Genomic DNA, 49,191 nt, shown 5'->3' with positions numbered 1-49,191 from the left:
CGTCCCGGTGCTGCCGGGTCGCACCGTCACCACGGCCGAGGATGCGGCGGCTGCCGCGTCCGAGATTGGTACGGCTGTGGTGGTGAAGGCCCAGGTGAAGACTGGTGGGCGGGGTAAGGCCGGTGGTGTGAAGCTGGCGAAGGATGCGGGTGAGGCCCAGGAGAAGGCTGGGGCGATCCTGGGTATGGATATCAAGGGTCACACGGTGCATCAGGTGTTGGTGACCGAGGCTTCGGATATCGCTGAGGAGTATTACTTCTCGTTCTTGTTGGATCGGTCGAACCGTACTTTCCTGGCGATGGCCAGTGCTGAGGGTGGTATGGAGATCGAGCAGCTGGCGGTGGAGCGGCCGGAGGCGTTGGCTCGGGTTCCGATCGATGCGATCGCCGGGGTGGACAAGGCCAAGGCTGATGAGATCGTGGCGGCGGCGAAGTATCCGGCCGAGGTGGCGGACAAGGCCGCGTCGGTGATCGTGAAGTTGTGGGAGACCTTCGTCGGTGAGGACGCCACGCTGGTCGAGGTCAACCCGCTGGTCCGCGATCCCGCGGATAATGTGATCGCGTTGGACGGCAAGGTCACCCTGGACGAGAACGCCGATTTCCGTCACCCCGATCATGCCGCGTTGGTCGATGAGCGCACCGAGAACCCCTTGGAGGCGAAGGCCAAGGCCAAGGGTTTGAACTATGTGAAGCTCGATGATGGTCAGGTCGGGATCATCGGTAACGGTGCCGGTCTGGTCATGTCCACCCTGGATGTGGTGGCCTACGCCGGGGAGAAGCACGGGAATGTGAAGCCGGCGAACTTCCTGGACATCGGTGGTGGCGCGTCGGCGCAGGTGATGGCCGACGGGCTGGATGTGATCCTGGGGGATCCGGACGTCAAGTCGGTGTTCGTGAACGTGTTCGGTGGGATCACCGCGTGTGACGCGGTCGCGACCGGCATCGTGGAGGCGCTCAAGATTTTGGGTGACAGTGCGACGAAGCCGTTGGTGGTGCGTCTGGATGGCAACAACGTGCTCGAGGGCCGGCGGATTCTGGACGAGGCGAACCACCCGCTGGTGACCCAGGTGGACACAATGGACAACGCGGCCGACAAGGCCGCCGAGCTCGCGGCAGCGGGGGCCTGAACCATGTCGATTTTTTTGAACAGCAGCAGCAAGGTCATCGTGCAGGGCATCACCGGTGGTGAGGGCACCAAACACACCACCAAGATGCTCGCCGCGGGCACCAACATCGTCGGCGGGGTCAACGCCCGCAAGGCCGGGCAGAGCGTCACGATCGGCGGTAAGGACCTGACGGTGTTCGGTACCGTCGAAGAGGCCATGAAGGAAACCGGAGCCGACGTCAGCGTCGTGTTCGTGCCGCCGAAGTTCGCCAAGGACGCGGTCATCGAGGCCATCGACGCCCAGATCCCCCTGGCCGTGGTGATCACCGAGGGCATTCCGGTGCACGACAGCGCCTATTTCTGGGCGCATGCGTGCGCGAAGGGCAACCAGACCCGGATCATCGGCCCGAACTGTCCAGGCATCATCTCCCCCGGTGAGTCCAACGCCGGGATCATCCCGGCCGACATCGCCGGAGCGGGCAAGATCGGGTTGGTGTCGAAGTCCGGGACGTTGACCTACCAGATGATGTACGAGCTGCGGGACTTCGGTTTCTCCACCGCGATCGGCATCGGCGGGGACCCGGTCATCGGGACCACCCACATCGACGCCCTGCAGGCGTTCGAGGCCGACCCCGACACCGAGGCCATCGTGATGATCGGTGAGATCGGCGGCGACGCCGAAGAACGCGCCGCGGACTTCATCAAGGCCAACGTCACCAAACCCGTCGTCGGCTACGTCGCCGGGTTCACCGCCCCCGAAGGCAAGACCATGGGCCACGCCGGCGCCATCGTCTCCGGCTCAGCGGGCACCGCACAAGCCAAGAAAGAAGCACTCGAAGCAGCAGGAGTCAAGGTCGGCAAAACACCCAGCGAAACCGCCGACCTCATGCGCGAGATCATGAAGGCGCGCGCCTGACCGGCGTCGCCGCATCGCTAGGAGGGCGCTGAACAACTCGGGCCTACCGCGTGACGCCCAGGCGGCGCCCTCGCCGCGTTGGGCGGCAGGGCCGGTACAACAGCGGTATCGACCCTGCCGCCCGCCTTGCGATGACGTCACCTGGCCGCCACACGCCACGGCCGGAGTTATTCAGCACCCTCCTAGGAGCCAGTAGATGACCAACCCGACAGATCAGTCCACGCACGACGGCCCGCTCGTCGGCCCCGCAAAGGGGTTGACCTTGGCGGCGCTGGCCCTGGCGGTGGTCGCCTATCTGCTCGGGTTCATCGCCGGCCCGATAGCCCAGACCGGCGGGGTGACCGGGGCGCTCACTCTCGGCGGTGGCCTGCTCGCCGGGGCGGCATTGCTGCCCCGGCTCGGCCGCCTGCTCGCGCCCGCCGCGGTGATCGCCGCAGTGGGCGCGCTCCAGGCACTGCTCTGGCTCGTCGCCGGGCCACAGTCGGCCACCGTGGTGACGATCCTCGCGCTGCTCCTCGTCGTCATCGAAGCGGGCGTGGCGATCGGCGCACTGCTCATCCGCCACGGTGTCGTCAAGAGCGGGGCCGGCGCCCCGGCCGCGCAGCAGTCCGGCGCCTGGCCCGGCGCCGCGTACGGCCAGCCCGCCCAGCAGTTCCAGCAGCAGAGCCAGTTCGCACCCGGCCCGTACCCCACGCCAGGCGCTACCCCGTACCCGGCGAACCCCTACCCGCAGACGCCGTACGCGGGGCCCGCGTACCCGGCTCAGCAAACCCAGCAGCAGGGCTACCAGAACCAGCCCGCCCAGTACCCTGCTCCCGGCCAGTACCCACCGCCCGGCCAGTACCCGGCACCGGGACAGCCGCAGGCCCAGTACGGCGCGCCGCAGTACGGGCAGCAGCAGAGTGCACCGGCCGGCTGGCAGGGCCAGGGCTACGCCCAGTCGCCCGGCGGCTACGGCGGATACCCGCAGCAGACCGGCGCCCCGCAGCAGGCAGGGACCCAGCCCGCCGCCGCCCAGCCGGAGCCACAGCACACCCAGGCGATCGAGCGGCCGCAGACCGAGACGCCACACTCCCCATCGACACAGCCCGCTCACCAGCCTGAGGCGTCCGACACGGACTCGGCGACCCCGACGCGACAGCTGGAGTCACCGTCGGACGCCGACGGCCGGCCCGGCCGCTCCGACTGATCCCACCTCACGTGTCAGGAAACCTGCCCCCAGAAGGCCCCCAGGAGCCCGGATCACGCGGCGACGCCGACCCGGCGCCCGCCGGCAACTACGACCACCGGTACCGGGGAGGCGGAGCACCGCCGAAAGAGGACTGGGCATGGTCGAACTCGGCGACGACCCACTCCGAGTCGAGCACCTCACCCGACGCGGAGTCCGAATGGGCCTGGTCGCACTCCGGGGCGCCTCCCGAACTCGGCTCCAACCCACCCCGGTCGTCCGACGGCAAGTCCGAATGGGGCTGGGCGCACCCCGGCGACCCGTTGGACCTCGGGCGTAGCTCCGTCGGCGAACCGCAGGGCTGGTCGTGGTCGGACACCACCGAACCGCCGGAGCCCGAGCCGGAGCCGGAGCCGGAGCCGGACCGCCCGGAGGTTCCGGCGGACGCCGGCACCAGCGCCGAACAGGAACCGGCGGCACCACGTGAGCCCGAGGAGACCGTCGACCCCGAGCCGGACACCGCGGGCCCGGAAGCGGTCCCGGCGGGCGCGGCGCCACGGCGGTCGCCGACGCGCCCCGAGCGGGAGCCGGAACGGCCGTCCGCCCGTCCCTGCGGCGGCGAACCGCCGATGGAGAAACTCGGCGACCGGTTCCGGGTACTGCTCGTCGCCGCATCGACGAGCGTCGCGCTCAGCTACCTGGCGATGGTGCTGGTCGCCGCCGTCGCCGGGCTCACCGCGAGCGCCGGACCGGCCCCCGGCCGCCTGCTCGGCACCGCGGTGCCACTGTGGCTGGCGGCGCACCAGGTGCCATTGGTCCTCGCCGACGCCCCACTCGGAGCCCTCCCGCTGCTGCCGACGATCGGGGTGATCGCCCTGGTGGCCCGCGCGGCGGCGACCGCGACGACCCGGCTCGGGGGACGGCTGCGCGAGGACGCCTCGGTGGTCGTCGCCACGCTCGCCGGAACCCACGCCTCGGTCGCCGTGCTGGCCACCTCACTGCCCAGCGCCGACGTCCGTGCCGCGCCGTGGGCCGCACTGCTCGGCGGAGGTCTCGTGGCCGCGGCCGGCGCGGGTCCGAGCGCACTGCGGGTGACCGGGCCGCCCCGATACTGGTCGAAGACACCGGACTGGCTGCGGGTCGGACTGGCCGGCGCCCGGATCGGCGGCAGCGCGCTGGCCGTCGCCGGTGCGCTCATGCTGTTGTCCGGGCTGCTCGTGGCGAGCCGGGAACTGTACTGGTCGCTCGAGTCCTCCGGCGGCTTCGGCGCGGCACTCGGACTGACCCTGCTGTCGCTGTGCTACCTGCCGAACGCGCTGGTGGCGTCGGTCAGCTGGGTCGCCGGGCCGGGCGTCACGATCGGGGCGGCCGCCGCGTCGCCACTGTTCACCTCACCGGGGCCGTTGCCGCAGCTGCCGCTGATGGCGGTCATGCCCTCCATCCAGCCGCCCGGCTGGACCGTCGTGGTGTTCATCCTCCCGGTGCTGGCCGGGGCACTGGTCGGTCGGCGCTGCCGCCAGGCCGGTGACGACCCGGTGACCAGGCTCAGCGCGGTCGCGGTCGCCGCGATCACGGTCGCGGTCGGTGCCGGTCTGCTGGCGGCGGTGGTCGGCGGCCGACTCGCGGGCGGGCCGTTCGATCCGGTCGACGTACCGGCGTTTGCACTCGCCTCCGCCGTGCTCGCCTGGCTCGGAGTGCCCGCCGTGGCGGTGGCATTGCTGCCGTCCAGACCCGGCCGGTTACGCTAAAGCCGTCCCCCAACAGGGGAAACAACTTCCACGGAAGCCGAGGAATCCGAACTGAGCACGTCGAGCAACCCCTACCGGTTGGAGTTGCCGGTACCCGCCAGGATCGTGGTTCTGGTGTCCGGATCGGGCACCCTGCTGCAGGCTCTGCTGGACGCCAGTGCCCCCTCGGACTTTCCCGCCGAGGTCGTCGCGGTCGGCGCCGACCGCGCGGGCATCGAGGGCCTCGACCGAGCCGCGCGCGCCGGGCTGCCCTCGTTCACCGCCGTCCTGCGGGACCACCCCGACCGCGACTCGTGGAACGACGCGCTCACCAAGGCCGTCGCCGCCCACCAGCCGGACCTGGTGGTCAGCGCGGGATTCATGAAGGTACTGTCGCCGTCGTTCCTGAGCGGCGTCGGCTGCCCGGTACTGAACACCCACCCGGCGATGCTGCCGGCATTCCCCGGAGTCCACGCGGTGCGTGACGCACTCGACTACGGCGTGACGGTCACCGGGTGCACGGTGCACCTCGTCGACGCCGGAGTGGACACCGGCCCGGTGCTCGCCCAGTGCGCCGTCGAGATACGCGCCGACGACACCGAAGAGACCCTGCACGAGCGGATCAAGATCGAGGAACGGCGGTTGCTGGTGGAGACCGTGGCCGAGCTGGCCACCCGCGGGGCCACCGTGACCGGACGAAAGGTGAGATTCCTGTGAGTCCCCAGACCGAACGCCGCGCGATTCGGCGTGCGCTGATCAGCGTCTACGACAAGGCAGGCCTGCTGGACCTGGCGACCGGCCTGCACGCGGCGGGGGTGGAGATCGTGTCCACCGGCTCGACCGCGCAGCGCATCGCCGACGCGGGTGTGCCGGTCACCAAGGTGGAGGAGGTCACCTCGTTCCCCGAATGCCTGGACGGACGGGTCAAGACGCTCCACCCGCGCATCCACGCCGGGCTGCTCGCCGACACCCGCAAACCGGAGCACCTGCAGCAGCTCGAACAGCTGGAGGTCGCGCCGTTCGACCTGCTGGTCAGCAACCTGTACCCGTTCACCCAGACCGTCGCCTCGGGTGCCGGCCCGGAGGACTGCGTCGAGCAGATCGACATCGGCGGCCCCGCCATGGTGCGCGCCGCCGCGAAGAACCACGCCAGCGTCGCCGTCCTGGTCGACCCGTCCCGCTACGACTGGGCGCTCGAACAGATCACCTCCGGCGGCTTCAGCCTCCCCGACCGCCGGCGCCTGGCCGCCGACGCCTACCGGCACACCGCCTCGTACGACGTGGCCGTCGCATCCTGGATGGGCAGCGTCCTCGCGCCGGAGACGGACGAGGCAGAGGTCCCCGCTGAGTTCCCGGTCTGGATGGGTGCGACCTGGCAGCGTCGCGCCGGCCTGCGTTACGGCGAGAACCCGCACCAGGCGGCCGCGCTGTACGTGACCGGAGACGGCGCTTCCGGTCTCGCGGGTGCCGAGCAGCTGCACGGCAAGGACATGTCGTACAACAACTACGTCGACGCGGACGCCGCCTGGCGTGCCGCACACGACCACGACGTGCCGTGTGTCGCGATCATCAAACACGCCAACCCGTGCGGCATCGCCGTCGGTGACCCCGATGCGGACCCGGCGCGGGCGATCGCCGACGCGCACCGCAAAGCGAACGCGTGCGACCCGGTGAGCGCCTACGGCGGCGTCATCGCGTCGAACCGCGAGGTCAGCGTCGCGATGGCCGAGCAGGTCTCCGAAGTGTTCACCGAGGTCATCGCCGCACCGTCGTTCGCCGACGGTGCGCTGGAAGTCCTGACCCGCAAGCGCAACATCCGCGTGCTGAAGGTCGCGGGCGAGGCCCGCGCCGGGTTCGAGATGCGCGCGGTCAGCGGCGGCCTGCTGGTCCAGAGCAAGGACCTCGTCGACGCCCCCGGCGACGACGTGTCGAAGTGGTCACTCGCGACCGGCGAGCCGGTCGACGACGCCACCCTCGCCGACCTGCTGTTCGCCTGGCGCGCCTGCCGGGCGGTGAAATCGAACGCCATCCTGCTCGCCCACGACGGCGCCACCGTCGGTGTGGGCATGGGCCAGGTCAACCGGGTCGACGCGGCAGGACTGGCGGTCCAGCGAGCAGGCGACAGGGCAGCGGGCTCCGTGGGCGCCTCCGACGCCTTCTTCCCGTTCCCCGACGGCCTCGAGGTCCTGATCCGGGCAGGTGTACGAGCGGTGGTCCAACCAGGAGGCTCGGTCAGGGACGCCGAGGTGACAGCGGCAGCCGCAGAAGCAGGCTTGACCCTCTACCTGACCGGTACACGGCACTTCGCGCACTAGCTTTTCGGCTGGCCTTCGCGCGTCTGAAGTTTCCGGTCGGGACCCCTCATCGGCTTCGCCTCGAGGGGCCCGCGACCGGAAACTTGGGCGGCTACGCCGTTCGCTTCGCTCCGGCTTCGCTGCCCTCGCTTGACGCGCGCTTGTCTGGTCGCGTTCTGCTTCGCCCGTTGCGTTCTTTGCAGTGCTGCGCACTGAACCCCCTGCGGGGAGACTCGCGGAGCCGAGTGTGAACTGTGCGTCACTCATGCTCGGTGCGGGGTGAAGTGGCTGGTTTTGGTGGGTGGGTGAACCGGATGTACAGCCGCTCCCGAGGAGACTCCCGCAGCCCCTGCAGCTGTTCGTCGTGGGAGGCGCATCGCAGCAGGGCCACCTCACCTTGCGCCGCGCAGGTGGCGACACACGTTTCACAGGTGGCCCCGCAAGGCGCCCGAAGGGGTTCCGCCGCAGGCGGGTAGTGCATAAGGGGCGGCTCTCAGGCCGCGGCAGCAAGCGCGCGTCAAGCGACGGCAGCGAAGCCCGAAGCGTCAGCGAGGGCGCAGCCGCCGAAATTTCCGGTTGCGGGCCTCCCGAGCCCGAAGGGTTTGGGAGGTCCCTGCCGGAAATTTTCGACGCGCGGGACAGGCCAGATCTACACACCCAGCCACAACACCCCCTGCGAGCAGTAAACCCAGCCCCTGCGAGCAGTAAAAGCTAGAACCCTCCGAACGGGCTCCCGCCGCCGGAGTCGCCGCTGTCGTCCCCACCGGACGATCCACCGGAATCGCCGCCGCTGTCATCGCCCCCGGACGAACCGCCGGAGTCCCCACTGTCGTCGCCGGAGCCGGAGGAGCCGCGCCCGTCGGAACCGGAGTCGTCGTCGCTGTCCCCGGGCCTGGTGGTGGGGTCCGGCTTGTTCTGCGAGCTCTGCGGAGCCTGCGACGGCACCGGCTTGGGTTTCGGCGCGGGACGTACCGCGCAGTCTGCGTGCGAGATGACCTGCGCCGGGCTGGTCACGGTGTTGTTCCGCGCGTCCGTCGCGACGATCCGCCAGATGATGTTGGTGCCGGAACCGGAGCCGAGCCGCCCGGTGAAGGTGTCGCCGTTCGCCTTCATGACCTGGGACTGCCTGCCCGGCCCGACCAGCGTGACGTGCACCGGCTTGGACTCGTCCTGCACGGTGGCGCTGATGGTGGAGGTGGTCGGGCAGCCGTAACCACCGATCTTGGTGTTGCTCGCTCTCGCGTTCATGATCGCCGGCGGGCGTTCCTCGCGGAGCGCGACCCCGACCATGCCCTGGCCCTGGTCGCCCGCGGAGCCGACCTTCAGCTGGGTGCGGCCGTCGCCCTCGGGCAGCGCGTTCCGGTCGACGGTGACGGTCAGCTGCTGCACCGCGCCACCGGCCAGCGACCCGTTCGCCGGGCTGACCTTGAGCCACGGGTCGGTCGGGGTGGCGTTCCAGGAGAGCTGGCTCTGGCCCGTGTTGGACAGCGTGACGGTGGCGGTGGAGTTGACCGCGCCGAGGTCGATGACCGTGGTGGACAGCGCGAGCTCGGAGGACGGCCCGAACTTGACCGCGATCACCGGCCGCCGCTCCATGTTCCGGTTGACGAACAGCACCGTGCCCACCACCAGCACGATGACCGTGACCACGGTGGTGATCCAGGCCGCCCTGGTACGTGGGCGGGGTAGCCCCTCGTGTGCCGTGATCAGCGGGGTGTGGCGGAGGATCTCGTCACGCAGCTGGGGCGGCGGCGGGACGAACGGCACCGCGAGACGCAGCGGCGGCGGGTTGTCGTCGTTGGTGATGTTGCTGGCCGCGCCACCGGCACCGGACCGGTCCGCGCGTCCCGTCGGCATGCCCTCGACGGAGTCGATCAGCCCGAAGCCGGAGCCGTCGCGGTTCGAGTACGCCGGACCGAGACGGGCCTGCAGCAGCGGGCGCAGCGCGGGCTCCAGCGCCGGGCGCAGCCGGTCGAGCCGGGCCTTCGCCTTGCCCGCCGAGATTCCGACGATGGACGCGATCTCCGTGGCGTCCAGCCCGTGCCGCAGGTGCAGGGTGAGCAGCGCGCGGTCGCGTTCGGTCAGGTCGGAGGGCAGCGCGCGCCACATGTCGGCCTGGCCGTCGATGCTGGGCCGCGCCCCGCCCGCCCAGTTGTACGCGCCGTCCGAACGGGACTTCTTGTTCGGGTTGCGATGCTGCTTGGCCTGGCGGTGGGCGAGCGCGTACAGCCACGGCCGCAGCTGGGCGGGCTCGCCTAGGTGGTTGAGTCCGGCGACGGCCTTCCGGATGGTCTGGTAGGTCGCCTCAACGGCCTGGTAGGGATCGCGGAGTAAGGCCAGGTGGAAGTCGTGGATCCGACCGGCGAAACGGTCGTAGAGCGACGCGAATGCCGTCTGGTCACCCGCGAGCGTGGCGAGTACGAGTCCGCCGTCGCTGCCGACCTCGACCAACGTGCTACTGCCCGTGGCCACCGCGTCCACCTTCCGAGGGCCTTGACTGCGTGTGTCGTCATAGGATTATTCTTTTCGAACAAGTGTTCGATGTCAATGGTCGTGCTTTCGGAGGTGCATGTGGGTGCCGTGGCGCCGGCGGACGCGCAAGCCGCGCGGTTGAGCGAGGCCAGGAGCCTGCTCAGCAGGGCGACTCGTTCCTGGTCAGGACGATCGGCGGGGCAGGCGTGGGCGGGGGAGCCGAAGGTCGCGTCGGTTCCGGGTGAGCAGGTGCTGCCGGTGGCGCCCGCGCTGCGCCCGCTGTTGCCCGATGGGGGGCTCCGGAGGGGTGGCATCGTCGCGGTCCGCTCGCGGGCCTCGGTCTCACTGTTGCTCGCGTTGCTCGCCGAGGCGTCCGCGACGGGCTCGTGGTGTGCGCTGGTGGGCATGCCGGAGCTCGGGCTGGTGGCGGCCGAGGAGGCGGGGCTGGTGCTGTCCAGGGTCGCGCTGGTGCCTCGGCCGGGCACCGATCTGGTGGCGGTCACCGCCGCGCTGCTGGACGGGGTGGAGCTGGTCGCGGTGGCGGGCGCCGGCCGGCTGGGCGCCGGCGATCGGCAGCGGCTGGCGGCCAGGGCGCGGCAGCGCGGCGCGGTGCTGCTCTCGCTCGGCCGGTGGCCCGGCGCCGATCTGGAGGTCGGGGGTGACGCCGGGCGCTGGCGGGGGCTCGGTGAAGGCGGCGCGGGCCGGTTGCGGTGCAGGCAGGTCCGGGTGCGGGTCGGCGGGTGTGGCGCGGCGCACCGGGGACGGAACGCCTCGGTGCTGCTGCCGGGGCCGACGGGTGCGTTGTCCGGGGTCCGGTGGCCCGCCGAGGTCCCGGACGAGAGCAGGAAAGCGGGGTGATCCCCCGGATCGTGGCGCTGTGGTGCCCGGACTGGCCGGTGGTGGCCGCGACGGAGGCGGAGGGGATCGCGGCGCACCGCCCCGCGGCGGTCGTGTCGGCCAACCGGGTGCTCGCCTGCTCGGCGAGGGCACGGGCCGAGGGCGTCCGGAGGGGCCTGCGCAGGAGGGAGGCGCAGGCCCGCTGCCCGGAGCTGGTCGTGCTGGCTGTCGACCAGGAGCGGGACGCCCGCATGTTCGAGCGGGTGGCGCTCGCCGTCGAGGAGGTGGCCCCGGGCCTGGAGGTGGTCCGCCCCGGGCTGCTGGCGCTGCTCGCGCGCGGGCCCGTGACGTACTTCGGCGGTGTGGGCGAGGTCGCGGAGCGGCTGATCGACCAGGTCGCGACCAGGGTCGGGGTGGAATGCCAGGTCGGGGTCGCGGACGGGCTGTTCGCGGCGACGCTGGCGGCTCACCGGGGTGTGGTGGTGGAGGAGGGACGCAGCGCCGAGTTCCTCGCTCCGCTGGAGGTCGGTGAGCTGGACCGGGAACCCGGCACGGACCGGGGTGAGCTGATCGACCTGCTGCGCAGGCTGGGGTTGCGCAGCCTGGGGGCCTTCGCGGCGTTGCCCTCTGCCGACGTCGCCTCCCGGTTCGGCTCCGACGCGGTGCTGGCCCACCGGCTGGCGCGCGGGTTGGAACCGCGCCCACCCGCGCGCCGGCGTCCCCCCGAGGAGCTGGCCGTGTCGATCGAGCTGGACCCGCCGGTGACCAGGGTCGACGCGGCGGCGTTCGCGTCGAGGGCGCTGGCGGACCGGTTGCACGCACTGCTGGCCGGGCACGGGCTCGCCTGCACCCGGCTGGGTGTCGAGGCGGGCACCACCGAGGGCGACGACCTGGCCAGGGTCTGGCGGTGCGCCGAGCCGCTGACCCCGGCGGGGACGGTCGACCGGGTGCGGTGGCAGCTGGACGCCTGGCTCACCAGGACGCTGCTGCGAGGGGGCGGACCCTCGGAGGGCGAATCGGATCCGACCGGCGGGATCCGGTCGTTGCGGCTGGTCGGTGAGGAGGTGGTCGCCGCGGGCGCGCTGCAGCTGGGGCTGTGGGGCGATGTCGGCGCGGCACAGGAACGGGTCGGCAGAGCGCTGGTGCGGGTACAGGCGCTGCTCGGACCGGAAGGGGTCTACACCGCAGTGCTCGAAGGCGGCCGCGACCCCGCCGAACGGGTCCGCCTGGTGCCGTGGGGCGACGAGGTGGCCGCGTCGCCGCTGCGGGTCGGCCACGGCGGCCGGGGCGCCGCCGAGGGGATCGTCGACCGAACGGAACCGCCCTGGCCAGGGCGGTTGCCGGCACCGTCGCCGACGACGGTGCCCGCCGAGCCGGTGTACGCCGAGGTGTCCGACGCAGCGGGCCGGCCGGTCGTCGTCACCGATCGCTACGTGCTCAGCGCCGCCCCGGCGAGCGTCGCGCGCGGAGGCGGCGGACCGCTGCCGGTGCGGGGCTGGGCAGGCCCGTGGCCGGTGGACCAGCGCTGGTGGGACGCGGTGCTCGGCTGGCGGGGCAGCCGGCTGCAGGTCGTGGTGGGTGGGGAAGAGGAAGAGACGGCCCTGCTGCTGCTCCACAGCAACGACCGCTGGTCGGTCATCGGCAGCTACGACTGAGGAACGACGGTGGTTCCTTGCGCGGTGCCCTCCACGAGCGCGCGGTAGGCGTCTGCGACGACGCTGACCGGCGTGCCCGAAGCGGGGTCCTCGCCCATCGCGGTGAGCGTCTCGCTGATCCAACCCGGGCTGACCAGGTTGAGCCGCAGCCCCCGGGGAAGCTCGGCCGCCGCCGACCGGACGAAGCCGCTCAACCCGGTGTTGACCAGCGCACCGATGCTGCTGCCCCGGATCGGGGTGACGAACGTCCCGCCGGTGAGCACGATCGAACCCCCGCTGTTCAGCCGCGCGGCGGCGCTGAGCGTGAGCGAGACCTGGCCGAACATCTTGGCCTGTACATCGGCGGCGACCCCGGCGTCGGTCAGCTCCGGCAACGGGGTCAACGGCACGTTCGCGGCGCAGCAGACCACCGAGTCGACATCGGCCACCTCGGTGAACAGCCGCCCGACGGAGGAGACGTCGGCGAGATCGACACTGACAGCCGACCGCCGGGACACCGGAATGACGTCGTGCGCGTCCCGAAGGGCGGCGACAACGGCTCTCCCGAGCATGCCGGACGCCCCGACAACGATGATTCGCATGCTGGCTCTCCTGGCTGGCTTTTCGCGCGTCCAAGTTTCCGGTCGGGACCCCTCGTCGGCTTCGCCTCGAGGGGTCCGCGACCGGAAACTTACGGCGGCTTCGCCGGTCGCTTCGCTCCGGCTTCGCTGCCGTCGCTGACGCGCGCTTGTCTGGTTGCGTTCTGCTTCGCCTGGTGCGTTCTTTGCAGTGCTGCGCACTGAACCCCCTGCGGGGAGACTCGCGGAGCGGACCTCGCGCACTCGCAGACCTTCTGGCCCACCTCGCAGACCCACGTGTTGTGTCGCAGATGCTGCAGTGTCTGCGACGCGACATGACGCTCTGCGAGGTGTTGCGAAAGTGGTCAGTGGGGCCAGGGGTGCGGCCTGCAGGCGCGAGGGCGCAGCCCGATGCGCAACAAACAGCGCCATCGGCTCGCCGCCACCTGCGACGGACACGCACACTGCCCCTTTCCCCGCGATCCTGGCCCGCACTTGGCGTGGTCGGGCGGTGTCAACCCGGAACCCTCGCCCCCGAACCCGCGCAACCAGGAACGCGTGCGAGGCCGGCGCCAGCCGGGGGTTGATACCGCCCGACCACGCCAAGACACTGGATGGCCAGCGGGGACGAGCGCTGCGTTGCTACGGGATGGGCCACTCGTGATGCGGCAGCAGCTCCCGCAGCGGCAGAACCACATCCGCCCCGAGGACCACCTGGGTGTCGAGATTTCGCTCGTCGATCTGGCGCAGGAACTCGCGGCACCGGCCGCAGGGAGGCAGGACGTACAGCGTGCCGGTGTCGTCCCGACACACCGCGACGATCAGCGCGATCCGGTACTCGCGGGCGGTGACCATCGCGGCGACGGCGCTGTGCTCGGCGCAGAACCCGGTCCCCGAGCCGGTGTCGATGCAGACGCCGGAGTACCGGTTGCCGTCGACGGTGACCAGGGTGGCGGCGACGTCACCGAACACCCGGTCATCGCTGCGATGTGGGTGCAGGTGCGCGCCGGCGGTGGCGATGAGGTCGTCGACGAGTGTGCTCACCAGGGAAATCTAGTGGCCGGACCCGGCGGTCGCGTCCCATTTACGAAGTACTGGACGGGGGCCCCGTTCGAACGTATAGTCGAACATATGTTCGACACAGAGTCGGTGGACTCCTGCCAGGTGCACTCGCTGGATCGGCCTCGTCCGGGGTGGACGGAGTCCGAGCATCCCAGCGGGATGCGAATCCTGCGCAGCCCGACCGGTCGGTGCTACCTGCGGCATCCCGCCAGGACGCTGAGGGCGGGTCATGGGCTTCAACAACCCTGAGGTCAGCTGGTCGCGGCTGGAGCGGACGCTGTCCGGTCGGGCTCCGGCCGCTCCGGTGGGCGACGGCGGCGACAGCCCCGCGTGGTCGCGGGTCCGTGAGCCGTACGAGCCGCCGGAGCCGGTCGCCTTTCCCCGGGGCGAGGTCCCCTACGCCGAGCTGCACTGTCACTCCAACTTCAGCTTCCTGGACGGCGCCAGCCATCCGGAGGAGCTGGTCGAACAGGCGGCGCGGCTGGGGCTGGAGGCGGTCGCCCTCACCGATCACGACGGCATGTACGGGGTGGTCCGGTTCGCCGAGGCGGCGAAGAGGCTCAAGATGCGCACGGTGTTCGGTGCCGAGCTGAGCCTCGGTCTGCCCGGCGCGCAGAACGGCGTCGCCGACCCGGTGGGCAGTCACCTGCTGGTGCTGGCCAGAGGCACGGAGGGGTACCGGGCGCTGTGCGGGACGATCAGCACCGCGCAGCTGCGGGGGAAGGAGAAAGGGCGCCCGGTCTACGACCTGGAGGAGATCGCGCGCGACGTCGCGGGGCAGGTCCTGGTGCTCACCGGCTGCCGCAAGGGCACGGTCCGGCAGGCGCTGCGTCAGCACGGCGTGGCCGCCGCGACGGCCGAGCTGACCCGGCTGGTCGAGCTGTTCGGCGTGGAGAACGTGGCCGTCGAGCTCACCGACCACGGTACGCCGACCGACACCGAGCGCAACGACGCGCTCGCCGGGATGGCCGAGCGCCTCGGTCTTCCCACGGTGGCGACCAACGCGGTGCACTACGCCACCCCGGAGCGCTATCCGCTGGCCACCGCGATGGCGGCGGTCCGTGCCCGGCGCGGGCTGGACGACGCGGACGGCTGGCTGCCCGCCGCACCGGTCGCGCATCTGCGCAGTGGTGTCGAGATGGCGGCCCGGTTCGAGGCGCGGTACCCGGGCGCGGTGGCAAGAGCGGCGGAGCTGGGCCGTGAGCTGTCCTTCGAGCTGCGGCTCGTCGCGCCCGACCTACCGCCCTTCGACGTGCCGGACGGCAGGAGCGAGGCGGACTGGCTGCACAAGCTGACCTACCAGGGGGTGGCGACCAGGTACGGAAGCCAGGCGGAGGATCCGGAGGCGCACGAGATCATCGCCAAGGAGCTGGCGATCATCGAGGAGAAGAACTTCCCCGGCTACTTCCTGATCGTGCACGACATCGTGAAGTTCTGTAAGGAGAACAACATCCTCTGCCAGGGGCGGGGCTCGGCCGCGAACTCGGCGGTCTGCTACGCGCTCGGCATCACGGCGGTCGACGCGGTCCAGCACGGTCTGCTCTTCGAACGGTTCCTCTCCCCGGCGCGGGACGGCTACCCGGACATCGACCTGGACATCGAGTCCGGTCGCCGTGAGGAGGTGATCCAGTACGTCTACCGCAGGTACCAGCGCACGCACACGGCCCAGGTGGCGAACGTGATCTCCTACCGGCCCCGATCCGCGGTGCGCGACATGGCGAAGGCGCTCGGGTTCTCGACCGGTCAGCAGGACGCCTGGAGCAAACGGATCGAGCGGTGGGGCTCGACGGTCGGCGACAGCACCGACCACTCCGATCCGGACGGCATCCCGGGGAACGTCCAGGCGCTCGCCGACCAGCTGCTGGGCTTCCCCCGGCATCTCGGCATCCACTCCGGCGGCATGGTGATCTGCGACCGTCCGGTGTCCGAGGTGGTGCCGGTGGAGTGGGCACGCATGGCGGACCGCACCGTCGTGCAGTGGGACAAGGACGACTGCGCGGCAGCGGGGCTGGTCAAGTTCGACCTGCTCGGCCTCGGCATGCTCACCGCACTGCACAAGATGATCGACCTGGTGGCGGAGCACCACGGGAAGAAGATCGAGCTGCACGAGCTGCAGCCCGTCGACCCGAAGGTCTACGACATGCTCTGCAAAGCCGACTCGGTCGGGGTGTTCCAGGTGGAGTCCCGTGCGCAGATCGCCACGCTTCCCCGGTTGAAGCCGCGCACGTTCTACGACCTGGTGATCGAGGTCGCGCTGATCCGGCCGGGCCCGATCCAGGGCGGCTCCGTGCACCCGTACATCCGCAGGCGCAGTGGTCAGGAGGACGCGCACTACGACCATCCGATGTTGGAGAACGCGCTGCGCAAGACGCTGGGGGTGCCGCTGTTCCAGGAGCAGCTGATGCAGATCGCGGTGGACGTTGCCGGTTTCTCCGCCGCCGATGCCGACGAGCTGCGCAGGGCGATGGGCTCCAAGCGGTCCACCGAGAAGATGGAGCGGCTGCGCGAGCGGTTCTACGCGGGGATGGCGAGCAACGGGATCACCGGTGAGGTGGCGGTCGGCATCTTCGAGAAGATGCTGGCGTTCGCCAACTTCGGCTTCCCGGAGAGCCATTCGATCAGCTTCGCCTCGCTGGTCTACTACAGCTCCTGGTTCAAGCTGTACCACCCGGCGGCGTTCTGCGCGGCGTTGCTGAACTCCCAGCCTATGGGGTTCTACTCGCCGCAGTCGTTGATCGCCGACGCGCGGCGGCACGGGGTGCTGGCGCTCGGGCCGGACGTCAACCGGTCCGGTGCGGACGCCACCCTGGAGCCGGTCGAGGACGGTGCCACGAGCACCGGCGGGGTGGCCGTGCGGCTCGGGTTGAGCAGTGTGCGGGTGGTCGGCGAGGACCTGGCGACCCGGATCGAGGAGGAGCGCCGCGCGCACGGCCCCTACAAGGATCTGTCCGAGTTCGCCCGCCGGGTGCGGCTGACCGTGCCGAAGGCTGAGGCACTGGCCACCGCGGGAGCCTTCAGCTGCTTCGGGGTCGACCGGCGCGGTGCGCTGTGGGCGGCCGGTGCGCTGGCCACTCAGCGACCGACCCAGCTGCCCGGGACCACGGTCGGGGTCGAGGCGCCGCCGCTACCCGGGATGACCGACGCCGAGCTGACCGTCGCGGACGTGTGGGCGACGGGGGTCAGCCCGGACAGCCACCCCATCGCGCACCTGCGGGAGCGGCTGGCCGGCGAGGGCGCGGTCACCATCGCCGCGCTGCGCGAGGTAGCGGAGGGCACCCGGATCAAGGTCGGTGGCCTGGTGACCCACCGCCAGCGGCCGGCGACGGCGGGTGGTGTCACCTTCATCAACCTGGAGGACGAGACCGGCATGCTCAACGTGGTCTGCTCGCCAGGGCTGTGGTCCCGGTACCGGTCGGTGGCGATGGGCGGCTCCGGTCTGCTGGTCCGGGGCCGGCTGGAGCACGCGGAGAACACCCCGGCGGTGCTGAACCTGCTGGCCGACCGCCTGGACCGGTTGACGCTGAAGGTGGCGATCCGTTCGAGGGACTTCCAGTGACCGGGTTGTCGGGGGAGTGTGGTCCGATGGCGACGTGAGTGAACCGGGCCACGACGGCAGTGATGACGGCAAGGACGACTGGGACAGCAACGAGCGTCTTGTCGGGCTGATGGACGAAGACCGCCAGGTCGTCGGTGAGGATTTCGCCGATCTGGTGTTCGCCGGGCAGCTGTGGCGGGATCGTCGGTTCGTGTCCTGCCGGTTCACCGAGGCGGACCTGCGGGGGCTGCGGACCGAGCGGTGCGAGTTCACCGAGTGCGACTTCACCGGAGCCGACCTCGGTGAGTCCGAGCATCGGGCGACGGCGATGCGGGCCTGCGTCCTCACCAGGGCGACGCTCACCCGGGCGCATTTCCGGGGGTGCTCCCTGCTGGGTTCGCAGTTCACCGACTGCCGGCTGCGGCCGCTGACCATCACCGACAGCGACCTCAGCCTGGTGTCTCTCGGCGGGGCCGACCTGCGCAAGACCGATCTGAGCGGGTTGCGGATGCGCGAGGCGAACCTGGTCGCGACCGATCTGCGCGGCGCGGTGCTGCGTGGCACCGACCTGTCCGGCGTACGGTTGTCCGGTACCCGGCTGGAGAACGCGGACCTGCGCGAGGCGACGGTGGAGCCCGGCTCGCTGCGCCAGGCCCGCGTCGAGGGAGCCCGGGTGGACCTGATCACCGCGGTGGGCTTCGCCACGGCCCACGGCCTGAACGTGGACCTGACCGGCACCGACCTCTGACTCCAGTCCCTCACGACGCACTTCGCACACCTTCGTGTCACGTCGCACATGTCCGGACGTGTGCGACGTGACATGACGGTGTGCGAAGTCGCCCGAGAAGCTGTCGTGCCGGGCACAACCGGGGTGGCGGAGGCAGGATGGTGTCCTGTGGTCACCGACTCGAGTTCAGTAGCACCGTCCCGGCAAGCGGCGGGGCTGCTGGCCGCGGGGCTCGCCGGCGCCGGGATCGCCGTACAGACCAGGGTGAACGGCGGGCTCGCGGTGGGGCTGCACAGCGCGCCCGGCGCCGCGTTCTTCTCCTTCGGCAGCGGCTCGGTCCTGATGCTCGTCCTGGTGCTGGCAGTGCCCTCGGCCAGGGCCGGCATGCGGCGGGTGTGGCGCGCGATCGTCGGTGGTGAGGTGCCGTGGTGGCAGCTCTGCGGTGGGTTCTGCGGCGCGCTGCTGGTGGTGTCCCAGGGAGTCGCCTCCGGGTTGCTCGGGATCGCGGTGTTCAGCGTGGCGATGGTCGCCGGTCAGGTCGGCAGTGCGCTGCTGATGGACCGGCTGGGGATCGGGCCGACGGGTCGGCGGCCGGTCAGCGGGCGGCGGCTCCTCGGTGCACTGCTGGCGATCCTCGCGGTCGTGTTGTCCGTCGCCGACCGGTTCAGCCACCCGGCGAACATCCTGCTGACCGGGTTGCCGCTGCTCGCGGGTGCCGCGGTGGCGTGGCAGCAGGCGGTCAACGGCCGGGTCGGCGTCGCGGCGCGCGGCCCTGACCCGGGCACACCGAACGCGGCCGGCGTACTACCCGCCACCATGATCAATTTTGCGGTCGGGACCGTGGCGTTGCTGGTGCTCCTCGTGGCCGACGTGCTGCGGCACGGTGCACCGCAGTCCGCGCCGTCGCAGTGGTGGCTCTACCTCGGTGGCGTGATCGGCGCGCTGTTCCTCGGCGCGGGTGTCGTGGTGGTGCGGATCGTCGGGGTGCTGCTGCTGGGCCTCGGCATGGTCGCGGGTCAGCTGATCTGTTCCCTGCTGCTCGACCTGCTCGCCCCGGCCGCGATGCATCCGCTGACCGTCGTCACGGTGCTCGGCACCCTGCTCACCCTCGCCGCCGCGGGCATCGCGGCGTGGCCGGCACGCGCCGCGCGCGGCTCTGCGAGGATGGCCGGGTGATGATGGACCTGCGGCGCAAGCTGGCCGACCGGCTGCCGCTGCACTTCGCGGTCAGCGTCGTGCTGGTCATCGCGGCGGCCGGGCTCGTCAGGGTGCTGCAGGAACACTGGCGTCAGGGCGCCGGCCTGGTGGGTGGCGCGCTGCTGGTGGCCGCCGTGGCCCGGATCATCCTGCCCGAGGACCGGGCCGGGCTGCTGGGCGTACGCAGCCAGGCGATCGACGTGCTCTGGTACGCGGTCCTCGGTGCGTTGATGGTGATTCTGGCCGCGACCATCCCACCCACCCCGCTCGTCGCGGGAATCAGCTAGCCGACCGCCGGAACGGCTCGGCCAGCTGCGCGAAGTAGCGCGTCGGATAGTTCGGCTCGGCCGCCATACCGAGATCGGCACTGACGAACCGGCGCTCGGGGTCGAACGAGTACGTGCCGAGCAGGTGATCCCAGATCAGGGTGAACAGCCCGAAGTTGACGTCGCCGACGCCGGCCCATTTCAGGTGGTGGAACCGGTGGCCCCGGTTGAGGGCCAGCACCCGGCCGAGAACGCCGACCGAGTAGTCCACATTGGAGTGCTGCAGCAGTAGCTGCACCGCGACGCAGGTGGCCAGCACCGACGCGACCGGGACCGGGATACCGAGCAGGATCAGCGGCAGCACACCGCCCGCCATCTCCAAGGACTGGTGCACCGGGTGTTTCATCAGCCCGTTCAACCCGTAGAACCGCGTGACGCTGTGGTGCACCGAGTGGAACCGCCACATCCATCCGACCTTGTGGCTGGCCAGGTGAACGAGGGTGATCCCGAGGTCGGCGACCAGGATGGACATCAGGACCTGCGCGACGAACGGCAGCGCGGACGGCCAGTGCCCATCGAGCGGATTCACTGCCGCGAGCGCGGGGAGCACCGCGACGCTGAGCAGGATCAGCGACTCGTTGACGAACGAGTGGGCGGTGTCCCTACCGGCATCGGACTGTGCGACGTTCCAGTCCGGCGCGTAGGGCAGCAGCCGCTCGGCGCCGAACGAACAGAGCACCGCCACCACGATGACCGCGACCATGCACAGCTCGCCGAACCCGAGCGAGGCGAGTGCTATGGCCGAGCCGTTGACACCGAGAAGCATGAACGGCACATAGCCGTAGCGAACAACAGAACGAATCATGATCACGAGCGTCGTCGACGACCGGCATCTCAGGCTTGTACGGATCCGTCGACCCGCGTCTACGACCACCGCATGTTCGCCGACAACGCGGCGGGTGCAAGGCCGAACATCTCGTGGCACACCCGGTTGAGGTGGGCGCTGTCGGTGAAGCCGGCGGCGTGCGCGGCCTCGGTGAGGGTGCCGCCACGGCGCAGCTGTTCACCGGCTCGACGCAACCGGACCCACCTCAGGTAGGTGGGGAAGGTCAGCCCCAGCTGCTCGCCGAAGAGGCGCCCGAGCCTGCTCGGCGACAGGGACACCGCCGAGGCGACGTCGGCCAGCCGCACCGGTCGGTCCAGCAGGTCGGGGAGCAACCGGACCGCGTCACGCAGGCACGGATGGCACGCCGACAGCGGTCTCGACGTGGTGTCGGTGCCGGTCAGCGTGGTGAGAACCCGGTGGACCGCCGTGGCGACGTCGAGCTCGAGCAACCGTTCGTCGACACCCTCGACGCCGCGATGCATCCATAGCGACGGCCCGGAACCGAGTGCTGACGCGGCGGCGTCGAGTGGATCCAGATAGATCAGCAGACCGACGCCGGCAGCCTCGTCCACACTGTGCGGTGACCCTGTGGGGATCACCGCCACATCACCGCCGCCGAGTGCGACACCACCCAGCCGAACAGCCCCGGACAGCACCACGACGACCTGCAGCGCGGCGTGCGAGTGGCGGTGCGCGGGCCCGAGGTCACCTCGGAACGCGAGCCGACCGGGCTCCATCCACACGAGACCGGACCAGCTCACCGCCTAATGGTGCGCCCGGTGATGCGCGGCCAGTACGTCCGCCCCGAAGTCACCCTCGGGATCGCGCCACACCGAGTGCGCGTGGTTCGCGTGACGCTGCGCGTTGTCGTACTCGACGAGCAGCCGAGGCCCTTGCAGCCGGTAATAGCAGGCGGCGCCCGGCTCGTCGCTACCCGCCCAGGCGAAGTGCACCTCGTCCAGCAGCGAGCCGGCGAACCGGGCGGACTCCCGGTCCCGCAGCTCCTCGGGTACCCGGCCCGTGTAGCAGTCGAGCAGCGCCACGACCAGCGCGCGCTGGTCCGAGTCGAGCCGGGCGGCGGAGATGCCTCGGGGGACCGCTGTCAGTTCGAGCGCGTCGTGGTCGGCCTCGGTGATGCCGTAGTGCTCCTCGCCGGCCTGGTGACCGGCGTTCATCCGGTCCTTCGCCTCGTCGTCGGTGAACCGGTCGCCGAACAGCTCGCCCAGCGGCAGCACCCGGTTGCCGGGTTCGGCACGCGGCCGGTTCGCGGCGACGACGTCGAGCGGGGCCCTCGGGGTCAGCACCGCGGCCGACCGCTGGCCCTCGTCCAGCGACACGACCAGCGCCCGGCCGAGATCCTCGACGCCGCCGAGCGGGCGCAGCGCCGTCCCGCCCAGCAGCGGCGATCCCGCCGGGTCCGCACCGAGGAAACACGGCGTCGAGGACACCAGCGCACCGTCGACGACCAGGTTGTTCAGCGACACGTGGTGCCCGCCGAAGCGCCACCCCCACACCGGTTCACCGGGGGTACCGACGATGCGCAGGTAGTACAGCTCCGGATCACGCCAGCGCTCCCGCATGGTGGTCGTCCTGGCGAACCCCTCGGTGTGGTCGAGGACGTTCTCCAAGCCCATGATCGTGGCGACGGTGACGTAGGCGGCCTCGGACAGGCCGGTCGCGACCAGAGCCATCGTCCGCCGGTACTGGGTCGCCGTCATGTCCGCGACGGTCAGCCCACCGTGATCGGTCGGCGTGTAGAACCAGCGGCGACGTTCGTCGTCGGAACCCGGCGACCACGGCCGGTGCGCGCGTTCGCGCTGGCCGCTGTCCAGCCCTGCCAACACCGCCTGCGCGGTCTCCCATCCGGCCCGCTACCGCCCGTGCCGCACTGCTGTCGGACATGGGCAAAGGCTAATGCCGCGGCGAGACCACCGCCCGGGGACGAAACCCCGTGAGTGTTGCGGCCGCCCATGGGCGACCGCAACACTCACGGGGTGTTCGGGATCAGAACTCGGTGATCGCGGCGGTCAGCGTCGGGCTCGGGCGCATGACCTTGTCGGTCTTCGCGCGGTCCACGTAGTAGTAGCCGCCCAGCTCGACCGGCTGGCCCTGCACGCCGTTCAGCTCGCCGAGGATCGTGTCCTCGTCGGCCGCCAGCCGCTCCGCCAGCGGGGCGAAGACCTTGGCGAACTCGGCGTCCTCGGTCTGCGCGGCCAGCTCCTGCGCCCAGTACAGCGCGAGGTAGAAGTGGCTGCCCCGGTTGTCCAGCTCTCCGACCTTGCGCGACGGCGACCGGCCCTCCTCCAGCAGCCTGCCGGTGGCGGCGTCGAGTGCCTGGCCGAGCAGCTTCGCGCCCGGGTTGTCGTCCTTCTCGGCGAGGAACTCCAGCGAGACCGCCAGCGCGAGGAACTCACCGAGCGAGTCCCAACGCAGGTGGTTCTCCTTGACCAGCTGCTGCACGTGCTTCGGCGCCGAACCGCCGGCCCCGGTCTCGAACAGGCCGCCACCGTTCATCAGCGGCACGATCGAGAGCATCTTCGCGCTGGTGCCCAGCTCGAGGATCGGGAACAGGTCGGTCAGGTAGTCACGCAGCACGTTGCCGGTGACCGAGATGGTGTCCTCGCCGGCCTTCGCGCGGGCCAGCGTGTAGCGGGTGGCCTCCGCGACCGGCAGGATCTCGATGGTCAGACCGTCGGTGTCCAGCTCGTCGAGGTAGGTACGGACCTTCTTGAGCACCTCGGCGTCGTGACCGCGGTTCTCGTCCAGCCAGAACACGGCGGGGGCACCGGTGGCGCGGGCGCGGCTGACCGCGAGCTCCACCCAGTTGCGGATCGGGGCGTCCTTGGTCTGGCAGGCGCGCCAGATGTCGCCGGCCTCGACGTCGTGGACCAGCAGCACGGTGCGGTCGGTGCCGTCCAGCACCCGGATGGTGCCCGGCGTCGCGACCTCGAACGTCTTGTCGTGGCTGCCGTACTCCTCGGCCTTCTGCGCCATCAGACCGACGTTGGGTGTGGTGCCCATCGTGGTCGGGTCGAACGCGCCGTTCTCCCGGCAGAAGTCGACCGTCTCGGCGTACAGCGCGGCGTAGGACGAGTCCGGGATGACGAACTTGGTGTCCTGCTGGGCGTTCTGCGCGTTCCACATCTGGCCCGACGAGCGGATCGCGGCAGGCATCGAGGCGTCGATGATGACGTCGCTGGGCACGTGCAGGTTGGTGATGCCCTTGTCGGAGTCGACCATCGCCAGCGACGGGCCGCTGTCGTACGCGGCGGTGATGGCCTTCTCGATCGTCTCGCGCTTCTCGCCGGGCAGCTTGGACAGCGCGGTGAGGATGCTGGCGAGACCGTCGTTGGGGTCGGCTCCCACGGAGGCGAGGTCGGCGCCGTACTCGGCGAACACGTCGGCGAAGTATTGCTTGACCGCGTGACCGAAGATGATCGGGTCGGAGACCTTCATCATCGTGGCCTTGAGGTGTACGGAGAACAGCACGCCCTTGGCCTTGGCGTCCGCGACCTGCTCGGCGAGGAACGCGTCGAGGGCGGCCTTGCGCATGACGGCGGCGTCGACGATCTCACCGGCGAGTACCGGCAGCGACTCCTTCAGAACGGTGATCGTGCCGTCGGCTGCCTCGTGCTCGATGCGCAGCACGGTGTCGGCGTTGATCGTCACCGAGGACTCGGAGTGCCGGAAGTCGCCGTCGGCCATGGTCACGACGTGCGAGGCGGAGCTGGAGCTCCAGGCGCCCATCGAGTGCGGGTGCTTGCGGGCGAAGCCCTTGACCGACGCGGGTGCGCGGCGGTCGGAGTTGCCCTCGCGCAGCACCGGGTTGACGGCGCTGCCCTTGACCGTGTCGTAGGCGGCGCGCGCGGCCCGCTCGTCGTCGGTCTGGGGGTTCTCCGGGTAGTCCGGGATGTCGTAGCCGGCGCCCTGCAGCTCCTTGACCGCGGCCTTCAGCTGCGGGATCGAGGCGCTGACGTTGGGCAGCTTGATGATGTTGGCTTCCGGCGTCTTGGCCAGCTCACCGAGCTCCGCGAGGGAGTCCGGGACGCGCTGCTGCTCGGTCAGCCGGTCAGGGAACTGGGCGAGGATGCGGGCCGCGAGTGAGATGTCGCGGGTCTCGACGTCGACGCCGGTTTTGCCGGCGAACGCCTCGATCACCGGCAGGAACGAGTGCGTCGCCAGCGCCGGTGCCTCGTCGGTGTAGGTGTAGATGACCTTCATCGTTGCTCTGGCCTGCCCTTTTCTCGTGGATGGGTCCGTGTTGCCGGCCTCGACGACGGAGCGCGGGGCCTCCTCGATCAGACACGCTAGCCCGTGTCGCCATCGTGGTTCGTGCGGCGTCCCGGGACAGGGAGACGAGCTAGCAGTACGTCCGTACTGTATACCCGTCGGGCCGGAAATGCAGGCGACACAGTCGGCCGGAGTGCCCCAGGACGTCGGTCCGAGGCGGTAGCGTTCTCCGGCAGGGACCGGTGGGGCGGAGTTGGGTGTCGACGTGCAGAAAATCAAGCTGGTCAGACCGAAGATGCGGAGCTGGACGTTCGCACTCGGATGTGCGCTCGTCCTGGGCGTCCTCGTGTTGATCGACAACGGGTCGGTGCGGTCCGACGTGGTGACCGCCGCGTGCCGGGTCGAGGTCACCGCCGACGTGCTCAACGCGCGCGACAGCCCCGATGCGGGCGGCTCGGTCGCGAAGACACTGCACAAGGGCGACGTGCTCGGTGCGGAGACGACGGTCCAGAACGGCTACCGCAAACTATTGGAAGGTGGCTGGGCGCTGGACGACTTCCTGCGTCCGCTGCCCGGCAGCAAGTGTGTGGCTCTGTAAGGATCGGTGATCTTGTGCTGACGGTCAGCACCGTCAACGTCAACGGCATTCGCGCGGCCGTCCGCAAGGGTTTGCTCGGCTGGTTGGCCACGACCGACGCGGACGTCGTGTGTCTGCAGGAATGCCGGGCGCTGCCCGAGGAGTTCCCCGAGCTGCCGGACTCCTGGCGGCTGGACTACACGCCGTCGGCGAGCGCGCGTGGCCGCAACGGTGTCGGCGTCCTCACCCGGGTCGGGCTGGAGGTCGAAGCGGTCCGGGTCGGGTACGGCTCGGCGGAGTTCGACGACTCGGGCCGTTACCTGGAGGTCGACCTGCCCGGTCTGACCGTGGGCTCGCTGTACCTGCCGAACGGCACCGTCGGCACGCCCAAGCAGGACGAGAAGGACCGCTTCCTCGCCGAGTTCGCACCCTACCTGGCCGAACGCGCGGAGAAGGCCGCCGCCGAGGACCGTGACGTGCTGGTCTGCGGCGACTGGAACATCGCACACACCCAGTTCGACATCCGCAACTGGCGGGGCAATGTCCGAAACTCCGGCTTCCTGCCGCACGAGCGGGAGTGGATCGGCACGCTGTTCGACGGCGGTTACCACGACGTCGTGCGCGCGCTGCACCCCGACGTGCAGGGGCCGTACTCGTGGTGGTCCTACCGAGGGCGGGCGTTCGACAACGACACCGGCTGGCGCATCGACTACCACGTGGCGACCCCCGGTCTGGCCGCCCGCGCGGTCGGCGCGCGGGTCGACCGGGCGGCGGAGCACGCTCTGCGCTGGTCCGATCACGCCCCGGTGACCGTCGCCTATGACGGTCCGGGAGTCGTCGGCTGACTCCGCGGTACCGGTTTCTCCATTCCGCGTACAGGGGCCCTTTCGTCTGGTTAGGCTCGTCGGGTCGATCAAGTCACTGTCCCGGCGGGAGCCCTCACCGTGATCTGGAAATCCGGACGTCTCGCCGTGGTGGCTGTGGCGTCCGTGCTCTTCGCGCTGACCGGTTGTTCGGCTCCGAATGGTGTCGTCGGTTCGGCACAGATGGCGCTGAGCAAGGGAAAAGGAAGCGCCCCGCAGGAGACGATCAGGCTCTCGTCCGGCAAGAAGCTGACCATCAACCGGAATTTCCCGTTCGCCGGTAGCTCCAAGGTGACCGATGCGCTGATCGTGATCCATGGCGCGGGACGCAATCCGGTGAGCACCTACACCGGGATGATGACGGCTGCGTCGAAAGCCGGCGTGAGTGGGCACACGATGGTGCTCGCGCCGAAGTTCAAGATCGCTGAGGACAATCCGGGAAGCAACGAACCGGAATGGACGAACGATTCGTGGAAATCGGGTGAGGCAGGTACCGGCTCGGGCAGCCTGAGCAGTTACGCGGTGATGGACGAGCTGGTACTGACCATGGCCGACAAGTCCCGGTTCCCCAATCTGAAGCGTCTGACCATCGTCGGGCATTCGGCGGGTGGCCAGTTCACTCAGCGGTACGCCGCGTTCGGCCTGGCGCCGAACAAGGTCAAAGGTGTGTCGATCAACTACGTGGTCGGGAATCCTTCGTCCTACGTGTACATGGATCCGATCCGTCCAGATGCGAGCGGCAAGAAGTTCGCGGCGCCGTCCAATGCCTCGTGCAAGTACAACGAGTACAAGTACGGCTTGGACGGACGGACCGGCTACGTGGCAAAACTGAGCAAGGAGCAGGTCGTTCAGAACTACACTTCTCGGCGGGTGACTTACCTGAACGGTGGAGTCGATGTTCTGAAGAAAGAACTCGACATGGACTGTGGTGCCATGCTGGAGGGCAAGAACCGGCTCGCCAGGGGCGCGGCCTATTACACTTATATTCACAGCAAGTACCCGAATGCGCCGCACAACCGAATCGTGGTCCCGGACGTCGGGCACGACCACTACGCCCTGTTCGAGTCGCCGCTGGCGAAGTCGGTGTTGTTCGGCGGTGACGGTGGTGACCTCGCGGACAGTGTCCTGAGTCACAGTTCGTCGCTCGCAGAGTAGTCAAAACAGACTTAGTGTGCAGGGGTGGCCGATCTACTGTCCGTCCCGCAACCGCCGCCCTCTGAGGCATCTCTGCGCCGCGCACTGCGGCGTGCCCGAGACGGCGTCACGCTGAACGTCGACGAAGCAGCGGTGCTGCTCGCGGCACGCGGTGAGCAGCTCGACGAGCTGCTCGACATCGCCGCGCGAGTCCGCGACGCCGGTCTCGTCGACGCCGGACGACCCGGGGTGGTGACCTACAGCCGCAACGTGTTCATCCCGTTGACCAGGCTCTGTCGGGACCGTTGCCATTACTGCACGTTCGCCACGGTGCCGCACCGGCTGCCGTCGGAGTTCCTCGAACGCGACGAGGTGCTCGAGATCGCCCGCCAGGGCGCCGCCGTCGGGTGCAAGGAAGCGCTGTTCACCCTCGGCGACCGCCCGGAGGACCGCTGGCCCGCCGCCCGCGAATGGCTCGACGCACGCGGTTACGACTCGACGCTGGACTACGTGCGCGCCTGCGCGATCGCGGTTCTCGAAGAGACCGGTCTGCTGCCGCACCTGAACCCGGGAGTGCTCTCCTGGGACGAGCTGACCAGGCTCAAGCCGGTCGCGGCGAGCATGGGCATGATGCTGGAGACGACCGCGACCCGCCTGTGGTCGGAGAAGGGTGGCCCGCACTACGGCAGCCCCGACAAGGAGCCCGCCGTCCGGCTGCGGTCCATCACCGACGCCGGCCGGGTCGGTGTCCCGTTCACCACCGGCATCCTGATCGGGATCGGGGAGAACCGCACCGAGCGGGCCGACTCGCTGTTCGCGATCCGCTCCGCGTCGAGGGCGCACGGGCACATCCAGGAAGTCATCGTGCAGAACTTCCGGGCGAAGCCGGACACCGCGATGGCGAACGACCCGGACGCCGACCTCGATGACCTGGCCGCGACGATCGCCGTCGCCCGGCTGGTGCTGGGCCCGAAGATGCGTCTGCAGGCGCCGCCGAACCTCGTCGGCGAGGAGTACGGCCTGATGCTGCGCGCCGGCATCGACGACTGGGGCGGTGTCTCCCCGGTCACCATCGACCACGTCAGCCCCGAGCAGCCATGGCCCGCGGTCGACGAGCTCGCCGCGCACACCGCCGCGGCCGGGTTCAGCATGCGCGAACGGCTGACCGCGTACCCGAAGTACGTGCTGGCCGGTTCGCCGTGGATCGACACCCGCGTGCAGACGCACGTCGCGGCACTGGCCGACCCACAGACGGGTCTGGCGAACGAGTCGGCTGTGGTGCGCGGCCTTCCCTGGCAGGAGCCGGACGGCGGGTTCGCCTCCACCGGGCGCACCGACCTGCAGGAGACCATCGACACCACCGGCCGCACCGAGGACCGGCGCAGCGACTTCGACTCGGTGTACGGCGACTGGGACGAACTGCGCGACGAGCTCGCCGCGCAGCAGCAGTCCGCGCCCGAGCGGCTCGACTCCGACGTCCGCGCGGGCCTGCGGCTGGCCGCCGAGAACCCCGCCGCGCTGCTCGACCCGGCGAACAACGCGGCGGCGATGGCCGTGCTCACCGCCGACGGTCAGGCCCTAGAAGAGCTGACCAGGCTGGCGGACGCGGTGCGTGCCGACGTGGTCGGCGACGACGTCACCTACGTGATCAACCGCAACATCAACTTCTCGAACGTCTGCTACGTCGGCTGCCGGTTCTGTGCGTTCGCGCAGCGGGAGAAGGACACCGACGCGTTCCGGCTCTCGCTCGACGAGGTCGCCTCCCGCGCCGTGGAGGCGGCGCTGGACGGTGCCACCGAGGTGTGCATGCAGGGCGGCATCGACCCGCAGCTGCCGGTGACCTTCTACGCGGACCTGGCGCGCTCGGTGCGCGCCGCGGTCCCTGGAATGCACGTGCACGCGTTCTCGCCGATGGAGATCGTGTCGGCCTCGGCGAAGGCCGGGGTATCGATCAAGGAGTGGCTGACCGAGCTGCGCGGCGCCGGGCTCGGCTCGATCCCCGGTACCGCCGCCGAGATCCTCGACGACGAGGTCCGCTGGGTCATGACGAAGGGCAAGCTGCCCGCCTCGCAGTGGATCGAGGTCGTCACCACCGCGCACGAGCTGGGCATCCCGTCCTCGTCGACGATGATGTACGGGCACGTCGACGAGCCGAGGCACTGGCTCGGGCACCTGCGTACGCTCGCCTCGATCCAGGACCGCACCGGCGGGTTCACCGAGTTCGTGCCGCTGCCGTTCGTGCACCACAACGCGCCGATCTACCTGGCCGGGCTGGCCCGGCCGGGGCCGACCGAGCGGGACAACCGCGCGGTGCACGCGTTCGCCAGGCTCGCGCTGCACGGCCGGATCGACCACATCCAGTGCTCCTGGGTGAAGCTCGGCGACAAGCTGTCGGCGGACATCCTGCGCGGCGGGGCCGACGACATGGGCGGCACGCTGATGGAGGAGACGATCAGCCGCATGGCCGGCTCGGAGAACGGTTCGGCGCGCACGGTCGCGGAGCTGGAGTCCATCGCCACCGCCGCTGGTCGCCCGATCCGCCAGCGGAGCACGACCTACCGCGACCCGGTGGCCCGCCTGACTCCGGCCACGGGAGCCGCACCCCGTCTCCTGCCGCTCACCAGCGCCTAGCTACCCGTGAGTGATTTGGGCTGCCATGGCAGCCCAAATCACTCACGGGGCTTTTACGGTGAACATGGTGCGGCGGTGCGACGAGCCGTACTTGCCCTCGAAGTAGGAGTGCACGATGTCCTCCTGGCACAGGCCGAGGCCGTGCTCGCCGGACCAGGGCTCGACATGGCGCAGCTCGACCTGGACGTTCTCGGTGCCGCCCCGGGTGATGACGTGTTCGGCCAGCTCGCGGTGCGCGAGGTACAGGTCGTTGCCGCGCACGACCCATTCGGCCTCGAACGGGTCGTCGTCGAGGCGTCGGATGATGATCGGCATCGCGAAGTAGCGTTCCAGCGAGTACGTGTTCGGGGCAGCCCAGGACTCCTCGAACCGCTGTTCCACGAACTGGGCGAAGCTCGACTCGGCGGAGGTCTCGTACTGGCTGGTGTTCTCCGAGGACCGGTTGGTCGGGAAGAACGAGATCAGCGCGCGGCCGTCCCAGCGGTAGTACGCGGCGACCGGCGCGGTGGCGTACACCCTGACCTCGAGCCGCTGCCTGCGCTCCTCGTCCAGCCGGGACCGGTACCTGTGCAGCGCGAGCAGGTTCTGTCTGATCAGCTCGCGGATGCGGGTCGTCGAGTGCCGTAGCTCGTCGGCCCGCTGCTCGGCGGCGCGGCAGTCCGGGTCCAGCAGCAGGATCTCGATCTTCACCTTGCACGCGAGAGCCTGGTTGCAGGCGTCGAGGAACCGCTCCAGGTAGAGGTCGTCGAGCAGCGCGATGCCGGTCTCGAAGATGCGCACGGTGTGCTTGGCGTCGTGGATGTGCTCGATGACGCGGTTGTGGTTGAAGTTGTCGAAGATCTTCTCCGCGCGCAGCTCCTGGCGGGCCATCAGTGGGTTGACCAGCGCATACGTGACGACCGCGCCGACGAAGCTCGCGCCGATGTTCAGCAGTAGGTTGCCCGCGTACTGGTCGGTGTCCCGCGCCCACCAGAGCGCGATCGCGGCGAGCAACGACAGGACCGCGACCGCGGTGATCGAGCCGACGCGGCGGCGAGCCATCCGAACGAGGTTGTTGATCTGCGTAGCACCTGGGGTCGTGCGGGGCACTCGGCGTGCCTCAGCCGGTCGGCCGGTGCGCGCGCAGCGCGGCGAGGAGATGGGCTCGGATGCCTTCGGCGAACATCTGATCATCGTAGGCGAGCAGAACCAGCACGTCACGCCGTGAATCGCAGCCCGGATATCCGTCGAGCAGCGCGGCCCGGTCGGCTCTGCTGAAGCCGTAGCGGGGCAGTTCGTCGGTGGTGAAGAAGCCGGCGCAGTCGAACGTGGCGATCACGTCGTCGCACAGCTCGCGGCCCCTGCGCAGCGTGGCCTGGTGTTCCTTGGAGAACCAGCCACGTCCGCCGACCAGGGTGAATGCCCACAACCGGCCGCCGGTGGCCCGCAGGATTCGGGAGCCGCAGTCCGGTAGGGACAACCGGCGCAGCGGCCCGGCGACCACCGTGACCTGCGCAACCGTCGCCGTGCCTGCCGACATGAGAACACCTTACTCGCGGACCGAGCCGCAGGGGTTACCGTGAGGTATGGGCATGCTCGGCAAGTTGTTCAACGACCAGAACCTGCGTGACGAGAGTGGCGAGGAGGGTGAGGGCAAGCTGTACCGTCCCCGTTTCGACATCGACCTGGACAGCGGTGTGGTGCGGATGCCCACCCTGCCGTCGAAGGCTGCCGACGACACCACCGACGAGACGGACGACAGCGCCCGCTAGCCGGGCTCGGGGCGGAACGCGGGGGCTCGGCTGGCCGGACGCTCGCGCGGTTGCGCCAGCAACGGCATCACCCGGTGCGGCACCACGGTGGTCAGCGCGATGACGCTGGTCGAGCGGTCGATCGCGGTGGAGTGGTTGAGCAGCAGCAGGATCGCCTGCAGGTCGTCATGGGACGCCGCCGCGATCCGGCACAGCACGTCCCCGGTCCCGGTGGTCGCGTACGCCTCGACGACGCCCGGGATCTCCTCCAGCTCCTGCGCGATCTGCTCCAGCGCGCCCTGCGCGATCTCCAGGGTGACGAAGGCCTGCACCGGATAACCGGCCCGCCCCAGGTCCACGTCCGGGCCGTACCCGGTGATCACGCCGGACTCCTCCATCCGTCTCAACCGTGCCGAGACGGTGGCCCTGGCGATCTTCAGCTGACGGGACAGCTCCAGCGCACCGGCCCTCGGATAGGTGCGCAGCGCGGACAGCAGCGCCAGGTCGAGCTCGTCGAGTGTCACGCTCATGGGCACAGAATTCCCCCCAAGGCTCACCGGCCGCCATTCGAACCGCGCTCTCGTATACCGATGACGCGTAAGGTCCGCGGCGCTGGAACAATCGGGATATGACCGATTCCTCCCACCGGCCCCGGGTGCTGTCCGGGATTCAACCGACCGCCGACTCGTTCCACCTGGGCAACTACCTCGGCGCGGTGCGGCAGTGGGTCGCGTTGCAGGACGAGAGCGACGCTCTCTACTTCATCCCGAATCTGCACGCCATCACCGTGACGCACGACCCGGCGACACTGCGCGAGCGGACCTACCGGGGCGTCGCCCAGCTGTTCGCGATCGGCATCGACCCGGCGCGATCCACCCTGTTCGTGCAGTCGCAGGTGCCCGAGCACGCCGAGCTGACCTGGGTGCTGAGCTGTCTGACCGGCTTCGGCGAGGCCAGCCGGATGACCCAGTTCAAGGACAAGTCCGCGAAGCAGGGCTCCGACCGGGCCACCGTCGGGCTGTTCACCTACCCGATGCTGATGGCCGCCGACATCCTGCTCTACCAGGCGGATCGCGTCCCGGTCGGCGAGGACCAGCGCCAGCACCTGGAGCTGTCCCGCGACCTGGCGCAGCGGTTCAACACCCGGTTCGGGAAGACCTTCGTCGTGCCGGAGGGGTTCATCCCCGAGGGGCTGGCGAAGATCTACGACCTGCAGGACCCGACGGCGAAGATGAGCAAGTCGGCGTCCAGCCCCGGCGGGATCATCGAGCTGCTGGACGACCCGAAGGTGTCCGCGAAGAAGATCCGGTCCGCGGTGACCGACGCGGAGCGGGAAATCCGGTACGACCCGGAGAACAAGCCGGGCATCTCGAACCTGCTCACCATCTACTCGGCGCTGACCAACCGGAAGGTCTCCGAGCTGGAAGCCGACTACGCGGGCAAGGGCTACGGCGACCTGAAGAAGGACCTGAGCGTCGTGGTCGGTGACTTCGTGGCGCCGCTGCACGACAAGGTCAACGGCTACCTCGACGACCGCGCCGAGCTGGACCGCATCCTCAACGAGGGCGCGGCCAGAGCCCGTGAGATCGCCGGCGAGACGCTGTGCGCCGTGTACGACAAGGTCGGTTTCCTTCCACCGAGCGCCTGACGGAGTGACGTTCCTCGCCCGGGCCACCACCCGGGCGAGGGACGGCCAGCGCGCGACAGCGGGCCTCCGGTAGGACAAGATCGGATCTCCGCCGCCGACCGCAGGGAGACCCGTCGTGACCAGCGCCGTCGCCGACAAGCCGGAGAAGCCGTCCAAGATCGCCGAGCTGCGCAAGCAACACGAGTGGCTCGACCACCTGCTGCGGGCGGGCGAGAGCTACACGGTGAACCACGGCGACCACTACGCCGCCGCCATCACCTACTTCAGTGTGCTGGCCCTGTTCCCGCTGCTCATGGTGGCCTTCGCTGCTGTCGCCTTCTTCCTGCGCGCGAACCAGGATCTCGTCACCCAGCTCAAGATGCAGATCACGCAGAACGCGCCCGGCATGGGCGACATGCTGGGCTCGGTCATCGACCAGGCGATTCGCTCCGCCGGCACGGTCGGGGTGATCGGTCTTCTGGTGGCGCTCTACTCCGGGCTCGGCTGGATGACGAACCTGCGCGAGGCGCTGTCCGAACAGTGGGGGCAGCGCGACGAGCCGCCGACTCTGCTGCGTCGGCTCGTGGCTGACCTGCTGGCGTTGATCGGCCTGGGCATCGCGTTGGTGGTCTCCGCCGCCGTGTCCGCGGTGGGCGGACTGGCGAAACAGATCGTGGGCTGGCTCGGTCTGGAGAGCGTCACCTGGTTGACCCCGCTGATCTCGCTCGCCGGCTGGGTGGCCGGGCTGCTGGCGAGTGCACTGGTGTTCCTCTGGGTGATCGCCAGACTGCCTCGTGAGCCGGTGACCTGGCGGAGCGCGGCGAAGGCCGCGTTGATCGGAGCGGTCGGCTTCGTGGTGATCCAGCGGATCATGGTCTTCTACATCGTCAGCGTGACCTCGTCGCCGGCCGGGGCGGCGTTCGGCCCGATCATCGGTTTGCTGGTCTTCATCTTCACCGTGTCCCGGTTCCTGCTGTTCCTGACCGCATGGGCCGCGACGGCGAAGGAGAACATGATCGAGGAGCCGCCCCCGGCTCCGTCCCCCGCGGTGATTCGCACCGAGGTCACCGTCGGTGGAGGAGTGGGCGCCGGCGTCACAGCGGGCCTGGTCGGCGCGGGCGCCCTGGCCGGCCTCCTGGGCGGCTTGTTCGCCCGCCGCAGATGATTTCCCAAGGCCCGCCACCCTCCACGAGTCGGCTCTCTCAGCACCGCGAGTCGGGCCCCTCAGCACCGCGAGTCGGGCCTGTCGGCACAGCGAGTCGGGGTTTTCGGCACAGCGAGTCGGGCCTCTCGGCACCGCGAGTCGGGGTTTTCGGCACAGCGAGTCGGGCCTCTCGGCACCGCGAGTCGGGCTTGTCGGCACAGCGAGTCGGGCTTGTCGGCACAGCGAGTCGTGGATTTCGGCAGTTCGGCCCGCGGTTGTGCAGGTGGTCCTCTCTACTACTGGCCTGGACCGGGGGTCTGTAGCAGGTGGTCGCCCGCTCGGCCGGGCGGCGGTGGGGTGCGCGGGCCGCGCCCGGAGGCTCTTCGGGCGACTTCGCAGAGCGTCATGTCGCGTCGCAGACGCTGCAGTGTCTGCGACGCAACCTCAAGCTCTGCGAGGTGGTGTTCAGAGCCCCGACTCGCGGTGCTGAGGGGCCCGGCTCGGTGGGCTGGGGCCCGAGTTGGGGAGTGGGGTGGTCAGTTTTCGGGGGGTGGGGGTGCGCTGGTGCTGTGGCGGCCGCCTCGGACCGAGAGCTCGGGGGACTCCTCCGGGCGGCGGCGGGCGATCAGCCAGGACAGGAGGCCGCCCAGGACCGCGCCACCGCCGATCGTGCCGAGTGCGTACGCGCGATGTTCGGGGGTCTCCTCGGCGGGGACGTCCGGAGTGGCAGCGGGCGCGCTGGCCAGGTCCATCGGCATCGTGGTCGGGGTGGGTGTCTCCAGCTCGGGATTGCGGTCGACCAGCTTGCCGACCGCGGGGGTGTTCGCGGGCAGCGAGAAGCCGTAGTCGAGCAGCCGCGCGGCCTGGGTGTCCATCGGCACCGGATGCTGCTCGCCGCGCATCTGCACGACGACCAGCCTGCGGCTGTTGCGTTGTGCCGCGGTGACCCGGGTGTGCCGAGCGTCGTCGGTGAACCCGGTCTTGCCGCCGAGCGTTCCCGGGTACGTGGCCAGCATCTTGTTGTCGTTGCTGATCTTGAACCCGGGCAGGTTGCCCCGACCGGGCCAGTCGAACAGCCTGGTCCGGCTGATCTCGGCGAAGATCGGCTGCTTGATCGCCTGCCGGTAGAACACCGCGAGGTCGTACGCCGAGGTCGACATGCCCGGTGCATCCAGCCCGGACGGGCTGGTCGGGCGGGTGTCCAGCGCGCCGAGCGAGGCCGCCTTGTCCGACATCAGCTTCAGAGTGGCCGGGACTCCGCCGAGCTGGCGGGCGAGCGCGTTCGCCGCGTCGTTGCCCGAGTTCATGATCAGACCGGTGAACAGCTGCTGGACCGTGTACTCGCCACCTGGCCCGACGCCGACTCGGCTGCCGGTGATCGCACCGTCGGCGGCGGTGCCGGTGACCTTGTCGTCCATGTCGAGCTTGTCCATGATCACCAGCGAGGTGAGGATCTTGAGCAGCGACGCGGGGCGCTCGCGGGCGTGCGGGTTGCGCGCCGCGAGGACAGCGCCGGTGTCGAGGTCGGCGAGGACCCAGGAGACCGCGTCCACCCCGGCGGGCGGCCGGGGTGCGCCGGTCGGCAGGACCAGTCCGCACTCGCCCATCCGAGGGCCGCCGACCGGCGCCTCGGGCACCGGCAACGGTTCGGGCGCGGACTCACCGGGACGTGGCCGCTCGGAGGCGTCGATCGCGGGCGGCGGGGCCACCGGGACGGTGCAGTCGGTGTCGTCGGCCTTCGGCTTCGACGAGGCACTCGACTCGCGCGGCGTGGGAGTCGGCGTCGGAGTGGGACCGTGCGGCGCGGCGGATGCGACGCCGCCGGCCGCCGCCCACAGAAACAGTGCCGTGGTCAGCGTGCTGAGCACGACGGTGGTGCGGCGGCCGTTCACGTCGAAACACAGTAGACGAGCGTCGGCCGGGTCCGGTCGGTGGCGCTGTGAGCGCCTCAGGCGCCCTTCTCTGCCTCAGCCTTCACAGCGGCGAGCGTGGAGCGCATGCCGTCGCACATCTCCTCGTCGATCTTGCCCTTGAACAGCAGCTTGGCGGCCAGCCGCATCGGTGCCGGCGGTTCGCCGACCCGGTTGCGCCACTGGGTGAGCACGGTGCCGCCGCTCTCGGTCGGCTCGATGCGCCAGCCCCACTGCGTCTTGTTCTCGGCGACCTGGAAGGCGAACCGGGTCGGCTCCTCACACTCGACGACCTTGCAGGTGGTGGGCCACCGCATCACGCCGCGCTTGTTGAACCCGATGAACCGGGCACCCTGTGCGGGCCCGGACGCGCCGAGGATCCACTTCCCACCGGTGTTGCCCGGGCTGAACCTGCCCATGCCGGTCACGTCGGTGACCAGTGCCCACACCCGTTCCGGTGTGGCCGCGATCGTCACGCTCTCTTCGTCCATGCCGCTCTCCCCGAAGATCGTTGATTGTTGCTGCTCTGTCAACGACTTGCCCAAGTGCTGGTCACGCCGGGGTACCGACTAGTAGCGTGCGCGCGACGCCTGGGCGTCGCTGGGACAGATGATCTTCGGGAGGGGCGGTTCTGCGGATGCGTCGAATGACGGTGCTCACAGCGGTGTTGCTGACCTCGGCATTGGCCGTGGTGGGTTGCGCGAAGGACTCGGGTTCGAGTAGCGGTTCGGCGCAGGGCGGGCCGGCCACGTGCACCCGTAACGCGCCACCGGCCGCGGCGCCGGTGACGGCCCCGACCAGCGTCGTTCCCGGTCCGAAGCCGAACGCGAGCAACCTCAGGGTCGGCATGGCGTTCGACGTCGGCGGCCGGGGTGACACGTCCTTCAACGACGCGGCGGCTGCCGGTCTGGACCGCGCGAAGGCCGAGCTGGGCGTCGCCGACACCAAGGAGCTGACCGCCGCGGTCGGGGAGAGCAAGGACTCGACCCAGACCCGGCTGCGCCAGCTGGTCGACGGTGGCTACAGCCCGGCGATCGCGGTCGGTTTCGACTACGCGCCGGGCGTCGCGGCGGTCGCCGCCGCCGAGCCGAACGCCAAGTTCGCCATCGTCGACAGCACGGTGGACGGCAACCCGCCGAACGCGACGCCACTGTTGTTCGCCGAGGAGCAGGGCTCGTTCCTGGTCGGTGTCGCGGCCGCGCTGAAGACGAAGGCCTGCCACATCGGGTTCGTCGGCGGTGTGCAGAACCCGCTGATCCAGAAGTTCGAGGCCGGCTTCAAACAGGGTGCCAAGGCGGTCGCGCCGGACATCAAGATCGACACCAGCTACCTGTCACCCGCCGGTGACTTGAGCGGCTTCAACGACCCGGCCAAGGGCCAGGAGTCGGCGAAGGGCCAGCTCGACTCCGGCGCGGACATCATCTACGCGGCGGCGGGCGCGTCCGGCAACGGCGTGCTCCGCTCGATCAAGGCGGCCAGCAGCCCGGACAACCCGAAGTGGGGCATCGGCGTCGACTCCGACCAGTACCAGGACAAGACGCTGGGCGACGTCAAGGACATCATCCTCACCTCGATGCTCAAGCGCGTCGACGTGGCGGTCTTCGACTACATCGCGGCCGTGGCGAGCAACCAGGTGTCCACCCTGCCCAAGGAGTTCGATTTGAAGTCCGACGGCGTCGGCTACGCCACCTCCGGAGGCAAGGTCGACGACATCAAGCCCCAGCTGGAGGCCTACCGGGCCGCGATCATCAACGGCTCGATCAAGGTCTCCACGACCCCGTGAGCGCCGAGCCGGCGGTTGCCATGGTCGGCATCAGCAAGCACTTCCCCGGCGTCATCGCGAACAGCGACGTCGACCTGAGCGTGCGCGCGGGTGAGGTGCACGCGCTGTGCGGGGAGAACGGTGCCGGCAAGTCGACCCTGATGAAGATCCTCTACGGGATGCTCCAGCCGGACGGCGGTCACATCGAGGTGGCCGGCGAGACCGTACGGTTCCGTTCACCCTCGGACGCGATCAAGGCCGGCATCGGCATGGTGCACCAGCACTTCATGCTCGCCGACAACCTGACCGTCGCGGAGAACGTGCTGCTCGGCGCGGAGGCGGCGCACGGCATCGGTCGTCGCGCCCGTGGACGGATCACGGAGCTGGCGAGAACCACCGGGCTGAGGGTCGATCCGGATCTTCCGCTCGCCCGGCTCGGCGTCGCCGACCGGCAACGCGTGGAGATCCTCAAGGTGCTGTACCGGGGCGCCAAGGTGGTCATCCTCGACGAGCCGACCGCCGTGCTGGTGCCGCAGGAGGTCGACGAGCTGTTCGCCACCGTGCGTGACATGCAGAAACAGGACTACACGTTCCTGTTCATCTCGCACAAGCTGGACGAGGTGCGGGCCATCGCGGACTCGATCACGGTCATCCGCCGCGGTCGTTGTGTCGGTACGGCCGACCCGAAGACGGTCACCAACTCCCAGCTCGCCGAGATGATGGTGGGCAGCGAGCTGCCGGACCCGGGGACCTCGGAGTCGACCGTCACCGACCGCGAGGTGCTGCGCGTCGAGGACCTGACCCTGCTCGTCGAGGGAGATACCGCGGGGCGCCGGGTCCTGGACGCGGTCAGCCTGACCGTGCACGCGGGTGAGGTGCTCGGCATCGCCGGCGTGGAGGGCAACGGTCAGACCGAGCTGGTCGAGACGATCATGGGCATGCGCCGGGCGGAGTCCGGGAAGGTCCTCCTGGGCGGTTCGCGGGACCTCAGCACGGAGACGACGCTCGCCCGCCGCGAGGCGGGCATCGGCTACGTGCCGGAGGACCGGACACGGCATGCACTGCTGCCCAGTCAGCCGCTGTGGGCCAACCGCATGCTCGGCTACCAGAGTCGCCCGCCGGTCGCTAAGGGTGCGCTGCTGGACGTCACAGCCGCCAGGAAGGACACCGCGCGGATCGTCGCCGAGTACGACGTGCGGACGCCCGGCGTGGAGGTGCCCGCCGCGGCACTGTCCGGCGGCAACCAGCAGAAGCTCGTGGTCGGCCGGGAGCTGTCCGGTTCGCCGGTGCTGCTGATCGCCTCCCACCCGACCCGGGGCGTGGACGTCGGCGCCCAGGCGTTGATCTGGGAACAAATTCGGGCCGCGCAACGTGAGGGGCTCGCGGTGCTGCTCGTGTCGGCGGACCTCGACGAGCTGATCGGGCTCTCCGACTCGATCAAGGTGATGCTGCGCGGCAAGCTGGTGGCCGACGCCGACCCGGCCACCGTCACCCCCGAGCAGCTGGGCAGCGCGATGACCGGAGCGCGGTCGTGAGGCGGCTGCTGGCGCCGGTGTCGGCGATCGTGTTCGCCGCGCTGCTGTGCGCGGTCGCACTGGTGATCAGCGGTGACTCGCCGTTGACCGCGCTGGGTGCGATGGTCGAGCAGGTCGGGCAGGGCACCACAGCGGTCGACATCGTCAACAGCGCCGCCGTCTACTACCTGTCCGGGCTCGCGGTGGCGATCGGCTTCCAGATGAAGCTGTTCAACATCGGCGTCGAGGGCCAGTTCCGGCTGGGCGCGTGTGTCGCCGCGATCGTCGGCGGTGCGTTCGTTCTGCCGGCCGCGCTGCACACCGTCGTGGTCATCCTGGTCGCGGTGCTGGTCGGCGCCGCGTCGGCGGGCATCGCGGCGCTGATCAAGGCCTATCGCGGGGTCAGCGAGGTCATCTCGACGATCATGCTGAACGCCATCTCCACCGGGGTGATCGCCTACCTGATCAGGCCGGACACGTTCGGTGTCCTGCAGGGCAACAACATCTCGACCGTCCCGATCGCGCCGGGCGGACGGTTCCCCGGCATCTCGCTCGGCGGCGCCGGAACGGTGTTCGGCATGGTCTTCGTGGCCGCCGCGCTGGGCGTCGGCTACTGGTTCCTGTTGGGCCGGACCCGGTTCGGGTTCGAGCTCAAGGCCTCCGGGGAGTCGCCGACGGCGGCCTCGGCCGGCGGGGTCAACGCTCGTCGGATGACGGTGTACGCGCTGCTGATGTCGGGCGCGGTCGCGGGTCTGGTCGGGTTGCCGGAACTGCTCGGCAGGGACTTCGCGTACACGCTGAGCTCGCCGCAGGGCTACGGCTTCACCGGCATCGCGATCGCGCTGCTCGGCCGCAACTCGCCGGTCGGGATCGCGTTCGGATCGCTGCTGTGGGCGTTCCTGGACAAGTCGGCGCTGGCGCTGGACAACGTGGGCGTACCCAGGGAGATCGCGGTGATCATGCAGGGGGTGTCGGTGATCGCGGTGGTGATCGCCTACGAGGTCGTGCGACGGTACGAGCTGGCCGCGCAGCAGCGGCGGGTGGCGAGCGCACAGGCGACGTCGGCTGAGCCGGCGGTGACGGCATGACCGCGCTGAGCCCGGCACCGGCCACCGTGCCCGCGCCGGCACCGCCGCGCCGTCGTCTCCCGGGGTGGGCGAGCGGGGCGCTGGTCGCCGCGATCGCGGTCGCCGTGCTCGTGGTGACCTCGGCGTTGACCGGCGAGCACGAGCTGACCTCGTCCGGCACGATCCAGTCGGCGGTACGGCTGCTCATGCCGATCCTGCTGGCCGGCCTCGGCGGGTTGTGGGCCGAACGAGCCGGGGTGATCAACCTCGGCCTCGAAGGCATGATGATCATGGGGACCTGGGGGGCGGCGTTCTCCGGTCTGCTCTGGGGACCGTGGGCAGCGGTGATCGGCGGAATCCTGTTCGGCGCATTGGGCGGGCTGCTGCACGCGCTGGCGACCGTGACGTTCGGCGTCAACCACATCGTCTCCGGCGTCGCGATCTCCCTGCTCGGCGCCGGGCTGACGAAGTACCTGTCCACGCTCATCTTCGAGCCGATCTCCCGCAACCCCAGACAGTCCCCGCTGATCACCGGCTTCGACACCTACTCGGTGCAGCCGCTCGCCGGGTGGCTGGCGAAGCTGGAGGACAGCCATCTCGCGGTGCTGTCGGACGTCGCCGGGCTGCTGCGCGGCGTACTCAGCGGCTTCACCCCGGTCGTGATCATCGGACTGGTGCTGGTGCCGGTCAGCTACTGGGTGCTGTGGCGCACCCGGTTCGGGTTGCGGCTGCGGTCCTGCGGCGAGAACCCGTACGCCGCCGAGTCGCTCGGGGTGAACGTCTACCTGCACAAGTACGCCGCCGTCGTGATCTCCGGCGGGCTGGCCGGGCTTGGCGGGGTCGCGCTGGTGCTCAACCCAGGCCAGCTCGGCTACCTGGAGAACCAGACCGGCGGCCGAGGCTATATCGGCCTGGCCGCGATGATCTTCGGCAACTGGCGCCCCGGGGGACTGCTCGCCGGGTCCGCGTTGTTCGGCTACGTCGACGGGCTGCAGCTGCGTGCGGGCGGTGAGGCGGTGCACTCGCTGCTCTACGGCGGCTCGCTGCTGGCCGTGGCGGTCGCCGTCTGGTGGGCGGCTCGGCGGCGGTGGCTCCCCGCGGTGGTCGCGCTCGTGGCCGGGGCGCTGGCCTACGCGGTGTACTACTTCACCGACACGATCCCGCGTGAGTTCGCGACGTACGCCCCGCAGCTGGTGACCCTCGTGGTCCTCGCGGTGGCCGCGCAACGACTGAGGCCGCCTGCCGCCGACGGCCTCGAGTACCGGCGGGGCGCCGGTGACTGAGCAGACCGTCGACTGGCCCGCGCTGAGGGCGGCCGCGCTCGCCGCCACGGCCCACTCGTACAGCCCGTACTCGGGGCTCGCGGTCGGTTCGGCCGCGCTGTGCGACGACGGCAGGGTCGTGATCGGCTGCAACGTCGAGAACGCGTCCTACGGGCTCGGGGTGTGCGCCGAGACGATGATGGCCGGACAGCTGCGCCTGGGCGGCGGTGGCCGGTTCGTCGCGGTGTCCTGTCGGTCGGGCGCGGACGTCGCGCTGACCCCGTGCGGCCGCTGCCGCCAGGTGCTCCACGAGCTCGGCGGGCCCGGCTGCCTGGTCGACACCGACCAGGGGGTCCGCAGCATGGCCGAGCTGCTGCCGCTCGCCTTCGGCCCCGAGGATCTGCCCTGACGGCGGGCCCCGGGGACGGCCGTCAGGCGCTGAGGGCCCCTGGCGACCCGTGAGTGTTTTGGGTTGCCAGGGCAGCCCAAAACACTCACGGCTCCATGTCAGGAGCTAAAGAAATCAGGATCGGAGGGACCACATGACGATCAGCGCGGTGGACGTGATCAGGGCCAAGCGGGACGGGGAGAGGCTGAGCGACGAGCAGATCGACTGGGTCGTCGCCGGATACACCGACGGCACGGTCGCCGAGGAACAGATGTCCGCGCTGGCGATGGCGATCCTGCTGCGCGGTATGGACGGCACGGAGACCGCGCGCTGGACCCAGGCCATGATCGACTCGGGTGACCGGCTCGCGCTCGGCGGAACGGGTCGTCCGCTGGTGGACAAGCACTCCACGGGAGGTGTCGGCGACAAGATCAGCCTGCCGCTCGCCCCGCTCGTGGCCGCCTGCGGCGCGGCCGTGCCACAGCTGTCCGGCCGAGGGCTCGGGCACACCGGCGGAACCCTGGACAAGCTGGAGTCCATTCCCGGCTGGCGCGCGGAGCTGAGCGACGAGGAGATCCGCGCCCAGCTGGCCGAGGTGGGCGCGGTGATCTGCGCGACCACCCCCAGGCTCGCGCCCGCCGACCGCAAGCTCTACGCACTGCGCGACGTCACCGCGACGGTCGAGTCGATCCCGCTGATCGCCAGCTCGATCATGAGCAAGAAGATCGCCGAGGGCACCGAAGCGCTGGTCCTGGACGTGAAGGTCGGCTCAGGGGCGTTCATGAAGAGTCCGGGGCGCGCCCGCGAGCTGGCGGTGGCCATGCGTGACATCGCGTCGGCCCACGGGCTGCGCTGCGTCGCGCTGCTCACCGACATGAGCGTCCCGCTCGGGCGCGCGGTGGGCAACGCGCTGGAGGTCGCGGAGTCGGTGGAGGTGCTGCGCGGTGGGGGCCCGGCCGACGTCGTCGAGCTGACGGTCCGCCTGGCCGGCGAGATGCTCGCACTCGCCGGTATCGAGGACGTCGATCCTGGTGAGGTACTCGTCTCGGGCGCGGCCCACGACGTCTGGCGCAAGATGATCGCCGCGCAGGGTGGCGACCCGGATGCCGCGCTGCCGGTCGCCCGGCACGTCGAGCCGGTGGTCGCCGAGCGCGACGGCGTCCTGGCCGGCTGCGACGCCTACGAGATCGGCGTGGCCGCGTGGCGGTTGGGCGCCGGCCGGGCCCGCAAGGAGGACCCGGTGGACCCGGCGGCTGGAATCCGGCTGCTAGTGGACCCGGGTGAGAAGGTCGTCGCCGGTCAGCCGCTGCTGGAACTGCACACCAACCGTCCCGAGGTGCTGCCGTCGGTGCGCGAGGACGTGGCGCGTGCGGTCACCCTGGTAGACGAGCCCAGCCGCGAGCGCGCTCCGCTGGTACTGGACCGAGTCTCCTGACAGCGCGGACACCGGAGAGAGGGAGGCGAGGCCGGTAACCGCTGCTCCCATCCCGCTCTTGTGGCTACAATGGCTCGATAGTTTATGGCCACGGAGGTGTGCGGTGGAGATTGGTGTGCGCGAGCTCCGGGACAAGTTGAGTCGCCATCTCGCCGAGGTGCAACTAGGCCATACGGTGACGATCACCGATCATGGACGACCTATCGCGCGGATCGTGCCGGTGCAGCGACCGACACGGCTGGAAGCGCTGCGTGAGGAAGGCCGCATACGGGCGGGCCGCATTCGCAAACAACCTGCTCCTGATCCAGTGGGTGCGGTGGGCGTGGTGAGCGATCTGATCGACGATCAGCGACGGTGATCGGCTACGCGGACACCTCCGCTGTGGTGCCATTGCTGGTCGCCGAACCGAGCAGCGGGATGTGTCGGCGATTCTGGGACGACACGGACGTCGTCGTATCCAGCAGACTGCTCTATGTCGAGGCTGCGGCTGCGCTGGCGCAAGCACAGCGGATGCGGCGCCTGACCGCTGACCAACACGACCAGGCATTGGCCATTCTGGACACCCTGTGGGCACAGTTCGACATCGTGGAGATCGATGAACTCCTCGTTCGGCGGGCGGCCCGACTGGCTCACGATCTCGGCCTACGTGGCTACGACGCCATCCACTGCGCGGCGGCCGAACAGCTCAACGACGACAACGTCGTAGCGGCTTCGGGCGACCAGTGTCTACTCAACGCCTGGTCCACCCTGAACATCGACACCTTTGACACCAACCAGCCCCACGAACACTGACGCGAAGAGGATCACCGACATCGCTCATCGCGCGTGCTGGACCGGGTGTCCTAGACCGGCTCGTTCGAGGTGTCGGGCGAGCCGGACCAGCAGGTACGCCATGACGACGAGCATCACGGTGCCGGTCGCGATCGCCGTGCCGGCCGGTCCCCAGCGGTAGTCGTTGGCGGCCGGGGCGGTGACCACCACGTACAGGGTGCGCCCGATCAGTGCTCCGCCGATGAGCCAGATTCGGTACCGGTCCGACCAGTTGGCGGCGCCCGACCAGCGGTGGATCAGTCGGCCGGCCCAGACGGCGACCGCGGCGGCGACGGCCATCGGGATGAACACCCAGGCACCGGTACCGATGGCAGGCCCGTCAGGCGGCAGCCCAGCGGGCATCAGCAGGCCGAGGAAGCACGCCGAGGCGCCGCCGCCGAGGAGCGCGACCACCACCGGTCGCGGTGCCCTCGGCGAGTCACCAGGGCGCGGATCGCGGCCGGGGAGCACCCGCAGCGCCACGACGAGGAGCACGGCGACGGCGGCCAGGATCGCGAGCACCACCGGCAGCGGGGTCTGATAGCCGGGATCCTGGGTGGCCGCGATGCCCACCCGCAGCAGCACGACGCCGAGCAGCGCCGCCGCCCCGGTGGTCAGCAGGCCGCCGCGCCGCAGATACGGGCGGGTGCGATCGGCAGGGAAGAGCAGGTCCGTGAGCAGTACGGGGATCAGGACGCTGAACACAGCGTGGTAGCCGATCTGGGACTGCCAGTAGGTCGTGTTGACCCCGAGGACCCTCGGCCCCCAGTCGGCCGCGTTGTACAGGTTCGGGCTGGTCAGCGCCTGCAGGCCGATGCCGTCCTCGACGAGCTCGTAGACCAGGCCGGCCACCAGCAGGCTGGGCCAGCCTCCTCCGAACCGGACGACCAGCTCGCGCAGGAGCAGCACACCCGCGCCGTACATGACCACGAGCGCGGGCAGCAGCAGCCACATCGCCGGCATCGTGACCCCGCTGAACGTCACCTCGGCGCTGGCCGGGGCGAGCACGACGAGCGTCCAGGCGGCCTTACGGTTCCCCACCATCGGTGGGCGTTGCGTCGTCACGTGCTGCTCCCGTCTCTTCTTACTTAGCTGAGTAAGATGGCGGTCGACGGAGCGCCTGTCAACTGGTTCTGGAACGGAGTCGTCGATGTCGGTCAGTCCCGGGACCGGGCCGAGCGCCGCCGCGGCGGCGCGCCGGACTCAGATCCTCGCCGCGACGATCGAGACCATCGCCGAGCTCGGTTACCGGGGTGCGACGTTCGCGCGCATCGCCGAGCGCGGCGGACTGAGCAGCACGCGGCTGATCTCCTACCATTTCGCCGGCAGGGACGAGCTGGTGAAAGCCGTGGTGGCCGACGTGTATCTGTCGATCGACCGGTTCCTGCTGGAACGCGCGGCTGACCAGCCGGGGAGCCGGCCGCTGAGGCAGCCGCCCGGCGAACCCCCACCGCCGGTCCGCGGCGGCGCGTGGGACGAGCTGCGTGCCTATCTCACCGGCGTGGTCGCCTTCATCGACGGTCATCGGACCAGGATGCAGGCGCTGCACTCGATCTTCGCGGCGCTGCACGACGAGCCGGGCCATGAGGCGGCATACGGCACCGAGACCGACCGGGCCGTGCTCGGGCACGTGCAGGACATCCTGCGGCGAGGTCAGCTGGGCGGGGAGTTCAGGGAGTTCGACACGCTCGTCATGGCTGCCACGATCCAGCGCTCGCTGGACCGGTTGCCGTTCCTGCTACGTACGCAACCAGGTCTGAACCTGGGTCACTGCGCGGAGGAGCTGGTCACTCTGTTCGCTCTGGCGACAGGGGCGCGGGATCGTGGTGGGAGTGGTTCGGTCATGCGTGCGGAGTGAGCGAGCGGAGCGTGTGGCCCTGGTCGAGCTCGATCGACCAGGGCCACACGCCGTCACACACTCCGCTGGTGCTCGGGTGTGCCTCCTAGCCGGGAGACACACCCGGCCCCTCAGTCGTCGTCGTCGTTCGACTCGTCCGGGCTGTTGCCGTTGCGGGCCTTGATGCTGGCCTTGGCACGGCTGCGCCGCTGCGCGGGCCGAGGAGCCGGCATCGGCATCTGGGTGTTGTGCGCACCCGGTCCTCGGCCGAGGATCAGCTCGGCGAACGTCGCCATCGCCTCGTCCAGCTGCCCCGCGTTGCGCCGCTCGGACTCCTGGTTCGCCTGCTGCACGAGCGCGACGAGCGAGTCCTTGTCCGGGCGGTTGACCAGCGAGGTGTCCAGCGAGTCGAGCCGCTTGGTGACGGCTTCGAGCTGGGTGGCCAGCGCGTCGAGCCTGCCGGCGAGGCCGGTGAGCTGCTCGGTCGGGTCCACGGCGGGACGCTGGCCGAGCTCGGTCAGCTTGCCCTGGACACCCGCGTTGGTCTCGCTGACCAGCTGACGCAGGCTCTCCGCGTTCTGCTCGGCCGCCTTGCCGGCGTCCTCGCGAGACGCGACGATCTGCTGGCGCAGCGCCTCGTCCACCTCGTCGACCTTGCCGCGCAGCGCGGTCTCGGAGTCGCCGATGCGCTCCTTGACCGGGCCGGTGATCGCGGCGGGCAGCCCGTCGAGGCGAAGCTCGTGCCGGTCGAGCCGGTTGTCCAGGTCGTCGAGCCGCTTGTGCAGCCCGCCGAGCTTGTCATCGAGGCCGTCCATCTTGCCGACGACGCCTTCCATGCGGCCGGCGACACCGTCCAGACGGCCGTCGATCTGGGCGAACGGCTTGGCGAGCCGGTCGACCAGTGCGTCGACCGAGCGCCCTACCGAGGCGACGGAAGCGTCCTGGGCGTCCAGCTTGGCGACCGTCTCGTCCAGCCGCTCGGCCAGCACGCTGACCTCGGTGCGGTCGGGGAGCTCGGCCAGCCGCTTACGCATCGAGCCGAGCGCGTCGAGCGTCGCCAGCCGAGCGTGAATCTCGTCGAGGGAGTCGAAGATCTGCTGCTGTTCACTGTCGCGGATCTCGGCTGCACGCATGAGCATGCTGCGCATCCGATCGAACGACATAGTCTGTTGATCACTCAAGGCGTTGACGCTTTCGTCGAACGGTTAGGGGAGCGGAGCATTGAGGAGCCTATCGAGTAGCTCAGAGTCACCCGCATGGGTTCCCGCGTCGTGCTTGCATCACCCGAACGGTTGGAGTATGGGAGGCAGGATCTGTGCTGGGAGATCAATATCCGGTCGCGATGACCGCGGAGCACATCCGCGCGGCGCCTAAGGTGCTGCTGCACGACCATCTCGACGGCGGTCTGCGCCCCGAGACGGTCGTGGAACTGGCGCGGTCCGATGACTACCGCGCGTTACCCACCTATGATGCGGCCGAGCTCGGGGCTTGGTTCACCTCCGCCGCCGACTCCGGGTCGCTGGAGCGCTACCTGGAGACCTTCGCCCACACCGTCGCGGTCATGCAGAACCGCGAGGCGCTGGTCCGGGTCGCCGCCGAGTGCGCCCAGGACCTCGCCGAGGACGGTGTGGTCTACGCCGAGGTCAGGTACGCCCCCGAACAGCACGTGGAGCGGGGGCTGGAGCTCGACGACGTGGTCGAGGCGGTCCTGGAGGGCTTCCGGCTCGGCAGTGAGCGGGCCGCCGAGTCCGGGCACCGGATCCGGGTCGGCTGTCTGCTCACCGCGATGCGACACGCCGCACGGTCCCGGGAGATCGCCGAGCTCGCTGTGCGTTACCGCGACGAGGGTGTTGTCGGTTTCGACATCGCGGGCGCCGAGGCGGGCTTCCCGCCCACCCGGCACCTGGACGCGTTCGAGTACCTGCGCCAGCAGAACGGCCACTTCACCATCCACGCCGGAGAGGCGTTCGGGCTGCCGTCGATCTGGGAGGCGCTGCAGTGGTGCGGCACCGACCGGCTGGGGCACGGCGTCCGCATCGTCGACGACATCTCGGTCGGGCCGGACGGCGCGGTCGAGCTCGGCCGGCTGGCGGCCTACGTGCGGGACAAGCGGATCCCGCTGGAGATGTGCCCGTCGTCGAACATCCAGACCGGCGCCGCGACGTCCATGGCCGAGCATCCGATCGGTCTGCTCACCCGGCTGCGGTTCCGGGTCACGGTCAACACCGACAACCGGCTCATGTCGAACTGCAGCATGACCAGCGAGATGCTGCACCTGGCGCAGACCTTCGGCTACGGCTGGGCGGATCTGCGCTGGTTCACCGTCAACGCCATGAAGAGCGCCTTCATCGGTTTCGACGAGCGCCTGGATTTGATCAACAACGTGATCAAGCCGGCGTATGCGGAACTGGTTGACTGAGCGGTCGCTCGGTCGCTTTTTTTTGGGGGTGCAGTGGGGTGTCCCCGCTGGCCATCCAGTGTCTTGGCGTGGTCGGGCGGTATCAACCCCCGGCTTCGCCGGCCTCGCGCGGGTTCGTGGTTGCGCGGGTTCGGGGGCGAGGTTTCAGGGTTGACACCGCCCGCCCACGCCAAGTGCGGGCCAGGATCGCGGGGACGGGGGAGCTGTGCGCGCCCACAGGCGGCCACGGCTGCGCCGCGTCCCACCGGCTGCAGTGCGCCCCGGGAGGGGCAGGGGTTCGGGTGACTTCGCAGAGCTTCGTGTCGTGTCGCAGATGTTCCAACATCTGCGACACGACACGAGCCTCTGCGAGGTGCGCCAGAACCTCTGCGAAGTGCGCGACGTGGGCGAGGTGGGCGAGGGTCGCGCTCCGCGAGTCTCCCCGCAGGGGGTTCAGTGCGAAGCACTG

The 49,191-nt window shown here is 70.0% G+C and carries 43 protein-coding genes; 29 read left to right on the top strand and 14 right to left on the bottom strand.

The features are described 5' to 3' along the window. The 6 genes from sucC to purH all read left to right on the top strand — a co-directional run. On the top strand, positions 1-1,126 hold a 1,126-nt coding region (sucC, locus tag G406_RS52955; RefSeq protein ID WP_028935000.1), incomplete at its 5' end, for an ADP-forming succinate--CoA ligase subunit beta. A gap of 3 nt (positions 1,127-1,129) precedes the next feature. Beyond that, positions 1,130-2,020 (top strand): succinate--CoA ligase subunit alpha, encoded by an 891-nt coding sequence (gene sucD, locus G406_RS0140825; RefSeq protein WP_028938347.1) that lies wholly within the window; start codon positions 1,130-1,132, stop codon positions 2,018-2,020. Positions 2,021-2,216: 196 nt separating this feature from the next. Further along, complete coding sequence (locus G406_RS0140820) at positions 2,217-3,209, top strand: DUF5336 domain-containing protein (protein WP_028938346.1); 993 nt, start codon at positions 2,217-2,219, stop codon at positions 3,207-3,209. Between the two features lie 11 nt (positions 3,210-3,220). Continuing rightward, positions 3,221-4,936, top strand: coding sequence for a cell division protein PerM (locus G406_RS55075; RefSeq protein ID WP_051343361.1), 1,716 nt, complete (start codon positions 3,221-3,223; stop codon positions 4,934-4,936). A gap of 78 nt (positions 4,937-5,014) precedes the next feature. Beyond that, positions 5,015-5,632 carry a phosphoribosylglycinamide formyltransferase gene (purN, locus tag G406_RS0140810; protein ID WP_028938345.1) on the top strand — a complete coding sequence of 206 codons (618 nt, stop codon included), beginning with the start codon at positions 5,015-5,017 and terminating at the stop codon, positions 5,630-5,632. Continuing rightward, the gene (gene purH, locus G406_RS0140805; RefSeq protein ID WP_028938344.1) at positions 5,629-7,230 is read left to right on the top strand and encodes a bifunctional phosphoribosylaminoimidazolecarboxamide formyltransferase/IMP cyclohydrolase; all 1,602 of its coding nucleotides are present in this window, start codon (positions 5,629-5,631) and stop codon (positions 7,228-7,230) included. The genes purN and purH overlap by 4 nt, the downstream gene beginning before the upstream one ends. A gap of 690 nt (positions 7,231-7,920) precedes the next feature. On the opposite strand, the gene G406_RS0140800 is transcribed toward purH, so the two are convergent. Next, positions 7,921-9,681 carry a BACON domain-containing protein gene (locus G406_RS0140800; RefSeq protein ID WP_156935433.1) on the bottom strand — a complete coding sequence of 587 codons (1,761 nt, stop codon included), beginning with the start codon at positions 9,679-9,681 and terminating at the stop codon, positions 7,921-7,923. A gap of 99 nt (positions 9,682-9,780) precedes the next feature. Here G406_RS0140800 and G406_RS52945 point away from each other — a divergent pair, with 99 nt between their 5' ends. Both G406_RS52945 and G406_RS0140790 read left to right on the top strand, forming a co-directional pair. After that, complete coding sequence (locus tag G406_RS52945; protein ID WP_245607404.1) at positions 9,781-10,539, top strand: hypothetical protein; 759 nt, start codon at positions 9,781-9,783, stop codon at positions 10,537-10,539. Next, positions 10,536-12,173 carry a DNA polymerase Y family protein gene (locus G406_RS0140790; RefSeq protein ID WP_245607403.1) on the top strand — a complete coding sequence of 546 codons (1,638 nt, stop codon included), beginning with the start codon at positions 10,536-10,538 and terminating at the stop codon, positions 12,171-12,173. Before G406_RS52945 ends, G406_RS0140790 begins: the two co-directional genes overlap by 4 nt. On the opposite strand, the gene G406_RS0140785 is transcribed toward G406_RS0140790, so the two are convergent. Beyond that, entirely contained in the window at positions 12,164-12,754 is a 591-nt protein-coding gene (locus G406_RS0140785) for a short chain dehydrogenase (RefSeq protein WP_028938341.1), read from the bottom strand. The two genes, G406_RS0140790 and G406_RS0140785, sit on opposite strands and share 10 nt — an antisense overlap. Before the next feature lie 618 nt (positions 12,755-13,372). Next, positions 13,373-13,774: a cytidine deaminase family protein gene (locus G406_RS0140780; protein WP_028938340.1), complete on the bottom strand. Its 402-nt coding sequence runs from the start codon at positions 13,772-13,774 to the stop codon at positions 13,373-13,375. A gap of 247 nt (positions 13,775-14,021) precedes the next feature. Between G406_RS0140780 and G406_RS0140775 the strand changes: the two genes are divergently transcribed. From G406_RS0140775 to G406_RS0140760, 4 genes are all read left to right on the top strand, one after another. After that, positions 14,022-17,348: an error-prone DNA polymerase gene (locus G406_RS0140775; RefSeq protein ID WP_028938339.1), complete on the top strand. Its 3,327-nt coding sequence runs from the start codon at positions 14,022-14,024 to the stop codon at positions 17,346-17,348. 34 nt (positions 17,349-17,382) lie between these two features. Then, positions 17,383-18,075, top strand: a complete 693-nt coding sequence (locus G406_RS0140770; protein ID WP_342666279.1) for a pentapeptide repeat-containing protein — start codon at positions 17,383-17,385, stop codon at positions 18,073-18,075. Positions 18,076-18,222: 147 nt separating this feature from the next. Then, positions 18,223-19,230 carry a DMT family transporter gene (locus G406_RS0140765; protein ID WP_028938337.1) on the top strand — a complete coding sequence of 336 codons (1,008 nt, stop codon included), beginning with the start codon at positions 18,223-18,225 and terminating at the stop codon, positions 19,228-19,230. After that, positions 19,230-19,538: a DUF3017 domain-containing protein gene (locus tag G406_RS0140760; protein WP_037081198.1), complete on the top strand. Its 309-nt coding sequence runs from the start codon at positions 19,230-19,232 to the stop codon at positions 19,536-19,538. The genes G406_RS0140765 and G406_RS0140760 overlap by 1 nt, the downstream gene beginning before the upstream one ends. Here the strand turns inward: G406_RS0140760 and G406_RS0140755 are convergent. The 4 genes from G406_RS0140755 to G406_RS0140740 all read right to left on the bottom strand — a co-directional run bounded on the left by G406_RS0140755 (position 19,531) and on the right by G406_RS0140740 (position 24,624). Continuing rightward, positions 19,531-20,382: a sterol desaturase family protein gene (locus tag G406_RS0140755; protein WP_028938335.1), complete on the bottom strand. Its 852-nt coding sequence runs from the start codon at positions 20,380-20,382 to the stop codon at positions 19,531-19,533. The genes G406_RS0140760 and G406_RS0140755 overlap by 8 nt on opposite strands. Positions 20,383-20,441: 59 nt before the next feature. Further along, on the bottom strand, positions 20,442-21,164 hold the full coding sequence (locus tag G406_RS0140750) for a helix-turn-helix transcriptional regulator (RefSeq protein WP_028938334.1): 723 nt from the start codon (positions 21,162-21,164) through the stop codon (positions 20,442-20,444). 3 nt (positions 21,165-21,167) lie between these two features. Next, on the bottom strand, positions 21,168-22,247 hold the full coding sequence (locus G406_RS52940; protein ID WP_211241420.1) for a DUF3500 domain-containing protein: 1,080 nt from the start codon (positions 22,245-22,247) through the stop codon (positions 21,168-21,170). 160 nt (positions 22,248-22,407) lie between these two features. Next, positions 22,408-24,624, bottom strand: coding sequence for an NADP-dependent isocitrate dehydrogenase (locus tag G406_RS0140740; RefSeq protein ID WP_028938333.1), 2,217 nt, complete (start codon positions 24,622-24,624; stop codon positions 22,408-22,410). Between the two features lie 274 nt (positions 24,625-24,898). Here G406_RS0140740 and G406_RS0140735 point away from each other — a divergent pair, with 274 nt between their 5' ends. The 4 genes from G406_RS0140735 (at position 24,899) to G406_RS0140720 (ending at position 29,838) form a co-directional block, all read left to right on the top strand. Continuing rightward, positions 24,899-25,231: an SH3 domain-containing protein gene (locus tag G406_RS0140735; RefSeq protein ID WP_156935431.1), complete on the top strand. Its 333-nt coding sequence runs from the start codon at positions 24,899-24,901 to the stop codon at positions 25,229-25,231. Between the two features lie 14 nt (positions 25,232-25,245). Further along, complete coding sequence (locus G406_RS0140730; protein WP_028938331.1) at positions 25,246-26,055, top strand: exodeoxyribonuclease III; 810 nt, start codon at positions 25,246-25,248, stop codon at positions 26,053-26,055. Positions 26,056-26,154: 99 nt separating this feature from the next. Continuing rightward, positions 26,155-27,228, top strand: a complete 1,074-nt coding sequence (locus G406_RS52935; RefSeq protein ID WP_051343359.1) for an alpha/beta fold hydrolase — start codon at positions 26,155-26,157, stop codon at positions 27,226-27,228. Positions 27,229-27,252: 24 nt separating this feature from the next. Continuing rightward, complete coding sequence (locus tag G406_RS0140720) at positions 27,253-29,838, top strand: bifunctional FO biosynthesis protein CofGH (RefSeq protein ID WP_028938330.1); 2,586 nt, start codon at positions 27,253-27,255, stop codon at positions 29,836-29,838. Between the two features lie 42 nt (positions 29,839-29,880). On the opposite strand, the gene G406_RS0140715 is transcribed toward G406_RS0140720, so the two are convergent. Together G406_RS0140715 and G406_RS0140710 are read right to left on the bottom strand one after the other, a co-directional pair. Next, positions 29,881-30,879, bottom strand: a complete 999-nt coding sequence (locus G406_RS0140715; protein WP_028938329.1) for a hypothetical protein — start codon at positions 30,877-30,879, stop codon at positions 29,881-29,883. Between the two features lie 58 nt (positions 30,880-30,937). Then, on the bottom strand, positions 30,938-31,357 hold the full coding sequence (locus G406_RS0140710; protein WP_028938328.1) for a hypothetical protein: 420 nt from the start codon (positions 31,355-31,357) through the stop codon (positions 30,938-30,940). Positions 31,358-31,409: 52 nt separating this feature from the next. Here G406_RS0140710 and G406_RS52930 point away from each other — a divergent pair, with 52 nt between their 5' ends. Next, on the top strand, positions 31,410-31,589 hold the full coding sequence (locus G406_RS52930) for a hypothetical protein (protein WP_156935430.1): 180 nt from the start codon (positions 31,410-31,412) through the stop codon (positions 31,587-31,589). On the opposite strand, the gene G406_RS0140700 is transcribed toward G406_RS52930, so the two are convergent. Then, complete coding sequence (locus tag G406_RS0140700; RefSeq protein ID WP_037081196.1) at positions 31,586-32,098, bottom strand: Lrp/AsnC family transcriptional regulator; 513 nt, start codon at positions 32,096-32,098, stop codon at positions 31,586-31,588. The genes G406_RS52930 and G406_RS0140700 overlap by 4 nt on opposite strands. 98 nt (positions 32,099-32,196) lie before the next feature. Here G406_RS0140700 and trpS point away from each other — a divergent pair, with 98 nt between their 5' ends. Next, positions 32,197-33,216 carry a tryptophan--tRNA ligase gene (gene trpS, locus G406_RS0140695; RefSeq protein ID WP_028938326.1) on the top strand — a complete coding sequence of 340 codons (1,020 nt, stop codon included), beginning with the start codon at positions 32,197-32,199 and terminating at the stop codon, positions 33,214-33,216. 115 nt (positions 33,217-33,331) lie between these two features. Continuing rightward, positions 33,332-34,360 carry an inner membrane protein YhjD gene (gene yhjD / locus G406_RS0140690; RefSeq protein WP_028938325.1) on the top strand — a complete coding sequence of 343 codons (1,029 nt, stop codon included), beginning with the start codon at positions 33,332-33,334 and terminating at the stop codon, positions 34,358-34,360. 515 nt (positions 34,361-34,875) lie between these two features. Here the strand turns inward: yhjD and G406_RS52925 are convergent. Then, on the bottom strand, positions 34,876-36,231 hold the full coding sequence (locus G406_RS52925; RefSeq protein WP_051343358.1) for a D-alanyl-D-alanine carboxypeptidase family protein: 1,356 nt from the start codon (positions 36,229-36,231) through the stop codon (positions 34,876-34,878). A gap of 56 nt (positions 36,232-36,287) precedes the next feature. Beyond that, positions 36,288-36,740, bottom strand: coding sequence for an SRPBCC family protein (locus tag G406_RS0140680; RefSeq protein WP_028938324.1), 453 nt, complete (start codon positions 36,738-36,740; stop codon positions 36,288-36,290). A 146-nt stretch (positions 36,741-36,886) separates the two neighbouring features. On the opposite strand from G406_RS0140680, the gene G406_RS0140675 reads away from it, so the two are divergent. The 8 genes from G406_RS0140675 (at position 36,887) to G406_RS0140645 (ending at position 44,469) form a co-directional block, all read left to right on the top strand. Next, entirely contained in the window at positions 36,887-38,032 is a 1,146-nt protein-coding gene (locus G406_RS0140675; protein ID WP_425414683.1) for a BMP family lipoprotein, read from the top strand. Between the two features lie 20 nt (positions 38,033-38,052). Continuing rightward, a complete protein-coding gene (locus tag G406_RS0140670) occupies positions 38,053-39,546 on the top strand; it encodes an ABC transporter ATP-binding protein (protein ID WP_037081260.1) in 1,494 nt (497 codons plus the stop codon). Continuing rightward, positions 39,543-40,613, top strand: coding sequence for an ABC transporter permease (locus G406_RS0140665; protein ID WP_028938321.1), 1,071 nt, complete (start codon positions 39,543-39,545; stop codon positions 40,611-40,613). The genes G406_RS0140670 and G406_RS0140665 overlap by 4 nt, the downstream gene beginning before the upstream one ends. Further along, on the top strand, positions 40,610-41,875 hold the full coding sequence (locus tag G406_RS0140660; protein ID WP_051343356.1) for an ABC transporter permease: 1,266 nt from the start codon (positions 40,610-40,612) through the stop codon (positions 41,873-41,875). The genes G406_RS0140665 and G406_RS0140660 overlap by 4 nt, the downstream gene beginning before the upstream one ends. Then, positions 41,868-42,263, top strand: coding sequence for a cytidine deaminase (locus tag G406_RS0140655; protein WP_028938319.1), 396 nt, complete (start codon positions 41,868-41,870; stop codon positions 42,261-42,263). The genes G406_RS0140660 and G406_RS0140655 overlap by 8 nt, the downstream gene beginning before the upstream one ends. Before the next feature lie 133 nt (positions 42,264-42,396). Next, on the top strand, positions 42,397-43,677 hold the full coding sequence (locus G406_RS0140650; RefSeq protein ID WP_028938318.1) for a thymidine phosphorylase: 1,281 nt from the start codon (positions 42,397-42,399) through the stop codon (positions 43,675-43,677). A 103-nt stretch (positions 43,678-43,780) separates the two neighbouring features. Beyond that, a complete protein-coding gene (locus tag G406_RS56400) occupies positions 43,781-44,035 on the top strand; it encodes a type II toxin-antitoxin system Phd/YefM family antitoxin (RefSeq protein ID WP_084216798.1) in 255 nt (84 codons plus the stop codon). Beyond that, complete coding sequence (locus G406_RS0140645; protein ID WP_028938317.1) at positions 44,032-44,469, top strand: type II toxin-antitoxin system VapC family toxin; 438 nt, start codon at positions 44,032-44,034, stop codon at positions 44,467-44,469. The genes G406_RS56400 and G406_RS0140645 overlap by 4 nt, the downstream gene beginning before the upstream one ends. A gap of 24 nt (positions 44,470-44,493) precedes the next feature. Here the strand turns inward: G406_RS0140645 and G406_RS0140640 are convergent, their stop codons facing one another. After that, positions 44,494-45,552, bottom strand: coding sequence for a hypothetical protein (locus G406_RS0140640; RefSeq protein WP_211241419.1), 1,059 nt, complete (start codon positions 45,550-45,552; stop codon positions 44,494-44,496). Between the two features lie 85 nt (positions 45,553-45,637). On the opposite strand from G406_RS0140640, the gene G406_RS52920 reads away from it, so the two are divergent. Beyond that, positions 45,638-46,345 carry a TetR/AcrR family transcriptional regulator gene (locus tag G406_RS52920; protein WP_051343355.1) on the top strand — a complete coding sequence of 236 codons (708 nt, stop codon included), beginning with the start codon at positions 45,638-45,640 and terminating at the stop codon, positions 46,343-46,345. A 110-nt stretch (positions 46,346-46,455) separates the two neighbouring features. Here G406_RS52920 and G406_RS0140630 read toward each other — a convergent pair whose 3' ends face one another. Beyond that, a complete protein-coding gene (locus G406_RS0140630) occupies positions 46,456-47,472 on the bottom strand; it encodes a coiled-coil domain-containing protein (protein WP_245607402.1) in 1,017 nt (338 codons plus the stop codon). 194 nt (positions 47,473-47,666) lie between these two features. Between G406_RS0140630 and G406_RS0140625 the strand changes: the two genes are divergently transcribed. Then, entirely contained in the window at positions 47,667-48,743 is a 1,077-nt protein-coding gene (locus G406_RS0140625; RefSeq protein ID WP_037081194.1) for an adenosine deaminase, read from the top strand. Positions 48,744-49,191 lie beyond the last annotated feature (448 nt).

The organism is Actinospineispora spinosispora DSM 44797 (genome assembly GCF_000429025.1).
Classification (GTDB): domain Bacteria; phylum Actinomycetota; class Actinomycetes; order Mycobacteriales; family Pseudonocardiaceae; genus Pseudonocardia; species Pseudonocardia spinosispora.
Note: the sequence above shows the minus strand (reverse complement) of the source record. Positions and strands in the feature narration are given on the sequence as shown.

What these genes read in the sequence shown, in the direction of transcription:
- G406_RS0140670 (WP_037081260.1), top strand. Translation starts at nt 38,053, where the DNA reads ATGGTCGGCATCAGCAAGCACTTCCCCGGCGTCATCGCGAACAGCGAC.
- G406_RS0140755 (WP_028938335.1), bottom strand. Translation starts at nt 20,382, where the DNA reads ATGATTCGTTCTGTTGTTCGCTACGGCTATGTGCCGTTCATGCTTCTC.
- G406_RS52920 (WP_051343355.1), top strand. Translation starts at nt 45,638, where the DNA reads ATGTCGGTCAGTCCCGGGACCGGGCCGAGCGCCGCCGCGGCGGCGCGC.
- G406_RS0140760 (WP_037081198.1), top strand. Translation starts at nt 19,230, where the DNA reads ATGATGGACCTGCGGCGCAAGCTGGCCGACCGGCTGCCGCTGCACTTC.
- G406_RS0140680 (WP_028938324.1), bottom strand. Translation starts at nt 36,740, where the DNA reads ATGGACGAAGAGAGCGTGACGATCGCGGCCACACCGGAACGGGTGTGG.
- G406_RS0140630 (WP_245607402.1), bottom strand. Translation starts at nt 47,472, where the DNA reads ATGCGCAGCATGCTCATGCGTGCAGCCGAGATCCGCGACAGTGAACAG.
- sucD (WP_028938347.1), top strand. Translation starts at nt 1,130, where the DNA reads ATGTCGATTTTTTTGAACAGCAGCAGCAAGGTCATCGTGCAGGGCATC.
- G406_RS0140625 (WP_037081194.1), top strand. Translation starts at nt 47,667, where the DNA reads ATGACCGCGGAGCACATCCGCGCGGCGCCTAAGGTGCTGCTGCACGAC.
- G406_RS0140785 (WP_028938341.1), bottom strand. Translation starts at nt 12,754, where the DNA reads ATGCGAATCATCGTTGTCGGGGCGTCCGGCATGCTCGGGAGAGCCGTT.
- G406_RS0140660 (WP_051343356.1), top strand. Translation starts at nt 40,610, where the DNA reads ATGACCGCGCTGAGCCCGGCACCGGCCACCGTGCCCGCGCCGGCACCG.
- G406_RS0140740 (WP_028938333.1), bottom strand. Translation starts at nt 24,624, where the DNA reads ATGAAGGTCATCTACACCTACACCGACGAGGCACCGGCGCTGGCGACG.
- G406_RS0140710 (WP_028938328.1), bottom strand. Translation starts at nt 31,357, where the DNA reads ATGTCGGCAGGCACGGCGACGGTTGCGCAGGTCACGGTGGTCGCCGGG.
- G406_RS52930 (WP_156935430.1), top strand. Translation starts at nt 31,410, where the DNA reads ATGCTCGGCAAGTTGTTCAACGACCAGAACCTGCGTGACGAGAGTGGC.
- G406_RS0140775 (WP_028938339.1), top strand. Translation starts at nt 14,022, where the DNA reads ATGGGCTTCAACAACCCTGAGGTCAGCTGGTCGCGGCTGGAGCGGACG.
- G406_RS0140820 (WP_028938346.1), top strand. Translation starts at nt 2,217, where the DNA reads ATGACCAACCCGACAGATCAGTCCACGCACGACGGCCCGCTCGTCGGC.
- G406_RS0140715 (WP_028938329.1), bottom strand. Translation starts at nt 30,879, where the DNA reads ATGGCTCGCCGCCGCGTCGGCTCGATCACCGCGGTCGCGGTCCTGTCG.
- trpS (WP_028938326.1), top strand. Translation starts at nt 32,197, where the DNA reads ATGACCGATTCCTCCCACCGGCCCCGGGTGCTGTCCGGGATTCAACCG.
- G406_RS0140650 (WP_028938318.1), top strand. Translation starts at nt 42,397, where the DNA reads ATGACGATCAGCGCGGTGGACGTGATCAGGGCCAAGCGGGACGGGGAG.
- G406_RS0140675 (WP_425414683.1), top strand. Translation starts at nt 36,887, where the DNA reads ATGCGTCGAATGACGGTGCTCACAGCGGTGTTGCTGACCTCGGCATTG.
- G406_RS0140700 (WP_037081196.1), bottom strand. Translation starts at nt 32,098, where the DNA reads ATGAGCGTGACACTCGACGAGCTCGACCTGGCGCTGCTGTCCGCGCTG.